We start from the raw sequence: 57,671 nt of genomic DNA, 5'->3' as shown, positions 1-57,671 counted from the left end.
AAGTGGTCGGCACGCGCGGTCAGGTCGATGCGCCCGTCCATCTCGTTTCGACCGAAGCCGATGTCGCGGCGCTCGACATCCCCAACGACGCCGAAATCGCCTACATCACCCAGACGACGCTGAGCGTGGACGACACCAAGAATGTGATCGCCGCGCTGGCCAGGCGCTTCACCAATTTGATCGGCCCAGACGTTTCCGAAATCTGCTATGCGACGCAGAACCGGCAGAGCGCGGTGCGCGATCTGTGCAAGGTCGCCGATTTGCTGCTGGTCGTCGGTTCCGAAAACAGTTCCAATTCCAGCCGCCTGCGCGACCTGGGGCAAGATGAGGGGCTGCCAAGCTATCTCGTCGCCGATGGCAATGCGATCGATCCGGCGTGGTTTGAAGGGGTTGAGCGCGTCGGCCTCACCGCAGGAGCCTCCGCCCCCGATGAGCTGGTCGACAGCGTCATCGCCGCGCTGCGCAAGCTCGGCCCGGTCGAGGTGACGCAGTTGGCAGGCGTCGAGGAATCGCTCGAATTTGGCCTGCCGCGCGAATTGCGTGATTCGCCAATACCTTCCCAAACGCGCGTGATGAGCGCATAGGAACCCCCATGAGCCTTCCTTTTGCACCGCTGGCGCGCATTGGCGCCTACACCCTGAAAAACCACATCAAGGGCGGCAAATATCCGCTCGTGCTGATGCTGGAGCCGCTGCTCCGCTGCAATCTCGCTTGCCCGGGCTGCGGCAAGATCGACTATCCAGATGCGATCCTCAACCAGCGTCTGTCGTTCGAGCAGTGCATGGAGGCGATCGACGAATGCGGCGCGCCCGCCGTCTCGATCGCGGGTGGCGAGCCGTTGCTCCACCGCGACATGCCCAAGATCGTCGAGGGCTATATCGCCAAGAAGAAATTCGTCATCCTGTGCACCAACGCGCTGCTGATGAAGAAGAAGATCGACGATTATAAACCCTCGCCTTACTTCACCTGGTCGATCCATCTCGATGGCGACAAGGGCATGCACGACCATGCGGTCGATCAGGCCGGCACCTATGAAGTCGCGATCGAAGCGATCGAAATGGCCAAGGCCAAGGGTTTCCGTGTCCAGGTCAATTGCACCGTGTTCGACGGTGCCGACCCCACCCGCCTCGCCGGTTTCTTCGACGAAATGCAGAAGCGCGGCGTCGAGATCACCATCTCGCCCGGTTATTCGTACGAGCGCGCCGCCGATCAGGAGCATTTCCTGACGCGCGAGCGCACCAAGAACTTCTTCCGCGACGTGTTCCGCAAGGGCGATGGCGGCAAGGCGTGGACCTTCACCAACTCGCCCTTGTTCCTCGATTTCCTCGCGGGCAACCAGACCTATGAGTGCACGCCGTGGTCGATGCCGCTGCGCACCGTCTTCGGCTGGCAGAAGCCGTGCTATCTGGTCGGGGAAGGCTATGTCGATACCTTTGCCGAGCTGATGGAAGGCACCGACTGGGACCAATATGGTGTCGGCAAATATGAAAAATGCTCGAACTGCATGGTGCATTGCGGCTTCGAGGGCACGGCGGCGAGCGACTCGATCCGCCACCCGCTGAAGATGTTCGCGATCGGCCGCAACGGCGTGCGCACCGAGGGGCCGATGGCCCCCGATATCGACCTGTCCAACGCCCGCAAGGCGACCGACGTCCACTCGCTACATGTCGAGCGCGAACTCGCGAAGATCAAGGCCGCCGACCCCGAGGGCTTCAAGCGCACCCAGCGCGCGGCGTAACGCACTGAACGCCGCGCCGGCGTCGCGGCCGGTGCGGATCAGCGCGGGGAGCTGTGCAGGGTTGCGCGCGAGCGATGCGAGGATCGCGCCGAGCGCGACGCCGCCATCGGGCTTCATGCCGACCAAAGCAGCGGGCGGGAGCGCGTGATCGGCGCTGTCCGAGATCGTGCGCAGAATCGCGAACGGGAGATTGTGGCGCGCGGCGACGCGGGCGGCGATGTGCGATTCCATGTCGACTGCGATTGCGCCGGTGGCGGCATGGAGCGCGGCTTTTTTGGCGACAGAGGCGATGATGCTGCCAGCGCCGACGATGGTGCCAAGGTGAGCATTGGGCAGGCTTTGCACCAACCAATCAGTCAGGACGCTTCCCCGGCGAAGGCCGGGGTCCAGTTTCGCCGGCCCCTGTCGCGAAGCACTGTCCTCACCATCGGCACGTTCCGCGACTGGGCCCCGGCCTTCGCCGGGGAAGGCGTGAGGGTAAAGGGTTCCGACCACGACATCCCCTGCCCGCAAGGCCGGATCGAGCGCGCCCGCGACACCGCAGGACAGGATGAGTAACGCGCCTCCCGCCGCCGCCTCAAGCTCCCGCTCCAGCCGCACGGCATCACCACCGCCCGCCACCACGACAAACCCCGGTCGCGCGATGATCGCCGCCTCGCGCGTCAGCCCGCAGGCGACGAGGATCGTCACATTCCGAACGCCGGACGCGGATCGTTCGAGCGCTTCAGATTGCGATAGCGCGCCACCGCCCAGAGCGGGAAATAGGCCGGATAGCCGTGATAGCGCAGGTAGAAAACGCGCGGAAAACCGCCGCCGGTATATTTCTCCTGCCCCCACAGCCCATCGGCGGCCTGTGTCGCGATCAAATGGCGGATGCCGCGCTCGACCGCGGGATGATCGACCTTGCCCGCCGCCATCAGCGCGAGCAGCGCCCAGCCGGTTTGCGACGCGGTCGAGGGCGCTGGCGTATAGCCCTTGTAATCAAGCGCATAGCTCTCGCAATCCTCACCCCAGCCACCGTCGAGATTCTGGATGTGGATCAGCCAGTCGGCACCCTTGCGCACCATCGGATGCTTCGCATCGAGCCCGGCGGCGTTGAGCGCACACAGCACCGACCAGGTGCCGTAAATGTAATTGACCCCCCAGCGCCCGAACCAGCTGCCATCGGGCATCTGTTCCTTTTCGAGGAAGGCCAAGGCCGCCTTCATCCGGGGCGTGTCGGTCTCACCCAATTGCGCCAGCATCGACACCACGCGCGCGGTGACGTCGCTGGTCGGCGGATCGAGCAATGCGCCATGATCGGCAAAGGGGATGTTGTTGAGATAGTGATAGCTGTTGTCGGCATCGAACGCGCCCCAGCCGCCATCCTTGCTTTGCAGCCCGACGGTCCATTCGACCCCGCGCGCGATCGATTCGTCATAGGCGGCAGGGGCGCGATCCTTGGCGCGGTCCATCGCCATCACCACCACGGCGGTATCGTCGAGATCGGGGTAATGCGCGTTATTATATTGGAAGGCCCAGCCGCCGGGGCGGACATCGGGCTTTTCCTCGGCCCAATCGCCCTTCACATCGAGCACCTGCAGCGGCTTGAGCCACGCCAACCCCGCCGCCGCGCGCGCCTCGGCCTCCTCGCCACCCACTTCCAGCATCGCGTGGGAGGCGAGTGCCGTGTCCCACACTGGCGAGACGCACGGCTGGCAATAGGCCTCGTCGTCCTTGACCACGAGCAGCTTTTCGACCGATTCGCGCGCGATCGCCCGCGCGGGGTGATCCTCCGCATAGCCCAGGCAATCGAACATCATCACGCTGTTGGCCATCGCCGGATAAATCGCGCCCAGCCCGTCCACGCCGTTCAACCGCTCGGTGACGAAGGTGACGCAGGCGTCGATGGCGCGCTGGCGCGTGCCCTTGGGCCAGAGCGGCTCGACACCCTTGAGGACCACGTCGAGGCCGTTGAAGAAGGTCGTCCAGGCTTGCTTGGTCCCCGCCGCCTTGCTGACCAGCTTGGCGCGCTTGGCGGTATAGAGTTCGTCGACCAGCACGCCCGAGGGATTGCGCGCCACCGGCTTCTTCGCCGCCAGCACCAGCAGCGGCACGATCACCGTGCGCGCCCAATAGGACATTTTGGAGAGATGCACCGGGAACCAGCGCGGCAGCAGGATCAGCTCGACCGGCAGTGTCGGCACCACACTCCACGGCCCCGCGCCGAACAGCGCCAGCTGGATGCGGGTGAAGACGTTGGCAGCCGCCGCCCCGCCCGCTTTGTGGATCGCCGTGCGCGCTTGCACCATGTGCGGCGCATCGACCGAATCGCCGATCATCTTGAGCGCGAAATAGGCCTTTACGCTCGCGCTGACATCGAACGCGCCGCCCTGGAACAGGCCCCAGCCGTGATGCGTCGGCGACTGGATGCGGCGCAGATAGACGCCAATCTTGCGCTCGATCTCCGCGTCGCGCGGTTCGCCCAGATAGTGGCGGAGCAGCACATATTCGGCGGGGATGGTGGCGTCGGCTTCAAGCTCGAACACCCAATGCCCATCGGCATTCTGCAACGCGCCCAAGGCTGCGGCAGCCTTGCTCGCCGTAGCGTCGGCTTCTTCCAATAAAATGCTGCGGTCTATCGTATCGATGCTCATGCCCGCGCCTTAGCCGAGCCGGGCACCCCGCGCCAAGCGGGCAGCGGTTTCGCCCGATCGCAGCGCGCCCTCGATGGTCGCGGGCAGCCCCGTCTGCGTCCAGTCACCCGCCAGAAACAGGTTGCGCCAGCGCGTGGCAGCGGGCGGGCGCTTGGCGTCCTGCTCGGGCGTCGCGGCAAAGGTCGCGCGCTTTTCCTTGACGATCTGCCAAGGCGGCAATGTCGCCGGCAGGCCGTGAATCGCGGCGATATCCGCCCAGAAGGTCGCGGCGAGTTCGGCGCGGTCGGTATCGACCAGATGATCGGCGGCGCTGACCGTCACCGAAAGGCGATCGTCAAAGGCGAAGATCCATTCCGCCGTGCCGCCGATCACGCCGATCATCGGCGCGACGCCGGGCGGCGGGGTGAAAGCGAAGTGCGCGTTTACGATCGCGCGGAAATCATCGGGCACGGTGAGGCCGGGCACTAAAGACGCGGCAACCCAGGGCGGCACCGCCAGGACCACCGGTTCGTCCGCGCCAACCGCTTCCTCGCCATCGCCAAAATCGAGCGCGACGACGCGATCCTCGGCGAACCGAAGGGCGCGCAGCCGCCGCCCGAGCGTCAGGGTCGTGCCGTGCTGCTCCAGCCAGGCCACCGCCGGATCGACGAACGCCGCCGCCAGCGTCGGCTCGGCGATGCGCGGGCGCATCGCATGTCCGCCTTTGCCGAGCGTCTCGCGGATCACGGCCGCGGACAGCCGCGCCGATCCGCTCGCGACCGGCGTATTCAGCACGGCGAGCAACACCGGCTCGATCAATTTGTCCCACACCGCGCCGCGCGGCGCGACCCGATCGGCGACCGTCTGTTCCGCCGAGCCGCCGAGCAAACGCGCCAGCCGCAGATAATCGCCCGCGCGCGTGCCCGGCACGCGGCGACCGTCGCGGAAAATCCACCAGGGCAGCGGCCCATCATTGATGCGCACCGCCCAGCGCGCGCCGCTGCTCCGGTCGACGAAGGGGAAATCGGCGTGGAGCGGCCCGCTCAGCCGATCACTCGCGCCGATCGTCGCGAGATAGTCCCCGACTGCGCGATTGCCCGACAGCACCAGATGGTTGCCATTGTCGATCGTCCGCCCGAGCTGCGGATCGTGATAGCTGCGGCAGCGCCCGCCGGCTTGCGCCGCGCCATCGACCAGTTCCGCCTTATGCCCGGAACGCGCGAGATCGACCGCGGCAGCAAGCCCGGCCATGCCGGCCCCGATGATACGGACCCGACCGATAGAAGCCGCGCGCTTCAACGGAACAGGCTGAGCCGCAACACGGTGAACAGCAACGCGGCCTTATTGACCTTGATGCGCGCGCGCGGCGGTGCCCAGCCGACCGCTTCCATCCGCACCAAAATCGGCGCGTACACCGCCGCCATCAGGCGCGGGGCGAGCAAATGCCCGCGTGGTCGCTTTGCCAAAATCGCCTCGGCTGCGCGGAAATGCTCGTGCGCGCGCGCCGCCAGTACACGCGCGGCTGCATCGACGCGCGCATCACCGACGACAGCAAGGGGGGCGCCCAGCGGGATGCCCGCCGCCTGCAACGGCTCCAGCGGCAGATAGACGCGCCCGATCGCGGCATCCTCATCCACGTCGCGCAGGATGTTGGTGAATTGCAATGCCAGCCCCAAATGGTGCGCCAGCGCGATACCGGTCTCCGCCTCCATCCCGAAAATCTTGACCGACAACCGCCCGACTGCCGAGGCAACCCGGTCGCAATACAGGTCCAGCGTGGCCATGCTCGGCCAGCGAATATCCTCGGCGACATCCATCGCCATGCCGTCGATCACCGCGAGAAAATCGGCCTTGTCGAGCGCGAAGCGGCGCACCGCCTCCGCCACCAGCGTCGCTTGCCCCGCATCACCACCGGCATAGAGCGACTCGATATCGGTGCGCCACGTTTCCAGTGCTGCCGCGCGCGCCGGACGATCGCCAATCTCGTCATCGGCAATGTCATCAACCGCGCGGCAAAAGGCGTAAACCGCATACATCACCTCGCGCTGCGCCTTGGGCAGCACGCGCATCCCGGCGTAAAACGAGCTGCGCGAAACTTGCGCCTGCAGATGCGCGGGAGTGGCCTTAGGATTCATGCCCGCCCCTTAACCAGTTGCGTGGCCCCCGCCAACGCTGCAAGCCCAAGCGCCTCGGGCGCGCGGTGGTGGACGCGTTCGGACAGCGGATCGCGGACTTTCAACCGCTGCGTCAGGCTGGCGGCAAGCCGGTGGATGATCGCCACCTCGATTCCCAACCGACGATCGCGAATCGCGCCAGCAAAACCCGCCGACTGCGCCAGCAGCACGCCCGATCGCGCGGCTAGATCGCGGATCACCGCGCGCAATGCCGGGGTGGCCGTGGCCTGCCCCAGATCCTCCACTGTCGCGCCATGCGCCGCCATCACGTCGCCCGGCAGATACACCCGTCCGATCGCGCGGTAATCCTTGCCGCAATCCTGCGTGTGGTTGATGACTTGCAGCGCGGCGCACAACGCATCCGACGCCGCCCACGTTGCGCGATCCTCGCCATGCACATCCAGCACATACCGCCCGACCGGCATCGCCGAATAGCGGCAATAGTCGAGCAAAGCCGCCCAATTGGCGTAGCGATCGATCGTGCAATCGCGCTCGAACGCGACGAGCAGATCGAGCGCGTGCTGCGGGCTCAGCCCATGCGCCTCCATCGTCGCGCGGAGCGCCACCGAAGGCGCATCGCTATCGTCGGTGCCGAGAATCGTCGCGCGCATCGCGGCGAGGAGCGCGAGCTTCTCATCGGCCGAGGCGGCGGCGTTATCGGCCACATCATCGGCGGCGCGCGCGAAATGGTAGAAGGCCATCACTGGCGCGCGATGCTCGGGCTTCAGCAGCACCGAGGCGACGGGGAAATTCTCGTCCTTATGCCCCTTGCCCGAGGCAAGCGCGGTAGCGGTGGTTGCGGTGCTCATGCCGACAGATCCGCCTGGACGCGGCCCTTCCACAGGCCCCCGCGCCCGCGCTTGTGCTGCCACGCCGACAGCACGGTGCAGCCTGCATAAAAGGTTGCGATCAATGGCAAAGCAGGTCCCCAAAGTGGCGAACGACGATAAAATTGCAGCATCGGCTGGAACAGCAAGGCCATGATGGCCCAGGCCGCGAGCGCCGCATAATGCGCCCATCCGCGCGCGAAAAGCGCCAGAATCGGCGGCGCAAGATACGTCAGCGCGAGCCCGAGCGTGGTGCCCGCCAGCAACCAAGGTGAATAGCGGAGCTGGGCATAGGCAGAGCGCGAGATCATCGCCGCGACCGAGGCCCAAGTGTCGTAACGGCGGATGCTGAGCACGCGATCGGTGAGGCCGAGCCACACCGCCCCCTGCCGCTTCATCAGCGCGCCGAACGCGCAATCGTCGATCAAGGCGGATCGCACCGCCACAATCCCGCCTGCCGCCGCCAGCGCGCGGCGCTGCACCAGCATCACCCCGCCCGCAGCGGCACCAAGGCCGCGCCCACGCCGGTTCACCGTGGCGAAGGGATACAGCATCTGGAAAAACCACACGAAAGCCGGGATCAGCGCGCGCTCGGCCAGGCTCTCGCAGCGCAGCCGCGCCATGAGCGAGACCAGCACGCGATCATCATCGACCGCGCGCGCGACCAGGCTGCGCACGCTATCGGGCGCGTGGGCAATGTCGGCATCGGTCAACAACAGATAGTCGGGCGCGTCGCCTGCCGCTGCGACACCCTGCGAGACGGCCCACAACTTGCCGGTCCAGCCGGGCACGAGCGGCGCGCCGGTGACGATCTGCAACCGGTCACCCCCAACCGCGCGGGCGATGTCAGCGGTGCCGTCGCTGCTCGAATCATCGACCAGGATGATGCGGAAGTCGCCGGGATAGTCCTGCGCGGCGAGGCTGGCGATCGACTCGGCGATCACCTCGGCTTCGTCGCGCGCAGGCACGACAGCGACGACCGAGGGCCACCATTCTTCTCCCCTCCCTGGAAGGGAGGGGTTAGGGGTGGGTTGGCCCGTGGAGAGCGCGACGCCTGCCTTAGGCCGACCCACCCCCAACCCCTCCCTTCCAGGGAGGGGAGGAAGAAGGCCATCCCGCTCCCGCGTCAGCCAGAAGCCGTCGCGCCCAAGCGCCAGCACGATCCAGATCAACAGCGACAGCGTGGCAATTCCGAGCGCGATCACGCCAGCATCCCCGCTTGGCGAAACCACGCCACCGCATCCTCCAGCGCCGCACGATAGGGCCGCGCGTGGTAACCGAGTTCGGCCTCCGCCTTCGCACTCGCATAATACATGTCGTGTGCGGCCATGCGCAGCGCATCCAGCGTCAGGAACGGCTCCTTGCCCGTCACCCGCGCGATCTGTTCATTCACCCAGGCCAGCGGGAAAAGCGGCGCTCTCGGGATTTGCACCGTCGGCGCCTTGCGCCCAACGATCGCCGCGACGTCCGCCAGCATTTCGCGCAGCGACACATCCTGCCCGCCCAACACATAACGCTCACCGATCCGCCCGCGCGCCATCGCCGCGATATGGCCCTCGGCTACATCATCGACATGGACGAGGTTGAGCCCGCTCTCGACAAAGGCGGGCATCCGCCCCGCCGCCGCCTCGATGATAATCCGCCCGGTTGGCGTCGGTCGCGCATCGCGCGGGCCGATCGGGGTCGAGGGATTGACGATCACCGCAGGCAACCCCCGCTCGGCCACCATCGCCTCGACCAGCCGTTCCGCCACCACCTTGCTGCGCTTATAGGCGCCGACGGCCTGTTCGGGCGTCGCCGGGCGCGTTTCATCGGACGGTTTGCCGTGGTCGGGGCGCAGCGTCGCCACGCTGCTGGTATAGACGATTCGCTCGACCCCGGCGGCCAGCGCCGCCTCCATCACCGTGCGCGTGCTGGCAAGGTTGTTGCGCACGATCTCCTCGGTGTCGGGGGCCCAGATCCGGTAATCGGCGGCGACATGATAGAGGTGTGCAACACCCGCCATCGCCCGCGCCATCGCGGCGGCATCGCGCGCGTCGCCCTCGACCAGTTCGCCCGGGAAATCGGCCAGATTGGTCCGCGCGCTGCTTGCCCGCGCCAGCCCGCGCACGCGCGCGCCGTCCGCTGCCAGCCGCCGCGCGACGGCCGAGCCGACAAAACCGGATACTCCGGTCACGAATATGATGGGTCGATCGGTCAAGCAGCCTCCAGTGGCGGTGGCTTTAGTGCGATGCGGCGCAAGAGCAAATACCACGGGCCATCGCGCACCAAAGAAGGGACATTACGGGGTCGGCATGACAGCTTTTTCATGTCAATGCGCCTATACCCGCCATCAGAGCGGGGTTAGGGAAGGGCATCGTGAACCACATTTTGCAGACTATCGGTGCGGCGTTGGGCTCGCTGGCGATTGTGCTGGCGATATTTGGAATTGCCTATTCGGTGGCTGCGGCAATTGTGTTCCGGCGCTTTTTCGCCGCGGCGAAACCGGCCCCTGCCCGGACCGAGGCGGTTACCCTGCTCAAGCCGCTTTATGGGGCCGAACCACGCCTCTACGATAATCTCGCGACATTTCTTGCGCAGGATCATGCCGGGCCACTGCAATTGCTGTGCGGCGTACAGCGCGCCGACGATCCGGCAATCGTCGTCGTCGAAGCGTTGCGGGCCGCCTATCCGCACGCCCATATCGATCTGGTCATCGACCCCACGATCCACGGTGCGAGCGGTAAGCTCTCCAACCTTATCAACATGGATCGTGCTGCGCGCCATCCCGTCGTGGTGCTAAGCGACAGCGACATCGCGGTCGCGCCTGACTATGTCGCGCAACTGCTCGCCGCGCTCGACGATCCTGCGGTGGGCGCGGTGACGTGCATCTATTCCGGGCGCGGCGACGCCGGCTTCTGGTCACACATGGTCGCGGCGGGGGTGACCTATCAATTCATGCTGGGGGTCACCTTCGGCGTGTCGAATCGGCTGGCCGCACCATGCATGGGATCGACCATCGCGCTCAGGCGCGAGACGCTAGATCGGATCGGTGGTTTCGAACGCTTCGCCGACGTGCTGGCCGACGATTATGCGATGGGCGAGGCCGTGCGTGCGCTTGGCCTGAGCGTCGCGGTGCCGCCGATTCTGGTGAAACATGCCTGCGACGAAACCAGCCTTGGCCAAGTGTGGCGGCACGAGCTCCGCTGGGGCGCCACCGTGCGCGACGTCGCCTTCTGGTCCTATGTCGGCGTCGTCATTGGCTTGCCCTTTCCCACCGCGCTCTTGGCTGCGCTTTATGCACCACAGTTCGGGCTTTCGCTCGCACTTGCAGCAGTAATTGCGCGGTTGGTGGTTGTGCGAAACGTTGATGCGGCGGTAGGGGGGCGGATCGCACCGCTGTGGATGGCGCTGCTGCACGATGTCCTTGCCTTTGCGATCTATATCGCGAGCTTCTTCGTGCGGTCGGTTGATTGGCGCGGTGCAACACTTAAAATGAAGACGGATGGCCGCATTATCTCGGCCTCCACGGAGCAACGAGCATGATGCGGACCCTTTTCCTCCAGGCACCCTCTTTCGACGGGTATGACGGCGGTGCCGGGGCGCGCTATCAGATGAAGCGCGAGGTCAAATCCTTCTGGTATCCGACGTGGATCGCACAGCCAGCGGCGATGATCGAGGGATCGAAGCTGATCGACGCGCCCGCGCATGACCAGTCGTGGGACGATATCGCGCACGAATTCGACGACCGCGATCTGGTCATTCTCCACACCTCGACGCCGAGCTTCAACCAGGACATCCGCACCGCGCGGCTCATCAAGGAGCGCAACCCGAAGATCATCGTCGCCTTTGTCGGCGCCAAGGTGATGATCGAGGACAAGGCCAGCCTGGAAGCGTGCGAGGCGATCGATCTCGTCTGCCGCGAGGAATATGATTTCACCTGCGTCGAACTGGCCGAAGGCCGCCCCTTTGCCGAAATCGACGGCATCACATGGCGCGCGCCCGACGGGACGATCGTGCGCAACAAGGACCGCGCGCAGATCGAGGACATGGACGTCCTCCCGATGGTCTCGCCCATCTATAAGCGCGATCTCGATACGTCGAAATATTATGGCGGCTATCAGCGCCACCCTTATATCTCGTTCTACACCGGGCGCGGCTGCAAGAGCCGCTGCACCTTCTGCCTGTGGCCGCAAACGATCAGCGGGCATCGCTATCGCCACCGCAGCGTCCCCAAGGTCATTGAGGAAGTGAAATATATCCTCAAGGAAATGCCCGAGGTGAACGAGATCTTCTTCGACGACGATACGCTGGCCGACGCGCATGATTTTGTCGTCGAGCTGTCGGGCGAGCTGCGTAAGCTCGGCTTCGGCACGCCCGGCTTCCGCGTCACCTGGGGCTGCAACGCCAAGGCGAACGTGCCGCAGCCGGTGCTGAAGGCGATGAAGGAAGGCGGGTGCCGCGTGCTGCTGGTCGGCTATGAAAGCGGTAACCAGCAAATTTTGCACAACATCAAGAAGGGGCTGCGCACCGATGTCGCGCGGCAGTTCACCAAGGATGCGCACGCGCTCGGCCTGACCATCCACGGCACCTTCATCCTCGGCCTGCCCGGCGAGACGCTGGAAACGATCGAGGAGACGATCAACTACGCCAAGGAAATCAACCCGCACACCATCCAGGTGTCGCTGGCGGCACCCTATCCCGGCACCTTCCTGTACAAGCAGGCGACCGAGAATGGCTGGTTCGACAGCTCGCACGATCTGCTGACCGATGGCGGCAACCAGATCGCGCAACTCAGCTATCCACATCTGTCCTCGGCGGTGATTTTTGAGAAGGTCGAGGAATTCTACAAGCGCTTCTATTTCCGCCCGTCGAAGATCTGGGAAATCGTCCGCGAGATGCTGACCGACTGGGACATGATGAAGCGCCGCCTGCGCGAAGGCGTCGAGTTCTTCGACTTCCTGCGCCGCCGCAAGGAAGCTGCGTAAGGCCCGGCTATGACCACGCTTGCCGAGATGACCGTCAATGAGCGGATCGCCGCGACCGGTCGCGAAGAAGCCTGGGATGCGGCAGTGCGCGCGGGCGACCGCGACGCGATGATCGCGGTGTTACGCCGCGTCGCCGTCGCCAGCCCAGGCAATGTGGCGGATGCGGTGCTGGCCGACCCCGAATTTTACGGATTCCCCCGGCGGTGAAGACCGCGATCATCACCGCCGATGATTTCGGCGTGTCGATCGAGGTCAATCAGGCAGTTGAGCAGGCGCACCGCGAGGGCGTGCTGACCGTCACCAGCCTGATGGTAACCGGCGACGCCGCTGCGGATGCCGTGGAACGCGCGCGCGCGATGCCGACGCTTGGCGTTGGGCTGCACGTCGCGTTGGCCGAAACGCCACCCGCGCTGCCGCCATCACAAATCCCCGATCTGGTCGACGAGCGCGGGCAGTTCCGCATCGAATCGCTCCCGGTCGCGCTGGCGCTGCTGGCCAGGGCATCGGTGCGCCGCCAGTTGGAAGCCGAAATCGACGCGCAATTCGCGCTGTTCGAGGGCACCGGGTTGCCGCTCGACCATGTCAATTCGCACAAGCACATGCACCTTCACCCGGTGATCGGGGCGACGCTGCTCAAGGTTGGGTTACGCCACGGGATGAAGGCGCTGCGCGCACCGGTCGAGGAGCGCGCCCCCCTCGCCGCGTTCGAGCCGGTCACCGGGCTCGACATTGCCAAGCCGTTCGCGCGGCATATCCAGCGTTCGGCCCGCGCGGCGGGGATGAAGGTGCCCGACCGCACCTTTGGCCTGGCCTGGTCGGGCGCGATGCACGCCGAGCGGCTGCGCGGCATATTGGAAAACCTGCCCGAGGGCGTCAGCGAAATCTATCTGCATCCGGCGACCGGGACCTATCCACTGGCGGCACCAGGCTATCACTACGAAGCCGAACTCGCCGCACTGCTGGATCCGCAGGCGCGCGCGATCGTGGCACGCGACCACATCACACTGGCCCGTTTCGCCGATCTCTGACGGAAACCGGGCCGAGCCGGTCGATCGTCCGTGGCGGCAAGACGGTGTCATCGGCCGAACGATGTTTGGACATTGGCGATCGGACTGGGGCTTGATCGTTTCGTGCGAAGGCGCAAAGGCGCAAGGATGGTCCGAAACACATGAACCGTTCCGCGCAAATTGGCCTGTTGGCGGCGACAATCGTTGGCGTCGTGGTTGCCGCCTTTACCGTCGGCAGCGTCGGGCTGCGGCAAGTGCTCACTGCAATGGCGTCGATCGGCTGGCTTGGCATGGCCAGCCTTACCGCCTGGTCGATCGGCGTGTTGACCCTGCTCGGCTTCGCCTGGGTCTCGGTCGCGCGCGGAGAGGCAACCGAACGCGTGTGGCTGTTCGTATGGGCGCGCACCACGCGCGAGGCGGCGACCGATATCCTGCCCTTCTCGCAACTCGGCGGCCTGGTCGTGGGCGCGCGGACGCTGGCCGCGTTCGGCGTGCCGCAGCCGGTAATCTATGCCTCGATGATCGCCGATTTGACGACCGAGATGGCCGCGCAGTTGATCTTCACGCTGTTCGGGGTGGGCGTGTTGCTGCTGGTGCTGACTCATGCCGCAGTCCAGCAAGGTCTCGTCCCGCTCGCGCTGGGCGGCATGGCGGCGATGATCGCGCTGATGCTGCTGTTCGTGTTCGCGCAACGACCGATGCTGAAGCTCGCCGGATCGCTCGGTGCACACTTGCTACCGGGCTCGGTCGCGGCGATGGCGGCAGTGCGCGAGCAGCTCGACGCGATCTACCGCGAACCGCGCCGCGTCATCGCCGCCTTCCTGTTCAACCTCGCCGCCTGGCTGGCGAGTGCTGTCGGCGCGTGGATCGCCTTATGGTTCATGGGCAGCCAGGTGCCGGTGTGGGCGGTGCTGATGATCGAGGCGCTGATCTTCACGCTGCGCAGCGTCGCCTTCGCCATTCCCGGCGCAATCGGGGTGCAGGAAGCCGCTTATGTGCTGATCGGCCCGCTGGTGGGCCTGCCGCCCGCGACCGCGCTCGCGCTGTCACTGCTCAAGCGCGCGCGCGACATCGTGATCGCCGTGCCCGCGTTGCTGGTGTGGCAAGTCGGAGAATATCGCCGCGTCGTCCGTTGAGCCCCAAGCGGCGTGAATTGCCCGGGCCGCCGCGACGCCAGTGCTGGTTACGACGCTTCCCTGACCGGCGGCAGCGGTTCGGCACGCAGCAGCGCATCGAGTTCGGCCATCGGCACAGTGTCGGCGCTCGCAGCAAGATTCGCCTCGAGCGTGCGATAAGCGGTCAGCACCGCGCGGCCCATTTCGGTGAGGGTAGCCCCACGCGACTGTCCGCCGCCCGCCACCGTTTCGACCAATTTCTCAGTCCAGCAACGGTTCATGCTGTCGACCAGCAGCCACGAACGGCGATAGCTCATCCCCATCGCGCGCCCGCCGCCCGAGATCGATCCTTCCCGGTCGATCGCCTCCAGCAAATCGGCCTTGCCTGGCCCCATTGCCAGCTCATCGCCGCAATAGATCTGTGCCTTGATCTTGAGCTGGCCGATCCGCATCCGCGCCTCCGTTACACGCCAATCCCCTAGCATGGTGGCAATGCCGCGCAAACGTCGCTACGTCGCAGGCATGGCGAAGGTGCACCCGTTCCACTCGATCCACACCCACGGGCTAATCCGCGTCGGGGCGTGTACCCCCTGCGCGACCGTCGGCGACACGCTCGCTAATGCCGAGGCGACGATCGCGCTGGCCAAGGACGGCCACAAACAGGGCGCGGACTTGCTGGTCTTCCCCGAACTCAGCCTCACCTCCTATGCGATCGACGATCTGCATTTGCAGACCGCGCAGCATCACGCGACCGAGGCAGCGCTGGCGGCGGTGGCGGCGGCGACCGCCAAGTTGCGCCCCGTGCTGGTCGTGGGGGCGGCACTGCCGCGCAACGGGCGACTGTACAATTGCGCGGTGGTGATCGCGCGCGGGCGCATTCTGGGCGTGGTGCCCAAGGTGTTCCTGCCCAATTACCGCGAATATTATGAGAAACGCTGGTTCGCGAGCGGTGCCGGGATCACCGCGCCATGCCACATCACGGTCGCGGGGCAGACCGCGCCGTTTGGCACCGATCTGCTGTTCGCGGCGAGCGATCTCGAACATTTCGTGTTCCATGCCGAGATTTGCGAGGATTTCTGGGCCCCCACCCCGCCCTCGACGATGGGCGCGCTGGCGGGCGCGTTGATTTGCTGCAACCTGTCAGCCTCCAACATCGTCGTCGGCAAGGCGCGCGAGCGGGCGTTGCTGTGCGCCGCGCAATCGGCGCGTGCGATCTGCGCCTATGTCTTTTCGGCGGCCGGACCGGGGGAAAGCACCACCGATCTTGCCTGGGACGGTCAGGCGATGGTGCACGAACTGGGCGAACTGCTCGCCGAATCGAGCCGGTTCGCGCGCGCGCCGGGCCTGCTGCTCGCCGATATTGATGCCGAGCGAATCGAGCAGGAACGGATGCGCGTCGGCACCTTCAACGATGCCGCGCGGCTGGCGGACGACCCCGAAAAGCGCTTCCGCCGCGTCAGCTTCGAACACAAACCCGATTTTGGCGATATCGGGCTGCTGCGCGACACGCGCCGCTTCCCGTTCGTGCCCAACACCCCCGAAAAGCTCGACGCCGATTGCTATGAGGCGTTCAACATCCAGGTCGAGGGGCTGCTCAAGCGCTTTCAGACCGCCCGCGCCGAACGCCTCGTCATCGGCGTGTCGGGCGGGCTCGATTCGACGCACGCGCTGATCGTGGCGGCCAAGGCGATGGACCGGCTGGGCCTGCCGCGCGACCATATCCTCGCCTTCACCATGCCGGGTTTTGCCACCAGCGAGCATACCAAGAGCAATGCCTGGGCGCTGATGCGTGCACTCGGCGTCGATGGCGACGAAATCGACATCCGCCCCGCCGCGACCCAGATGCTCGCCGATATGGGCCACCCCTTTGCCGAAGGCGCGCCCGCCTATGACGTGACCTTTGAGAATGTGCAGGCGGGCCTGCGCACCGATTATCTGTTCCGCCTGGCCAATCAGCGCGGCGGGCTGGTGGTCGGCACGGGCGACCTGTCCGAATTGGCGCTCGGATGGTGCACGTACGGCGTCGGCGACCAGATGAGCCACTATGCCGTCAACGCCGGTGTGCCCAAAACGCTGATCCAGTTTCTGATTCGCTGGTGCATCCGCGACCGGCAATATGATGCCGAGACCGACCACATCCTCGAGGCGATTCTCGCGACCGAAATCTCGCCCGAACTGGTGCCGGCGGGGGCCGATGGCGCGATCCAGAGCACCGAAGCGCGAATCGGGCCGTATGCGCTCAACGATTTCTTCCTGCATTATGTCGTGCGCCACGGCATGGCACCGTCGAAGATCGCCTTCCTCGCGCTGCACGCCTGGCGCGATGCGAGCGCGGGCCGCTGGCCGCGCGACGTGCCGCTATCGGCGCGCGTCGCGTATGATTTGCCGACGATTGCGCTCTGGCTGGAAAAGTTTCTGGTGCGCTTCTTCGCAACGAGCCAGTTCAAGCGCTCGGCGATTCCCAATGGGCCGAAGGTGTCGAGCGGCGGTGCACTCAGCCCGCGCGGTGACTGGCGTGCGCCCTCGGACGGCACGGCGCGGGTGTGGCTGGAGGAACTGGCGCGCGGGCTACCGCAGTAGCGCCTCGCTGGCAGCGAGATTTAGGGGGCAGTCCGCCGGTGATCGCGATTGCCCTTTGTAGAGCAACCCACCCCCAACCCCTCCCTTCCAGGGAGGGGAGGAACGTCGACGCCTTCCGCCTCCCCTCCCTGGAAGGGAGGGGTTGGGGGTGGGTCGGCCCGTAATCGGGCGGATCGGTCCGTTGCGCGGCACCCAGCGAAAAACGCGCCGAAAGCGCCTTACTTGCGGCTCTTGCGTGCCGCGTAGCGGGCGTCGCGCGCCGCTTTCTTGTCGATTTCGGCCTGGATCGCGGCCTGTTTGGCCTCTTCGATCGCGCGTTCGGCGGCTTCGGCCTTGGCGATCTTTTCGAGCCGCGCCTGTTCGATCGCGGCCTTCTTCTCTTCGCGCTTCTTGGCTTCCGCAGCTTCTTTCGCCTCGCGCGCGGCGGCGCGGGCAGCAGCGACTGCGGGATCGATCGGCGGCTTGGCCTTCAGCTTCTCAAGCGCGCGTTGCTTCGCGTCGGCCGAAAGGGCTGCGCGATCCTTGAACGAGGGTTCCTTATACGATGCCATGCGGGGCCTTTAGCGGGAGTCTGTCAGGAAAGAAATGACGGGAAGGGCGAGATTTAAAATTTGGAGCTAACACCATAATTTTAATACATTTATTAAATTGGCACCCCTCCAAAGAATGGCTGCCTGTACCACCAAATTTCCACCCGAAACGCATATCAGGCGAATTTGCGGTGGCCCAATCTGTGCCTCCGTCTCACAAAACGTCTCTCGTAAGATTGAGATAAACCCAAGCCCCAGGCCGATAAGCCCAGAGGCCGTAGCCGCATTGAAGCGAACCGGGGTTTGGCGAGAAGGTCTGCGGCGCGCCTGCTATAGCGGATCGCGATGGGATGCAAGCGCTTCAGCGGGGAGAGGAAGCGCTCGCCGAAACCACGCTCGCTATAATGCCGCTCGTTTGGGCGGACCTCCCGGCACCGGTGCCGTCACGCGAGGCGGGGCACCGGTGCTACGCGTCGCGTGCCGACGCCTCAGGCGGCGCGGAGACGCGAATGCTGGAAATACCGTTCGTTGGAATCGACTTCCTCGTATTCCTCGTATTCCTCGTATTCCTCGTCTTCGTAGACTTCGCCGTCGCTGACGCGGAAATGGCGGACCAGTTCGTCGAGCGTTGCCGAATTCGACGTGATTTCCCGGATTGCGGCGGTCGTTTCTTCGGCCATCGCGGCATTTTCCTGCACAGCCGTATCGACATGCTGGATCGTGCCGTTGATTTGCTGAATATCCTTAGCCTGTTTTTGCGCCGACCCCGCAATGTGCTGAACGACATTGTCGATGTTGCCGACCTCTTCGATAATCCGGTGCAGCGCGGCGCCCGTCTTCGAAACGAGTTCGGAGCTGGTGCCAATCTGGCCGGTCGATTCGCCGATCAGCTTGCGCGCCGATTCCGAGGCCTCTGCGGCCCGACCGGCGAGAGCGCGTACTTCCTGGGCGACGATGGCAAAGCCTGCCCCTGCCTGCCCTGCGCGAGCCGCCTCCACCCCGGCGTTGAGCGCCAGCATGTTGGTCTGGAACGCGATCCGGTCGATGGCCGCCACCACTTCCATGATTTGGCGGGCGGAGGTTTCCAGGTCGGCCATCGCGGTGACGGTTTTTTGGACGACTTCGCGTGAATCATCGGCGATCCGGCGGGCAGACCGAACGCTGGTCGCGGCCCGCACCGTACCCTCGGACGATTCGCGCACGTCAGCAGCAAGGCGGGCCATCGCTGCGGCGGTTTCGGTGAGGCCATTGGCCTGCATTTCGGTACGCGACGCCAGACTCTCTGCCGCCATCGAGACCGAGGATGACCCCGAATGAATGCTGTCCGACGAATCGAGGACAACACGCATCAGCCCTTCAAGCGTATCCATTGCGGCGTTGAAATTTACACGAATCTGGTCGCTGGCGCCTTCAAACGGCGTTTCGATCCGATAGGTCAGGTTGCCGATTGCCAAGGCCGACATACCAGCGCCAACCTGATCGACGACAACGGCTTGTTGTTCGGCATGTTTTCGGGTGATTTTGGCCTCAAGCTCGTGGCGTTCGCGCTCGCGCTCTGCGACGCGGTGGCGCATCGTGACGATTTCGCGCATCAACTGCGCGAATTCCCCGTGGCCCGACACGGCTATTTCACTCTCGCGTTCGCTGCTGCCAACGGAACGAACCATCAGGCGCGCCCGGCTGAGCGCGAGCAAGATCGATCGTGACAGCAGGAAAGCGATAACCGCACTGGCAAAAACCGTCGGCGCAAGGGCGAGGATAATCAGGTCGCGCCCTTGCGAGGCGATTTCGGTCAAGTCCAGTTTGCGCTGGAACGCAACCATCGCCATCCCGTCGGCAGCGCTGTCGAGCGCGGTGGTTGCACCTGCGACATCACCAGCGGCAAAGCCATGCGCGGCCTTTTGGGCATTGTCGCGCACGCCTGCATCGGTAACCTTGGGCAGCACGTTCGTCGCGCTGTCGGCGACATTCTTGATGGCCGCCGCATCCGGCGCCGCACCCGGCGAAGCCGCACCTAGCGAATGCGCAGCGAGCTGAGCCGAGCGCAAATCATCGAGCGCAGATGCCTCGGTTTCGTCGAACTGGGAATGAAGCTTGTTGAATTCGGTATATTTATACGCGCCGTAAATGCCCGCCCCCAATGTCAGCGACAGGATTGCGGCGCAGGCGATGCCCAATTGCGCAAGCACCGGTACGCGGTTGACCATCCGGTCGGCGCGCGGTTGCGCCAGCATCCGTTCGATGATCGCCACGCGCCGGAAAATGTGATTGAACATCACCGCGCCGATATGCACCGCGATCAGCGCGATCATGCCATAGGCCAGCCATTTGTGCCACGCTTCCAGCGTGACCCCCTGCTCGTTGGTTGCATGGACCAAAACTGGCAAGTTGATAACATGGAACAGTGTAACGTCGTCGCCGCGTGCCCAGGCGGTAATCATGCCCAACACCGGTTGCGCGGCGAGCGCCAGCATTACCAGGCCATGCACAAGCTGCGAAGCCAGCTTTTGCCAGAAGGGCAACCGGGTGTCTCGAGGGGGGTGGACCGCAACAAATAGGGCGAACCGAAACAGGATCAGCAACAGTACCACGGTGCCGCACTGCCGATGCAGATCGAGCACCGCCTTGCCAAAAGTCAACGATTCCAGATTGTGAAGAACCAGGATCAAAGCAAACTGGCACGCGACCAGAAACGCCAAACTCCAGTGAATGAAGCGGAGAATACCAGGAAAGCGAGGCGTTTCTTGAGGGTCGTTGCCAGTTGCCATGATATATCTTCAGTCTCTCTTACTTGACCGTGACGGTCATTTTCATCTTTGGATGAATGCCGCAGGTCACTTGATACATGCCGGGCTTCAAAAATGGCGCCTTGAAGCTGACACCGGGAGCCTGAAGGCCGCTGTTCAGCGACACGCCATTGCCCGTCACCAGGATGTTGTGCGACGTCGAGTCGTTGTTGTTGAACGAAACGACATCGCCCTTGCTGACCGCCAGCGATGCAGCGCTGAACGTCAGCCCTTTTTGATCGATATTGATCGTTGCCCCGGCCCAGGCGACGCCGGCTGCAAAAACTACGCCACCCAGACCCAGGGCAATTTTGTACTTGGTCATTTTAAAGTTCCTTATCGTGGCAGCACCGGATATTCGACCGGCGCATCCATACTTGTCAGTGTTTTCATGAATGCGACAATATCGGCCTTTTCCTGATCGGTCAGGTGCAAGGGTTTGACCTGATCGGAGAGCGACGGGCGCTGTATGAAACCATGATCGTAGTGATCGACAACAGCCTCCAGCGTCCGGACCGACCCGTCGTGCATATAAGGGGCGCGCTGGACGATGTTGCGCAGAGTTGGTGTTTTGAACGCTCGTTCCAGTTGCACGATGCCGGCGACGATCTTGCCACGCCCCATATCATCGCCCGCAATGCCAATGTCGTGAAAACCGTCATCGGTAAATCGCCAGCCCGAATGGCACGACGCGCAATTTGCCTTGGTGTTGAACAAGACAAAGCCGCGCTTTGCCGAATCCGAAATCGCGTTGGTATTGCCCTTCACCCACTGGTCAAAAGGCGCATCGCTCGACACCACGGTGCGTTCGAAAACCGCGAGCAGCTTGGCCACATTCTCGACGCTCAGCTTTTCACCGGGGAAGACTTTCGTCATGCCATCCCGATATTCCGGGACGGTGTTGATCGTTTCCAGCACCTTTTCGGGTGATCCCGCCATTTCGGCGGCGGCCAGCATCGGCCCCATCGCCTGTTGTTCCAGCGAATCGGCGCGACCATCCCAGAACAGGGGTTCGGCCCAGGCGCTGTTGAGGATCGTCGGGGTATGCCGACCCAGCACATGGCCATGATCGCCGACGCCCTTGGCCAGACCATCCTGCCACGCGAACGAAGGATTGTGACACGATGCGCAGGAAATCGAGCCTGAGCCCGACAGTCGCGGATCGAAGAACAACATCTTGCCGAGCTGCGCCTTGTACGGCGTCGTCGGGTTGTCGGCGGATTCAGGAATGGTGTTGGGGCGCCGATAATCGGCGAGCATCTTGGACAGCGCCAATGGATCGATACTCAGCGCACTCACCGCCGAATCTGGCAGTGTCTGCGCAAGAGCAACGGCACCGCACGCCAGCGCCGCCACGGCAACGCTGCCGCGCACGAATTTGCCGAATGTGGTCCGGCCCATACCCCGTTCTCCGATAATCTACGTCATACCCATTGTAGCTCCGCCCCCAGAGCCACATAGGTTTTGAATAGGAGAAGCATCGTTAAATATGCGTAAATCGGATATATTGACCATTCGGGCTTTGGGCCGGGCCGCGCCCCAACAGCCGCGCGCGATTATCGGTGGGGCGCAGCACGCATTTGCTCCAAGCTTGGCAGCGCAGAGGCGTTGGAGCCACCAGGATCGGGCCGAACCGCAAAGATCCCTATAATTTCAAGGATTTTTTAAACCGATGGACGGTTCGGCCATGTCGCGGACAGGCCCTTGGCGGAGAGGGTGGGATTCGAACCCACGGTGAGCTTGCACCCACGCCGCATTTCGAGTGCGGTACATTCGACCACTCTGCCACCTCTCCGCGAGGTCATAAGATGCCGTTCGATGGAAAATCCAAAAAGCGGCACCGGTCGGTGAGCGGGCGCCTCTAACGCAGTGATCGGGCGGAGGCAAGCGTTTGCGCATGCACAAAAGCACAGCATTTGCTTGTGCCTTGCGGAAGAGCGCCTAAATTGTGCTTATGCCCCGCACCACCAATTCGGCTTTGCCGTTCGACAGCGCCATCACCCTTCCCCCAATCGCGCACGCGCGCTTCGCCATTGGCGACGTCGTGCGCCACCGCATGTTCGATTTTCGTGGCGTCGTGTTCGATATCGATCCGATCTTCGCGAACAGCGACGAATGGTATGACGCGATCCCGGAAAAGCTGCGGCCGCGCAAGGATCAGCCCTTCTATCACCTGCTCGCCGAAAACATGGAGTCGAGCTACGTGGCTTATGTCAGCCAGCAAAATCTGGTGCCCGATGACAGCGACGAGCCGGTCGACCACCCCGCCATTTCGGGGCTGTTCGGGGATTATGAGGACGGCAAATATCCGCTGCGGCGCGAACATCGCCACTGATCGCGGCCACCACGTTTTGACATAGAAAGGGGGCCACGCAGGCCCCCTTTCCGTGTGTTCGAATGGAATGTCCGCTCAGAACTTGAACGAGACCTTCCCGTAATAATAGCCACCGTTAATGCCATATGCGGCGCTCAGCGGTGCATCGATCACGTTGCCGCCGTTGACCAACGTCGTGTTGGTCGTGCCCGGCACCAGCGACACCGTCGGCGGACGCTTGTTGAACACGTTGTTCGCACCCGCGGTCAGCTCGATGCCGGCCACGAGCTTATACGTTGCCTCCAAATCCGCGATGAACGCGGTGGGAACCTTCTGGCGGTAATAGGTGCCGCCATCGGGGCTCGCATAGGTCGATGACTGACCGTAGAGAGTCCCGCGCGCCGTCGCCGAAACCGGACCGATCGTCCACAAGGCGGAGGCGATGGCCTTGAACTTGGGCGAGGCCGTTTCGAGGTTGGCGCGGGCGCTCAGATCAAACAGCGGGATGCCGCCAAGCGATGCCGGGGCCACGCCGAGTTTGGTGATCTTGGTCTCGTTATAATTGCCCGACAGGCTCCAGCTTACCTTGCCCCAGCTTCCGAAATCCGAGGGCACGTTCGCCGTCAGTTCAACCCCGCGCGTGCGCGTGCTCGCCCCGTTGGTGAAGATGTTGATGCCGGTCTGCGTCACCGTCGGATCGAGCACATTGCCGTTGGCGACGATCGCGTCTCTCACAATCGCAAAGTTGGTCGCGCCCCCACTGCCGAAGATCGATCCGGTGCCGAGAATACGGTCGCGAATCTTTACTTGATAGGCATCGAGCGTGACCGTCAGCTTGCCCGTGCGGAACACGCCGCCCGCGCTGAAGTTGGTCGATTTTTCAGGCTTCAAATTCTGGAAGCCGATCAGCTTGGCCGCCGCAGAATTGGCCGGCAACTGCACGAAGGCAGAGGTCGGCGAGACGTTGGTTGCCGAATAATAGGATTCGGCAAGCGTCGGCGCGCGGAAACCGGTCGACACCGTACCGCGCAGGGCAAAAGCGTGCGAGAAATCGTACCGCCCCGTTCCCTTGAAGATCACCTGGCTGCCGAAGTCCGAGTAATGCTCATAGCGCACCGCGCCATCGAGCTTCAGCGCCGCCACCGGAGACGCGGCGACATCCAGATACAGCGATTCGTTCTCGCGGCTATGCGTACCCGCGTCGGACGGACGGAAGCCCGGATAGGACTGCCCACCTTCCTTGTAGATCGACCCCGGATCGCCCGAACCGATCGAATATTTGTTTTTGCGATATTCGCCGCCAAACGCAACGTTCAGCGGGACTGCCATGCCGAGGTCAAATTCGGTCGAGAAATCGGCATTGGCGGTAAATTCGGACGAGGTGAACGATCCGTCGTAGAAATCACGCGGCGTGAAATGCGTGTCGATAAACAGCGAACGGTTTGCCGAATCGAGCGTGTAGATGAGGTTCTTGTCCTTGCCATAGGTGGTGCTGAGGTCGAACTTCACCGCGCCGACCGCGCCCTTCAATCCACCGGTAAAGGCATAGTCGTCTTCCCGAATGCCTTCGCGCGGGTTGAAGCCCAGCGGGAACGGGATCAGTTCGCCCGGTGTGGCCAGGTTGCCCGCCACGCCGAGCACCGGCGAGGCGATCACGCGATCGGGAACGCGCAAATTCTCATAGGCGCTGGCGATACGCTTGCTGAACGAGCCGAAGCTGTATGCGGTAACGTCACCGAAATCATAAGCCGCATTATACTGGACGTTGGTGAGCCACGACTTCGCATCGCCATTGATTCGATTGACGTAGGGGAAACCCGGAATGTTCCGATACAGCGCCTGCTGCGCCGCCGAAAGCGCGGGGCTGGTCGCCGTGGTCAGCAAATTGCCGTTCCGGTCGGTCACACGGCGATCGAGCCCGCCGATTTGCGTAAAATCATGGAAACGGTGGAACAACGTTACGTTGATGAAGCCGTCCTCGCCGATCTTGGTCGCCAAATGGGCCGTCCCGGCATAGGTTTCGCCGCCGACATCATAATTCTGGCCTGCGGTGGCATAGCCCGATCCGCCCTGCGCATCGTCCTTGAGGATGATGTTGATGACGCCCGCAATCGCGTCCGATCCATATTGCGCGGCAGCCCCGTCTTCGAGCACTTCGATCCGCGCGATCGAACTGGGCGAAATCAGGTCGAGATCGGCAGTCGCCGCCCCCTGATATGGTCCGCCAAGCACGGCAAGGTTTGCGGTGCCGTGGCGACGCTTGCCGTTGATGAGCACCAGCGTGTGGTTGGGGCTGAGCCCACGCAAACGTGCCGACAGCGTCAAATTGGCGGTGTCGCCGCCAAAGGCCTGTGCGGTGAAGGACGGCACCAATTGCGTCAGCACCTGATTGAGGTTGGGTTGCCCGACCCGCGACAGTTCATCCGCCCCCAACACCTTGATCGGCGTGGCGCTTTCCGCCGCCGTCGTGCCGGTGCGACGCGTGCCGGTGACGATAATGTCGGATTGTTCGGGCGCGCTTGCGTCGGGCGCGGGATCTGTCGGTGCTGGTGCCGCAATGGTGTTGTCGGTCTTTGCATCCGCAAAAGCAGGCGCTGCGGCCACGCTGCCAACGGCCAGCGCGAAAAGCGAAATCGAATATTTGTACATGGCTGTGAGATCCCCCAAAAAACAGGTGACCTTCAGTCCATCCACTCCCAACGCGTTATTTTTTCTCGAATACACACCTCATTTGCGCCGCCACATGAGTAACGGACACAGCTCCTCCTGCCGCACAGCACGGCATTCGAATAACCCTGCAGATAATTTGACACGACCACATCCATCGAATGCGGCAAGCCACATTCGACATCTACGCATCGGGAATCACCGTGTTGCTTGATACTCGACCACGACATTTTATTGCCGGAATCGAGCCCGCCTCATCTGTTCCGAATCGAATGACGCCATAGACCGTTTCGCAATGCAACATAAAGTTCACGCAAGGCCGCTAGTTCATCCAAAATTAGGACGGTTTCGGACCGACTATTGCGTTTGGGCAACAACTTTCCGATGCCCTCGGCGCGCCTCGGCGGTTGACAGCGCGCCCTGTGTCGCATAGTCGGCGCTTCTTTCCCGCGCTCGGTTCGCCGTGCGTGGGGCACAGGTATTTTTGAAAGTGATGAGGCCCATGTTCGCAATCGTGCGCACGGGCGGCAAACAGTATCGTGTTGCCGCCGGAGACAAGATCGTCGTCGAAAAGCTCGAGGGCGAGGCCGGGGCGTCGATCACGCTCGGCGATATCCTGCTGGCGGGCGAAGGCTCGGAGCTGAAGTCGGTCGAGGGCCTCACGGTCTCGGCAGAGATCATCGCGCAGGCGAAGGCCGACAAGGTCATCGTCTTCAAGAAGCGTCGTCGCCACAACTATCGCCGCAAGAACGGCCATCGTCAGCAGCACACGATTCTGCGCATCACCGCGATCGGTGGCGAAGCCGCAGCACCGGCCGCTCAGGCGTAAGGAGTAATTCGAGATGGCACATAAGAAAGCAGGCGGTTCCTCGCGTAACGGTCGTGATTCGGCCGGTCGTCGCCTTGGCGTGAAGAAGTTCGGTGGCGAAGCCGTCATTCCGGGCAACATTCTCGTGCGTCAGCGCGGCACCAAATTTTACCCGGGCACCAATGTCGGCATCGGCAAGGATCACACCTTGTTCGCGCTGACTGAAGGCCGCGTGACCTTCCATCAAGGCAAGCTCGGTCGCAAATTCTGCTCGGTAGAAATGCCGGCGATTGCCGCTGAATAACATCGGGTGACCATCCGGGTTGCCCACCAGGGCGATCCGGGTAGTTTCAGACTACCGAATAAGGGAGACGGGTCGCCCCGGTCTCCCTTTTTTTCATGCTCCCTCCCCACCCATTGTCGCTTGGCCGTCACGAGAGACGGGCATGTGACGGCGACGAGGAGAGTATAAATGTTCGCTCGTACCCCAAGATTGACGCTGCGGCCGGGTTGGCCGGAAGATGCCCCTGCGCTGGCGGCGGCGATGGGTCATGAATGCGTGGTCACCAAGCTGTCGCGCGCGCCCTGGCCGTATGGCGAGCACGATGCGCGGGACTTTCTGACGTGTTCGCGCCCTGCGACCGACGTTTTCATGCTCATCACCAGCCTGGAAAGCGGCACGCCGCGAATCATCGGCGGAATCGGCGTGCATCCCGAAGGCGATCGCTATGAACTCGGCTATTGGCTCACCCCCGATGCATGGGGCCGTGGCTATGCCACCGAAGCCGGGCGACAGATGGTGCAAATCGCGCGTTATGCTCTGGGTCTGAAGCGCCTTAGCGCGGGGCATTTCGTCGACAACCCGGCCTCTGGTCGCGTGCTGGCGAAGCTCGGTTTCTCACCCACCGGGCGAATCGAACACCAGCATTGCCGCGCGCGTGGCCACGATGTGCCGTGCGTGAAGCTCGAACTCGATCTGGACGTCGCCCACGCCATCCCGCTCGCGGCCTGACGGTCGCGCGCGGCGGCGCTCAATATTCCGGAACGAAGCCGCCAAAGTCCGAGAATTTGGTGATGTTGGGTTCAAACTTCAGCGTCACCTTTCCGGTCGAACCGTGGCGTTGCTTGGCGACGATCAGCTCGGCCAGACCATCGACGCGCGACAGCCGCTCGGACCATTTGGCGTGCTTGTCCTGCACGTCCGCCGGGCTGCCTGCGGTCGGGATCTCGGGCTGGGTCATGTTGAGGTAATAATCCTCGCGATAGACGAACATCACCATGTCGGCGTCCTGCTCGATCGAGCCCGATTCGCGCAGGTCCGACAGCATTGGCCGTTTGTCCTCGCGCTGCTCGACCGCGCGGCTGAGCTGCGACAGCGCCATCACCGGCACGTTCAAGTCCTTGGCGATATTCTTCAGACCGCGGCTGATCTCGGAAATTTCCTGCACGCGCCCGTCGCCCGAACTCTTGGCGGTGCCCGACAACAACTGCAAGTAATCGACCACAATGAAGCCAAGCTGGTTATTGAGTTTGCGCTGCAACCGCCGCGCGCGTGTGTGCAGCGCGCCGATCGAAAGCCCGGCGCTATCATCGATGAACAAGGGCAGCGTCTCCAGGCTCGCCGCCGCCGCCGCCAGCTTGTGAAACTCCTCGCGCTTGATCTTGCCCGAGCGCAGCACTTCCGAATTGATGCCCGATTGCTCGGCCAGAATACGCCCGGCAAGCTGATCGGCCGACATTTCCAAGCTGAAGAACGCAACCTTGGCCCCCAGCGAGCGCTCGGGATCGATCCCGTCGGCCATGTCGCGCATCCAGCGTTGCGCGGCGTTATACGCGATGTTGGTGGCAAGCGAGGTCTTGCCCATGCCCGGACGCCCGGCGAGGATCATCAAGTCGGAGCGGTGCATACCGCCAATCTTGGCGTTCAGGCTTTCAAGGCCCGTGGTGATGCCCGAAATATGCCCGCCCGAATTGAGCGCAACCTCGGCCATTTTGATCGTGATGGTCGACGCCTGGACGAAGGTTTTGATCTGGGTATCGCTGCCACCATCGGCGGCGACCTTGTAGAGTTCTTCCTCGGCCGCTTCGATCTGCGCGCGCGGGTTGACCTCTTCCGACGTATCCATCGCGCGCTCGACCAGCCCACGCCCGACCGTTACCAGTGTACGCAGCATCGCAAGGTCATAGATTTGCTTGGCAAACTCACGCGCGCCGAGCAGCCCCGCCCCCGAGCCAGTCAATTGCGCAAGATACCCCGGACCGCCCAATTCGCGCATCCCGGCATCCTGTTCGAACATCGGGCGCAGCGTGACCGGGCTCGCCAGCATGTCGTTGCTGCGCAGCGTGCGAATCGCGGCGAAGATGCGCCCGTGCAGCGGCTCGTAGAAATGTTCGGGCTGGAGCCGGTCGATCAGATCGTCCGCCAGGCGGTTGTCGATCATCATCGCGCCGAGCATCGCCGCCTCGGCCTCGACATTTTGCGGCAGCGTTACGGTTTCGGGTTCGGTCGGAGGTGCGAATGCGGTGGCCATGCCCCCTTGTCCCACCCCAGCCGCCGCCACTCAAGGGGCGCGCGCGATTAAAGCCGGGGATAACCGTGTCAGCGCGCGCCCGTCGCCATGCGGCGCAGCACGGCCAAAGTATCCTCCAACGTTTCCTGCGGCGACGGTGGGGCAGCAGGGGTGCGCTGGCCGACCACGCGCTCCAGCCGGTCGAGCAGGGCATGGATCGTCTCGGACGGATCACCGCGCGGCGGCGCGACCGGCGGTGCCGGTGCGTCCGCCACCGGCTCGGCGGTTGATCGCACCATTGGGGTCAACGGGAAGGTTTCGAAGCGCTCGCCGGGATCGAAAGTCTGCGGGCGTTCGGCGGGAAGGATGACAACGGGCTCCGCCCGCGCCGGGGTCGGCGACCAATTGAGCGGCGTCTCGGGCACCGCTGCGCGATCATAAGCGGCGAGCGGTTGATCGAGATCGATTGGGAGCGGTCGTTCGACCGGCGGCTCCACTACCGTCGGCGCCGTGACATGAACGGGCCGCGCACGCACATCGAGAAACGGCGTGCCGAGATCGGTATTGGCAAAGAGCGGGCGGCGGGCCGGTGCATCGGGATGGGCATCCGCGCGACGCAACACCGGCGCGTGGCTCCGGTCCCCACGCGAGCGCTGGACCACCATCGTCCGCGCGCCGAACGCCAGGAACAGCGCGAACCAGGCGATCATGCCGACGCCCCCGCCACACAGCAGCACCAGCACCAATCGCGCGGTAAGCCCAAGTGGCGGCTCGGCAGCGGACAGGACCGCGGCGATCCCGCTATCGACCACCATCGATTCGAGCAGGTCGGTCGGCACCACCGCGAACATCGCGGCGGTCAGCACGCCGATGATGCCAGCCACCACCGGCGCCACCGGGAGAATCAGAGATTGGGAACGGGAGAACACGGCCATGACGGGAACGATGCCACGCCACCGGTAAGTTTCTGGTAAACAGGAGCATAACGCGCGACATTCACCGCCCAGTTGCGCTCCGCCTCGACAAAGGCGCGACCGCGCGCGCGCCGCCCTTCCCAGCCATCACGATCCGCCAGCAAGGCAGCCAGCGCGCGCGCCATCGCCACCGGGTCGTCGGGTGGAAACAGCGTGCCGGTATCATTGTGGCGAATCAGCTCGCGATGCCCGCCCACGTCCGATGCGGCAACCAACCGACGCTGCGCCATCGCCTCCAGCGGCTTTAACGGCGTGACGAGATCGGTCAGCCGCATTCGCTTGCGCGGATAGGCCAGCACGTCGATCAGGCTGTAATAGCGATCGACCTCGGTATGCGGCACCCGACCGATAAAGTGGATATGCGCCGCCACCGGCGACGCCGCAGCCTGGGCGCGCAAGGGCTCCTCCATCGGCCCGCCGCCGACCAGCACCAGATGCGCCTTGGGCCGCGCCGTGACCAGCGTCGGCATCGCCGCGATCAAATCATCAAGGCCTTCATAATCGTAAAAGCTGCCGATGAAACCGACTACCTCCGCATCCTGCAACCCCAGCGATCCGGCCAGCACCCGATCATAGGCCAATGGTTCGCCAAACACCGCCATATCGACACCGTTGGGCGACACCAGCAGCTTGGCCGGATCGATGCTGCGTTGCACGAGATCGCGGCGCAACCCATCGCAAATCACCGCCACCGCATCGGCGCGCCGCACTGCCCAGGTTTCGAGCGCACGCGTCGCGCGGTAGCGCAGCGATCCTTCGCGCCCCGTGCCGTTGCCAACGGCGGCATCCTCCCAAAAAGCGCGAATCTCATACACCAGCGGCAGCTTGCGGCGGCGCGCCACCCGCAATGCCGCGACCGCGTCCAGCACGGGCGAATGCGCGTGCAGAATGTCGGGCTGAAACTCCGCGACCACCTCATCGATGCGGCGGGCAAAGGCGCGGATCTCGCGCAATTCGCCAAAGGGGCTCATCATTTCTGGAACGGGCGGGGTGCGGAAGAAATCGATGCCATCGACCGTTTCCGCCGCCGCGTCGCGCGCGCCGTTGCGCGGGCCGGTGATGGCGGCAACCTGCCAGCCGTGCCGCATCTGGCTCTTCAGGATTGCCCGCGTGCGGAAGGTATAGCCGCTTTGCAGTGGCAAGCCGTGGTCCAGGATGTGGAGGATGCGCATAAGCGCGCCATAACGCAGCACTGCTTAACGGAGCCTCAACCCGCACGCCCTACACCGCTCCCGTGGAAAGTCAGGCCGCCTCATGATCGACAATTTCGCGCTCGCGATCAGCCACGGCCTGATCGCGCTGGCGGTGTGGCGATTGCTGCGCCGACCCGATCTTGACCGCGAAGACGTGCCCCCGCCGCCAAGGAAAGGCCGCCCGCGTGCGTGACCTGTTCTTCGTCGCCTTCCTCGGCGCCTTCTTCGCGGCGGGCTTTCGCCGTCCGTTCCTGTTCGTGCTGGCCTATGTCTATATCGACATCGTCAGCCCGCAGCGGCTGACCTATTATCTGCTCAACGCCATTCCGATCTCGCTGATCGCGGTGGTGCTCTCGGTCGGCGGCTGGGCGCTGGCCGATGACAAATCGGGCACGCGCATCGCGCCGCGCCAGGTGTTGATCGTGCTGCTGCTGGCCTATTGCTATGCCACCACGATCAATGCCGATTTTCCGGTGGAGGCGCTCGATAAATGGGGATGGGTATGGAAAGCGCTCGCCTTCGCCGCCTTCCTGCCCTTCACGCTGCGCACCAAGCTGCGGATCGAGGCGCTGCTGCTGGTGATGGTGGCGTCGGCGTCGTCGATCATCATCGTCGGCGGGGCCAAGACCATCGCCAGCGGCGGGGGTGGTTACGGCACGCTCAACCTGATGGTCTCCAACAATTCAGGGCTGTATGAGGGTTCGACCATCTCGACCGTCGCGGTCGCGATCATCCCGCTGATCCTGTGGTTCACGCGCCACGGCACAATCTTCCCGCCCGATTGGAAGGTGAAGGGCTTCTGCTATGCGCTGGTCTTCTCGTGCCTGCTGATCCCGGTCGGCACCTCGACGCGGACCGGGCTGCTGTGCATTGGCCTGGTCGCCCTGCTGATGCTGCGCGATACCAAACGCAAGCTCCTCTATCTCGGGTTGCTCGGCGCGGCGGGCGTGCTGGCCGTGCCGCTTTTGCCGACATCTTTCCTTGAGCGGATGGGCACGATCAAAACCTACAAAGGCGATGAATCCGCCTCAACCCGGCTCGCCGTGTGGGGCTGGACGTGGGAATATGCCAAGGAGCATCCGCTCGGCGGCGGCTTCGAAATGTATCGCCAGAACAAGATCCGCTACGATACCGAAAAGGTCGAGGGCGATGTCGGCAACTCCACCGTCGACCGCAAGTTGACCGTCGACCAGGCGCGCGCTTTCCACAGCGCCTATTTCGAAATGCTGGGCGAACAGGGCTTTCCGGGGCTCGCGATCTGGATCCTCATCAATCTCACCGGCATCATCCGCATGGAGGTGTTGCGGCATCGCTACCGCAAGGATACCGAACAAGCGTGGGTGACCCCGCTCGCCAGCGCGCTGCAATCGGCACATATCGTCTATCTGCTGGGTGCGGCGTTCATTGCGATCGCGTTCCAGCCGTTCGTCTATATGCTGATCGGCGCGCAAATCGGGCTCGACACCTATCTCGCGCGCAAGCGCCGCGCGACGGTATGGCGGCCGATCCGCACGCCCCGACCCGAGGCGGTCGCGGCATGAGCATACGGCATGAACTGCGCGCGCTAACGGGCGCGCGCGGCATCGCGGCGTGGCTGGTGGTGCTCTACCACATCCGCCTGTCGGTGGCGGGGCTGCCGCAGGGCGTGGTGGCGGTGCTCGCCAAGGGGTATCTCGCGGTCGATTTCTTCTTCCTGCTCTCGGGCTTCGTCATCTGGCTGAGCTGGGGTGAGCGCTTGCGGCGCGGCGGGATCGGCGCGGTGCCGGGGTTTCTGTGGCGGCGGCTCGCGCGAATCTGGCCGTTGCATTTGGTGATGCTCGGGTGCGCGACTGCACTAGCGCTGCTGATGCTGGCGCTCGGCAAGCATGATGCGGTGCATCAGCCCTTTGCCGATTTGCCACTGCACATCCTGCTGCTGCAAAATTGGGGCTTTACCGATCATCTGGCGTGGAACGACCCGAGCTGGTCGATCAGCACCGAATGGGCGGCGTATTTGCTGTTTCCGCTGCTGGCGTTCAGCCTCGACTGGCGGCGCGTGCCGAGTTGGGCGGTGCTTGCCACGATCGCGGCGCTGCTGGTGCTGCTGCACGCGACGATGGCGGGCGCGCCGACGCTCGGCACCGACATCTGGACCTTCGGCTTGCGCCGCTGCCTGATCGAATTCGCCACGGGCTCTGCGATCTGCGCGCTGTGGGTGCGGTGGCGCGACACCCCCGCCCTGCCCGCCCTGGTGGCGACGCTGCTCGGTGTCGCCGGTATCGCCACGGCATTGTCGGGTGCCCCTGAAACGCTGACCATATCCGGCGCGTTCGCCGCGTTCCTGCTCGCGCTGGCGCTGACCGCAGACCGGCGCGGCAACCCGCTGGAAACCCCGGCGCTGCACTATCTGGGGGAGATCAGCTACGCGACCTATCTCGGTCACTTCCTGCTGTTCACGCTGTTCAAGCTGGCTTTCGTCGATGATGCGCACGCCATTCCGCCGGTGCTGATCGCGCTTTATCTGGCGCTGGTGCTGGGCAGTTCGGTGGCGCTCCACCATCTGGTGGAGCGCCCCGCGCAAGACTGGATGAACCGCCTCCCCGCCCGCTGGCAGCGGGCGCGCACACGCGTTCAGGCCTCTTCCAGTCCTTCCTGAGGCGCGCCGTGTTTGCGGCATTACGGCCAAACATACTGGCGGGATCTTCCGCTGGACATTCGCGTTGTCCCGCCCATGAACGCGCGCCATTTCTTTCACGCACCCAACGCGGCTTGATCGCCCTGCCCGAAAGCGCCACGCAATTGGCGACCGCCCACGCCGCCTGAAGGTTCGAATGACCACCAACACCACCACCGCCATTCTGCCGCCCATTCGTGTGGGCGAGCTCGACGATCAAGCCCGCGGCTTCATCGGCATCCTCTACCACTGGGGCCACACCCACTGGCTGCAGATCCTGATCGTGCTGGCGGTGGCGAGCGTAATCGTGATGGCGCTGCATTTCGTCCGGCGGCTTGCGCGGGCATATTGCAGGCGCAAGACCGGTCCGCGCGGCTGGTTCGGGGTCGCCGCGCGCGCGACCTTGCAGACCGGCAATGTCTTCATGGTCATCGCCGCCGCCAAAATCGTCACCGCCGATACCTTCGCCGGAACGCCGCGCGAGGTGCTTTCGCTCATCAACGTGCTGTGGGTCATCGTGGCGGTGTTCCAGGCGGCAATCTGGGCGCGCGAAATCATCCTCGGTACGATCGAACACCGCACTGGCGGCGATAGTTACGCGGGCGAGGCAATCGGCAGCGCGATGAACATCATCCGCCTGCTCGTCAGCTTCGCGGTGTTCGCGATCGCGGCAATCGTCGTGCTCGACAATCTCGGCGTCAACGTCACTGGCCTGATCGCAGGGCTTGGCGTCGGCGGCATCGCGATCGGTCTGGCGGCACAAGGCATCTTCGCCGATCTGTTCGCGGCGCTCGCGATCCTGCTCGACCGCCCGTTCCGGCGCGGCGACGCGATCAGCTATGACAAATCGGCGGGCACGGTCGAGGCGATCGGCCTGAAATCGACGCGCATCCGCGGCGTCACCGGCGAGGAGCGCATCGTCGCCAACAAGCAATTGCTCGAAAAGGAAATCATCAACAACACCCAGCGCGAATATCGCCGCGTGGTGTTCACGCTCGGGCTGGTGCAATGGACCCCGGTCGAGACGATGGAGGCGCTGCCTTCGATAATCAAGGATGTGGTCGAGGCGGGCGGCATGAAATTCGTGCGCGCCGGTTTCGTCACCTTCGGCGCGCAAAGCTATGATTTCGACGTCGAGTTCGATTCCCCCACCGCCGCCTTCCAGGAGTTTTACGACGCGCGCCACGCGGTTGGCCTCGCGATCATCCGTTGCCTGAACGACGCGGGCATCCAGCTTGCCTACCCGACCCAGACCAGCTTTACCGCCGCGCCCGACGGGCGGATGGTGCTGCCGTATCCAACGGACGATGCAGTACCGGCCCCGGCCAAGTCGGCCCCAAAGGGCACCAACGGTCGCACGGGCACCGGTGCCGCGCCAAGCGATTCCGCCGTCGATGGCGACGTCGGCACCGGCTGAACCGCTATAGCGAGCCCTCGTCGCCCTCCAGCGTATCGCGCTTGCGCCCGAAGATCTTCCCGAAGAAGCGTGAAATCGCCGCGCCCGCCACCGCAAGCCCGCCCAGGATCACCTTCCAGAAGCCGAACACGATCGCCAGCAGCCCCAGCTTCTTGGCCACCACCACGCCCGCGCCCGCCGCGACCAGCCCGGCCAGGCCATATTCGGCGGTCTTATCGACCGCCTTGTCATAATCGGCATAGGTCGCCCCGGGCGTAAACGCCGCCGCCTTGCCGAAATCGGTCGCCGCCGCGCGCACATCGGGCAAATGCTTCATGTCGGACAGCATGTTGAGGCTGAGCACGCCCTTCCGCCCGAGCAAGCGCACATCGTAATTCAGCGCATCGACCGGTGAATCCGAAAATTTGATGTCGCGCGCCCAGATCAGCGAATGCGCCGCCGGATCGTAAGACGGCTGCTGCGCCCAACCGACCAGGTGGATCGTCGGATAGCCGCCCTTCTGCCGCTCGGCATTGGCATCGGCTTCGCCCGCGCGAATGCTCTCGACGACCTTGTCATAATCCTCGGTCTTGGCGTCCTTGTCGGGAACATAGCCCGTGTCCTCATAGGTGACGATCGCACCCCAGACATTGTCGTAGATCGTGCGGCCCTTTTCGAACACGATGCCCAGCACCCCGTCGCCCGAGGAGGGCGGGTTGCCCCACACCTTGGTCAGGATCGTCTTGGCCTCGTCGGCGGGCACGAAATAATAGCGCTCGCCCAGATGCAGCACGGCGTGCGCGGCGGGAATGGCAACATCGCCGCTCTGCTTGTGCAGCCCCTTTTCGAAAGCGATCGCCTCGGGCGACAATTTCTGCGGCGCGCTGTCCTTCTGCGCGCCCGCTGCGGTGGCCAGCGTCAGTCCCAGGCCGAGCGCACACGCGCTGGCCACAGCCTTGAATGTCATCTGCTACCCCCCGGTCGGCGCGAGAATCACGCCGACCGAACAGGCCCCTAAATCCCGCCCTCGTCAAGGCCCGGCAGCGGGGCTTCCCGGCCATCTTCGGAGCAAGAGAGCAGGCCGACGAGCGCTCCTCCTCCCCTCCCTGGAAGGGAGGGGCTGGGGGTGGGTCGGCCCGCACGTCGAGCGCAGCCTCGGCCATCGGCCCACCCACCCCTCAATCCCCTCCCTTCCAGGGAGGGGAGGTGACAGCAGTCTCCGCGCCCCCGTTAAATGCCGCCCTCGTCAAGGCTCAGCAGCGTCGCATTGCCGCCCGCGCTGGTCGTGTCGACCGACACCGCGCGCTCGACCACGAAGCGGTGGAGATAATTGGGTCCGCCTGCCTTGGGGCCAGTGCCCGACAGCCCCTCACCGCCGAAGGGCTGCGACCCGACCACGGCACCGATCATCGAGCGGTTGACGTAGAGATTGCCGACTTGCGACAACGCCTCGGTCTCCTCGGCGGCGCGGGCGATACGGCTGTGCAGCCCCATCGTCAGGCCATAGCCCTTGGCATTGACCGCGCGGATCGTCTCGGCAAGCTTGCCCGACGGCCAGGTGACGACATGCAGGATCGGGCCAAACCACTCGGCGTTAAGGTCCTCGATCCGCGACAGCCGGATCAGCGTCGGCGGCACGAACAGCCCCTCGGCGGGGGCGTCCAGCGTCTTCAGCACATTCGCGCCCGCGCGATACGCCATGAGTTTGTCATAGGCGGCCTGGTCGATCACCGGGCCGACATCGGTCGCCGGATCGCCCGGATCACCCAGCCGCAGCGTGTCCATCGCGCCTTTCAGCATGGTGATCGTCGTCTCGGCGATTTCCTCCTGCAGCAGCAGCAGCCTGAGCGCCGAGCAACGCTGCCCGGCCGAGCGGAAGGCCGAGGTGACAACGTCCGCCACAACCTGTTCAGGCAGTGCGGTCGAATCGACGATCATCGCGTTGATCCCGCCCGTCTCGGCGATCAGCGGGACGATCGGGCGCGTGTCATCCTCCAGCAGCGAGCGGGCGATTTTCCGCGCGGTGGCGGTGGAGCCGGTAAAGGCGACCCCGGCGATACGCGGATCAGCGGTGAGGGCGGCACCGACCTCCGGCCCACCCGGCAGCAGGATCAGCGCGTCCTTCGGCACCCCCGCTTCGTGCGCCAGCTCGACCGCACGCGCGGCGATGCGCGGCGTCTGCGGCGCGGGCTTGGCGACGACAGTATTGCCCGTCACCAGCGCGGCAACGGTCTGGCCGAGGAAGATCGCCAGCGGGAAGTTCCACGGCGCGATCGTTGCCCACACCCCGCGCCCGGCATAGCGCAGCACATTGCGCTCGCCGGTTGGCCCGGGCAGCTCGACCGGCTGCAACCCATCGCGCGCGGCTCGCGCATAATACCGGCAGAAATCGACCGCTTCGCGCACCTCGCCCAGTGCGTCGGGAATGGTCTTGAAGGCTTCCTGGACGCAGATCGCCATCAGCTCGTCGCGGTGGATTTCGAGCAGGTCGGCGAGGCGATCGAGGCACGCGGCGCGCTCGGCGACCGGGGTGGCGGACCAGGCGGGGAAGGCGGCCATTGCTCTGCCAATCGCTTCTTCTGTTCCCCGGCGAAGGCCGGGGTCCAGGGTTACGGAAGACACCGCTTGAGACCCTGGGCTCCGGCCTTCGCCGGAGAACGAGACAGACTTTACCGTCTCGCGCAAAACCGCCCGATCCGCGAGGTCCAGCCCAGCCGAATTCCGCCGCCCCGCGCCGAACAGGTCGACCGGCAAAGGAATGCTCGGGTGCCGCGCGCCACCGACCGCCGCAATCTTCGCCACCGGATCGGCCAAAATCTCCGCCTCGGTCAGCCGCTCGTCGGCAAGTTGATGCACGAACGACGAATTCGCGCCATTCTCCAGCAAACGCCGCACCAGATAGGCCAGCAGGTCGCGATGCCCGCCGACCGGCGCATAAACGCGGCAGTGATAGCCCTGCTCACGCACCAGCCGTTCGTACAGCCCGTCGCCCATGCCGTGCAACCGCTGGAACTCAAAGTCGCGGGCATTGCCGGCCCATTCCATGATCGTCGCCACCGTCAGCGCATTGTGGCTGGCAAAGGCGGGGCGGATGTTGAGCGCGTCGAGCATGTCGCGCGCCACCGCCAGATAGGACACGTCGGTCGCCGCCTTGCGCGTGAACAGCGGATAGTCGCTCAGCCCCTCAACTTGCGCGCGCTTGATCTCGCTATCCCAATACGCGCCCTTCACCAGCCGCACGTTCATGATGCGGTCGAGCGCGCCCGCCCACGCCACCACCGGTCGCGCGCGCTTGCCGTAAGCCTGCACCGCCATGCCGAAACCGTCCCAGCCCTTCAGGCTCGGCAGCGCGGCGACCGTGCCGATGATGTCGAGGCTCATTTCGAGCCGCTCGCTCTCCTCGGCGTCGACCGTCAGCGCGATCCCCTTGTCCGCCGCCTGCACGGCCAGCGCCTCGAGCATTTCGGTGAGCGCGGGCACGCACTCATCCCAGCGCGCGACTTCATAGCGCGGGTGCAGCGCCGACAGTTTGACCGAGACCGAATGCCCCGCCGCTGGGTCCCGCCCGACCGCATCCACCGCATCGGTATAGGCACGGAAATAGCGCTGCGCATCGTCATGCGTCCGCGCCGCCTCGCCCAGCATGTCGAAGCTGGCGGTAAAGCCCTTATGCTCGGGCTTCTTCATCCGCTTCATCGCTTCGTCGATGGTGCGGCCCATCACGAAAATCTCACCCATCATCCGCATCGCAGCACCCACCGCCTGGCGCACGAACGGCTCGCCCGCGCGCGCGATCAGGCGACGCAGCGCACTTTGCGCCTGCCCCTCCCCCACCAGCGCGCGGCCAACGACCAGCCCCCAGGTCGCCGAATTGACCAGCATCGAGTTGGATTTGCCGGTGTGCGCGCGCCAGTCGGCATCACCCAGCTTGTCGGCGATCAACAGATCGGCCGTCTCGGGATCGGGCACGCGCAGAAACGCCTCGGCCAGCGACAGCAGCGCCACGCCCTCCGACGAATTGAGCCGATATTCCTGCAGGAACTGGTTGACCCAACCTTTGCCTTGCGCCGCGCGCAGGTCCGCGAGCAGCCCCAAAGCATGGCCCATCACCCGTTCGCGCGACTCGGGGGTGAGCGCGGCACGGTCGAGAAGCGACTTTAGAACATCGGGTTCGCTCGCGCGGTGCAGCGCACTCATGGATTTACGGGCGGCGGACGCTACGTCAAAGGTCATATTCCGGTTTCCGGTCGGTGTGAGGCTTGCGCGCGGGCACGGCGGATGCCATTTGCTTTGTCGCGCCTATGCGACGAAATCAGCTTCAGGGGAATGCCGTGACGACCGTTACAGTCCAGGAAATGGCAGGCCGGATCGGCACCGAACAGGTGTCCGACTGGGTCGAGGTCAGCCAGGAAATGATCGACAAGTTCGCCGATGCGACTGGCGACCACCAGTTCATCCACGTCAACCCGGCAATGGCGGCGATGACGCCGTTCGGCGGCACCATCGCGCACGGCTTCCTCACGCTGTCGCTGATGCCGCTGCTGTCGTCCAAGATCATCGACGGCGTGCAGATTGAAGGCGTCAAGATGGGCGTCAATTACGGGGGCAACAAGGTCCGCTTCCTGCAGCCCGTCCGCTCGGGCAAGCGCGTGCGCGGTCGGTTCAAGCTCTTGAGCTTCGACGAAAAGCGCCCCGGCCAGTGGCAGCAGACCAATGAATTCACGGTCGAGATCGAAGGCGAGGACAAGCCCGCGATGATCGCCGAATGGATCAGCCAGATTTTCGTGTGATGTAACCCATTTTCCCCTCCCGCCTGCGGGAGGGGTTAGGGGAGGGCAATTCCGACGCTCTCCCCACGCCCTCCCCCAGCCCCTCCCGCAAGCGGGAGGGGAGCAAGAAGGAAGAAACCCCATGCGTTCCGCCGTCATCGTTTCCACCGCCCGCACCCCGATTGGCCGCGCTTACCGCGGCGCCTTCAACAACACCCCCGCCCCGACGCTCGCAGCGCATTCGATCCGCGCTGCCGTGGAGCGCGCCGGCATCGAAGGCGGCCAGGTCGACGACCTCGTCTTCGGCGCAGCACTCCAGCAGGGCCATCAGGGCGGCAACATCGCGCGCAACGCGTTGCTGCGCGCAGGCCTCCCGGTCAGCGTCCCCGGCATGTCGGTCGATCGCCAGTGCGCCAGCGGCCTGATGGCGATCGCCACCGCCGCCAAGCAGATCATCACCGACAATATGGACATCACCATCGGCGGCGGCGTGGAGAGCATCAGCCTCGTCCAGACCCCGCAAATGCGCGTCGCCGCCGACCCTGAGCTGATCGCGATGCACAAGGATGTCTATATGACGATGCTCGGCACCGCCGAGACCGTCGCCAAGCGTTACACTATCAGCCGCGACCTCTGCGACGAATATGCGCTCCAGTCGCAGCAGCGCACCGCCGCCGCGCAGGCCGCCGGTTATTTCGACGCCGAAATCATCCCCGTCACCGCCAACATGGCCATCACCAACAAGGAGACCAAGGAGGTCACCTATAAGGAGGTGACGCTGACCAAGGACGAAGGCAACCGCCCCGAAACCACGCTTGAAGGCCTGAAGGCACTGCAGCCGGTGATGGGCCCGGGCATGAACGTGACGGCGGGCAACGCCTCGCAGCTTTCGGATGGCTCCTCGGCGGCGGTGCTCATGGAGGAAAAACTCGCCGAAAAGCGCGGGCTGCAACCGCTTGGCCGCTATGTCGGCATGGCAGTGGCGGGCACCGAGCCCGACGAAATGGGCATCGGCCCGGTCTTCGCCATCCCCAAGCTGCTCGGACGCTTCAACCTGAAGATGGACGATATCGGCCTGTGGGAGCTGAACGAAGCGTTTGCGGTGCAAGTGCTGTATTGCCGCGACAAGCTCGGCATCCCCAACGACCTGCTCAACGTCAACGGCGGCGCGATCTCGATCGGCCACCCTTATGGCATGACCGGCGCGCGCGGCACCGGCCACGCGCTGATCGAAGGCAAGCGCCGTGGCGCGAAATACGTCGTGGTGACGATGTGCATCGGCGGCGGCCAGGGGGCGGCTGGGTTGTTCGAGGTGCTGTGATTGCTTAGCGCTTCGGCGGGGTTGGGAGAGGCGGCGTCGGGCAACCGGCGCCGCTTTTTTGCGGGGCGGGGCGGGATGCGCCGCATTTCGATCATCGAATGCCGAGCGACCAACATACAAAACTGGATATTTGTTACTCTGCCTCGTCGTCGGGTTTAAAAGGGTCGATCTGTGGGCTAACTGGAATCATGCCGCTCGGTCGAAATGTCAGCCCCGGATGGGCACCGGCTAACAACACACCGTGCTCAAGCACATATCCGACCGGAATCTTGGGATTGTTGATGTCCTTGCCTCCATCTGCATGCCATTTGGCTTCTTGCTTCGCAAACCAAGGCTCAAGCTGCCACGGCTTCATCAAGTGGACGCAGACCAGTTCAATGCCGCGATACATAGCAAAGACCCAATCTACCTGCCGATATTTTGCAAGGATGACGGGGTTGAGGTGATGGTGCGTCGAAAAGGTCTTGGTCAGATCGAGGTTCACCGACTTTAGCTCATACTCCAGACCAAGCTCATCAACGGCGTCATTGCCCTCCCGGCCCGGCAGCACTGTCAGCCCTAAAGTAAGAATGACCTGCAACAGCTTGCCGCCATTGTCCTGGAATATGTCGTTGATACCGTGCTGGTTAGCCAGCGCCTGATATTCGCGGATCGCGGGCATCAGCCTGTCCATGCGAGCCTTATCAGGATGCGCCTTCATTCTGCTTGCCCTGTCAGCAAGCACGACGGCGGCACTGCAAGAGCGGCGGCCAGCTTCCCGATGTTGTCCAGTGATATGTTGCGCTCGCCGCGTTCAACGGCACCGACGAACGTGCGGTGCAAGGTCGCTTTATCTGCCAAGGCCTCTTGGCTTAGGCCTTGCTCCTTCCGCAACCTCCGTAAATTATCAGCAAGGGTAGCGCGGAGGTGCGAATCATCAGTTTCCATGCTTGTGATGGACAGGGAATGATGCAATTACGTCTACAGCATATACGTAGCATATTAAAGGATCGCCTGTGTCACCATCTCTCGCATATCGGACTGTTCACGGCGAAGCATGGTGTGGTGATTCACTCGATTTGCTTGCGAGACTAGACGACAACAGCGTCAATCTGGTGATGACCAGCCCGCCCTTTGCCCTGCTCAGGAAGAAGGAATACGGGAACGAGGATCAGCACGACTACATCGACTGGCTGGCGCAGTTCGCGGCTCTGGTGCATCGCAAGCTAACGGCTGATGGCAGTTTCGTTCTGGACCTTGGCGGGGCCTATCAGAAGGGGACACCTACGCGCAGCCTCTACAATTTCCGCATCCCAATCCGCTTCTGCGACGATTTAGGCTTCTTCCTAGCCGAAGACTTCTACTGGTATAATCCGGCGAAGCTGCCCAGCCCGATCGAATGGGTGAACAAGCGCAAAATCAGGGTCAAGGATGCTGTGAACACCGTCTGGTGGTTCAGCAAGACAGAGTGGCCCAAGGCTGACGTTACCAAGGTGCTGGCTCCCTACAGCGACCGCATGAAAAAACTGCTCGCGGACCCCGACGCCTTCTACAAAGCGAAGGACCGCCCCAGCGGCCACGACATTGGCATGGGTTTCGGAAAGGACAATGGCGGTGCTATCCCATCAAACCTCTTGCAGATACCGAACACCGACAGCAACGGCGGATACCTTCGCGGTTGCAAGACCGTTGGTGGCAAGGGACATCCGGCGCGTTTTCCGCCAAAGCTGCCTGAATTTTTCATCAAGATGCTGACTGAACCGGGTGACCTAGTCGTCGACATTTTTGCTGGTTCAAACACAGCGGGCCAAGTGGCTGAATCGCTTGGTCGCCGCTGGCAAGCGTTTGAACTGAGCCGCGACTATCTTGCCGCTTCCGCATTTCGGTTTCTCGATCCCGGCGCTGGCGACGATGAGCTACGCTCTATCCATGCCGCCATTGCAAACGGCGAAACGCTGGATCTGCGTGGTCAGTTTGGGTTATTAGCAACCGCCGCTGAGTAGAACATTCGCCCGACGCCACATTTGCAGCGCGCCTGGCGGATCTTACCGCCCCCTCACCCGTGCGCCTTCATCCACTCCTCAACAACCGGGGCCACCTTCGTCCGCCATTTCGAGCCGTTGAAGATGCCGTAATGCCCGGCGCCCTCGGCCATGTAATAGCGCTTCTTGTCCTCGGGGAGGCTGGTCGAGATGGTCAGCGCGGCCTTGGTCTGGCCCAACCCTGAAATATCGTCGCGCTCGCCCTCGATCGCCAGAATCGCGATGTCGGTGATCGCGGCGGGGTCGACCACGCGGCCGCGGTGCATCATCGTGCCCTTGGGCAGCGAATGGTCCTGGAACACCACGTCGATCGTCTGCAGGTAGAATTCGGCGGTCATGTCGCAAACCGAGCGATATTCCTCGTAGAAATCCTTGGTCGCCTCGGCTTCCAGATCCTCGCCCTGCACCAGATGTTTGAACATCTCGTAATGCGACATCAGATGGTTGCCGAGGTTCATCGACATGAAACCCGCCAGTTGCAGGAAGCCGGGATAGACGCGCCGCCCCGCACCGGGGAAGTTGCCGGGGATCGTCGCGATCACATTCTGGCTGAACCAGCTATGCGGCCGCTCGGTCGCCAGCGTGTTGACCGCGGTCGGCGCTTCGCGCGTGTCCACCGGTCCACCCATCATCGTCAGCGTCTTGGGGCGGGCCGGGTTGTTGTCCGCGCTCATCACGCAGGCGGCGGCGTAGCACGGCACCGATGGCTGGCACACCGCGAGCATATGCGTGCCGCCCTGCCCCGCATTGGTGCCGATTGTTTCCAGAAATTCGATCAGATAATCGACATAATCGTCGAGATCGAACTTGCCCTCGGACAGCGGCACGAGCTTCGCGTCGCGCCAATCGGTGATATACACGTCCGCCACCGGCAGCATCCGCTCGACCGTGCCGCGCAACAGGGTTGCGTAATGGCCCGACATCGGCGCGACGATCAACAGCTTGGGGCCGCCCTCCACGCCCTTGCGCTTGAAGTGCAGCAATTGCCCAAAGGCTTTGCGCAGCACGATCTCTTCGTTGATCTCGACCGTCTTCCCGTCGATCGTGGTGAAATCGAGGCCAAAGGCGGGCTTGCCGCGCGGCGCGGCGGCGTGCGCGAACACCTCCAGCGCGGAGCTGAGAATCTGCCCCCCGCCAAAATAGGAGAAGGGGTTCGCCGGATTGCTGAGCATCCCGGCGCTGAGGTCAGCCATCGCGCTGGCCCCGGCCAACAGCGATTTCTGCATTTCATAAGCGTTGTACAACATACCGGACCTTCTAGCAGGCAAATCTCATCATAGCATCAAACTTATGCCGCGATGCCGCAATCGGCAATCCATACGTTCCATCGGGCGTTTCGGAGGCGGTCAGTATCCACGTTGAGGGCGGGCGCGGTCCCTGCTAGGCGCTTGGCGCATGGCAGACCCCCAAACCGCTTCCCCCAGCGAACCCGCGCAACGCAAGCTCAGCAGCCTGGCGATGGTGTGGCGCTATGCCCGCCATTATCCGGCGCAATTGGCGATCGCGCTTGGTGCGTTGCTCGTCACCTCGGCCACGACGATCTATATTCCGTGGACCTTCAAATCAGTCATCGATCGCGGCTTTTCGCATGGCAGCGACATGGCGCATGTCGACCGCACTTTCTATCTGCTGTTCGCGGTGGTGCTGGTGCTGGGGATCGCCACTGCGATTCGCTTCTATTTCGTATCGTGGCTGGGCGAACGCACCGTCGCCGACGTGCGCATCGCGGTGCAGAACAATCTGCTCAACCTGACGCCGCGCTGGTTCGAGGAGAATCGCCCGTCCGAAATCGCCTCGCGCCTCACCGCCGATACCGGCCAGATCGAAATGGCGGTCGGCACCACCGTGTCGGTCGCGCTGCGCAATGTCATCACCGGCATTGGCGGGGTCGTCTCGCTGTTCGTGCTGGCGCCGAAGCTCGCCGGCATGATCCTGATCGGCATTCCGCTGACGCTGGTGCCGATCATCCTGCTCGGTCGTCGCCTGCGCACGCATTCGCGCACCAGCCAGGACCGCATCGCCGATATCGGCGCGATGGCGGTCGAGGTGTTCTCGGCAATGAAGATCGTGCAGGCGTTCGGGCAGGAACGGCGCGAGGCGGCGCGCTTCGCCGATGCCGTGACGCGCAGCTTCACCGCCGCCAAACGCCGCATCTTCCTGCGCGCGCTGCTCACCGCCTTGTTCATCACGCTGATCTTCGGCGCGATCACGCTGTTGTTGTGGAGCACCGTCGCCGATGTCGCGGCGGGGCGGCTGTCGGCGGGGTCGCTCACCGCATTTCTGGCGACATCGGTGCTGGTCAGCGGTGCGTTCGGGTCGCTGAGTGAAGTCTATGGCGATTTGCTGCGCGCGTCGGGCGCAGCCGAACGGTTGGCCGAATTGCTCGGTGAAAAGCCCGAAATCGCCGCCCCTGCCAAGCCAATCACGCTGCCGCAGCCGCCGCGCGGGACGATCGAATTCGACCATGTCGAGTTCCGCTACCCCACCCGGCCCGATGTGGCCGCGCTGCACGATTTCTCGCTGTCGGTCGCGCCGGGCGAGACGGTGGCGATCGTCGGCCCCTCAGGCGCGGGCAAGACCACGCTGTTCCAGTTGATCCAGCGTTTTTATGACCCCGCGACGGGCGCAGTGAAGATCGACGGCGTCGACTTGCGCACCGCCGACCCCGCCGAAGTGCGCGCACGCATCGCGATGGTGCCGCAGGAAACGGTAATCTTCGGGGCCTCGGCGCGCGACAATTTGCGCTATGGCCGCTGGGACGCGCATGACGACGAATTGTGGGCCGCTGCCGAGGCCGCCAATGCCGCCGAATTCCTGCGAAAATTGCCCGAAGGGCTCGACACCTTCCTCGGTGAAAGCGGCGCGCGCCTGTCAGGCGGGCAACGCCAGCGCGTCGCGATTGCGCGCGCGCTGCTGCGCAACGCCCCGGTCCTGTTGCTCGACGAAGCCACCAGCGCACTCGACGCCGAGAGCGAACGCCTGGTCCAGCAAGCGCTCGAACGGCTGATGGCGGAGCGCACCACGCTCGTCATCGCGCACCGCCTCGCCACTGTACGCGCGGCGGAACGCATCGTCGTGATGAGCGACGGGCGCATCGTCGAACAGGGCTCGCACGGCACGCTGGTCGAACAAAACGGCCTCTACGCCCGCCTCGCCAGCCTGCAATTCAGCGAAGCGGCATAACCTCCCGCGAAGCGGCCCAACTCCGTAAGCGGAATGCACTGCCCCCACCCCACACGCGTCCTTCTCCGCGTCTCCGCGCCTCCGCGTGAACCACCCTTCTCTTGTTCGCGCGGAGCCGCGGAGCCGCGGAGAGAAGACAAGAAGCCCCCTTCCGCTTGCGGGAGGGGCTGGGGGAGGGCATGATCCAGCCAAACCGCACGGCGCGATCGGCCCCTGCCCGACCACGTCCGCCAAGCGGGAAGGGAGAGACATGCGCGATTTCGACATCATCGTTTTCGGGGCCACCGGCTTTACTGGCCGTCTGGTCGCCGAATATCTCGTTCAAAGCGGTGCACCGCGCTGGGCGATGGCCGGGCGCTCCGCCGCCAAGCTGGCCGAAGTGCGCGATCTGATCGGCGCGCCCGCCGACACGGCGCTGCTCACCGCCGATTCCGAAAACCCTGCCAGCCTGCGCGCCTTGTGCGAACGCACCAAGGTGATGCTCACCACGGTCGGCCCGTATCAGCTTTATGGCAGCGATCTCGTCGCCGCCTGTGCCGAAACCGGCACCGCCTATGTCGATCTGTGCGGCGAACCCGCCTGGATGCGCCACATGATCGACGCGCACCACGCCACCGCGCAACGCAGCGGCGCGCGCATCGTCTTTTCCTGCGGGTTCGATTCGATCCCGTTCGACCTCGGCGTGCTGACGCTGCAGGAGGCCGCCCGCGCCAAATTCGGCGCGCCCGTGCCACGCGTGAAGGGCCGTGTGCGGAAAATGCAGGGCGGCTTTTCGGGTGGCACCGCCGCCAGCCTGAAGGCAACGCTCGCCGCCGCCGCCAAGACCCCCTCGATCCTCGGCCTGCTCACCAACCCGTTCGCGCTCACGCCGGGCTTTACCGGTCCGCATCAGCCGACCGGCCTGATCCCCGAATATGACCGCACGATCGAGGCATGGGTCGCGCCCTTCATCATGGCGCCGATCAACACCAAGAACGTCCACCGCACCAACTTCCTGCTGGGCGAACGCTTCGGCGCCGACTTCGTCTATGACGAGATGATGGTCGCGCCCGGCCTTGGCGAGATGGGCAAGGCCGCCGCCGAAGCGATCGCGCGGATCAACCCGCTTGCGAGTGACAAGGGCCCCAAGCCCGGCGAAGGCCCGTCCAAGGAAGAGCGCGACGCCGGTTTCTACGACCTGCTGTTCCTCGGCGAGGGCACGAACGGCGAACGCATCGATTGCGTCGTCACCGGCGACAAGGACCCGGGCTATGGCTCGACCAGCAAGATGATCGCCGAAACCGCGCGCTGCCTGGTCGAGGATGTGGCGGGAGACGGCGGCATCTGGACGCCCGGCGCGCTGATGGGGAAGGCGTTGGCGGAGCGGCTACAGGCGAAAGCGGGGCTGACCTTCCGCTGCGGGTGATGGCGACGGTAAGATTTGGGGCGGGAACACTCATATTCTCTCCTTTTCCACGCGCGCGCCGAAAAGGATTCAACATGACGTCCTCGATCGAATTTGAGCCGCTGGTAGAGTTCCCGGAGGATCCGTTCGACGCCGCACGGATATACCTTTCCGTGATGGCCTATCCGGAACTAGGCGCGGGCCAGCCGGGCGGACTGGGAGTTCCGTTTATCGCGGCCCTGTGGCAGTATGCTGTTTGGGATATCCGCAAAGCACGCGGGCTTGCCGCGTTACGCGAAAAATTCCGAGATCAAACGTTCGAAAGTCCGCGCAAGCGTGATTTTGAAGGCGCGCTCAATCGCGGTATTGCGCGACTTGAACGACGCTCGGCGGCTTACACAATCATCGGCAACCAATTGGTCAACGGGATGCTGAACGGTATTCTCCGCGCCCAGGAGTTGGTTCGCGACGGCCGCGACATCGAGGCGTTCGTGCGCCCACTCGGTGACGACAGACCCAACCCGATCCGAAGTCAAATCATCGCCGACGAGACCCCATCCCCGCGGAAAATCGTACAGCGCGACCTGCCTGCCTGGTCGAAAAGGCTTGGCCTAAACACCACTGGGGCTTCAGCCGACCCATCGCGCAAGGCAAAAGACTTAATCCGACGCGGCTTCATCGAATCACGGCCTGTCCTGCACCTCGCACACGGTCTCAACATGATCCTCGCTGACGATCAGGACAAGTTGCACGGCTGGGGCGAACAGCACTGGTTACTCATCCTGCTATGGAATTGTGACGCTTGGGTCTGGAAAGCTCTCGACCTAGCGATTGCTTGGCGTGAGGTGAGCCGCTTCTCGGACTACGGCCTCCCCTCGACGGAGCAAATGATCGAGCTAGTGAAACCAAAAAAGTGCGGGATAATGCACCCTGCCGAAGATGCGAGTTCTATTTCATAAGCCTCCTTAGAAAGGAGGACACAATGACGATATCGGAAGTTACCTCGCTTCTCGGCGCACTAGCCACAGTCCTAACTGCCCTCGCCGGCGTAATCGCTGCTTGGCGAAACGACCGGCGCTAATAGCCTAGTCCGCTATACCGAACCAAAGTGCGTAAAAATGGTCTGTAGGAGGCAAGCGAAGACCCGAAATCCATGCCAACCCTGTCTTACAAAGCCCGCTCAGCGATACCGCCACCGCTCTTAAAGCCCGCCGCGTCCTCCCCGCGCAAGCCCACAGAAACTCCAAAAACCCTCAACACCCTACCGCTTCTTCCCCTGATGCCGGATGTTCGCCGGCCGCCCGCGCCGCTTGATCACACGCGCTGGCCCCTTGCCGCGTGTTTCGCGCTCTGCGCCGCCAACCGGCCCCTCGACCATCTCGAAGCGCAAAGCGCCCGACACCGGGTTGGCCTCGGCCAATCGCAGCGGCAGCTTCTGGCCGCTGGCGAAGACCGTGCCGCTATGTTCGCCGACCAGCGTGCGGCTGGCCTCGTCGAAGCGGAAATACTCGCCGCCCAAACTGGCGCCCAGATCGCGCACCGGCATCAACCCGTCGCCGCCAATCCCCTCGACCGTCGCGAAGAAGCCGAAATTGGTCACCCCAGTGATGCGCGTCTCCAGCACTTCGCCGACCTTTTCGCTTAAGAACGCCGCGACATAGCGGTCGATCGTGTCCCGCTCGGCCTCCATCGCGCGGCGTTCGAGCATCGAGATGCTCTCGCCGATCCGCTCCATCGTCGCGGCTTCGCCTTCGGTCAGCCCACCGGGGCCGAGATCATAAGCGGCGACCAGCGAACGATGCGCGATCAGATCGGCATAGCGCCGGATCGGCGAGGTGAAGTGGCCATAACTGCCCAGCGCCAGCCCGAAATGCCCCATATTGGCAGGCGCATAATAAGCCTGGGTCTGCGTGCGCAGCACTTGCTCCATGATCTGCGGGCGCGCGTCGCTGTCGATCACTTTGTCGAGGATCTGGTTGAAGGTCTTGGGCCGCACCACCTGGCCGAGCGCGAACTCGATGCCATAGGTCTTGAGATAGTCCTTCAGCGCGACCAGTTTCTCGCGGCTCGGCTGTTCGTGGACGCGGTACATGACCGGCGCCTTCTTCGCCTCCAGCGCCTTGGCCGCGGCGACATTGGCGGCGATCATATAATCCTCGATCAACTTATGCGCATCGAGCCGCTCGCGCGGCGCAACCGACAGGATGCGGCCCTTCTCGTCGAGCACGACGCGGCGTTCGGGCAGATCGAGATCGAGCGGCGCGCGCGCCGCGCGGGCCTTGGACAGCGCCTTCCAGCAGCCCCACAGCGGGAGGAGGGCTTGCAGCAGATCTCCCCTCCCGCCTGCGGGAGGGGTTGGGGGAGGGGAAAGTCCAGCATCGGCGGTGGGTGAAGCTGAGCCCTCCCCCAGCCCCTCCCGCGAGCGCGAGGGGAGCATTGCCGCATCCACCATCGCCTGCGCATCCTCATAAGCGAGGTTCGCCGCGATCCGCACCACCGCGCGGGTGAAGCGCCACGATTTCAACGCGCCGCCTTTGCTCACCTGCAAATGGCAGACAAGCGCCGCGCGATCGACGCCCTCCTTCAGCGAGCACATCTCCGCCGACAGGCTTTCGGGCAGCATCGGCACCACGCGGTCGGGGAAATAGACGCTGTTGCCGCGCCGCCGCGCCTCGCGGTCGAGGCTCGATCCCGGGCGGACGTAGAAGGACACATCGGCAATCGCGACGATCGCCTTCCACCCGCCGTCATTGGCCGGGTCATCATCGGGCGCGGCCCACACCGCATCGTCATGGTCGCGCGCATCGGCCGGATCGATCGCGATGATCGGCAGGTGGCGGAGGTCTTCTCTCGATCCTCCCCGGAACGGGGAGGGGGGCGTCAACGAGCGCTCCGCTTGCGGCACGCCCCCTCCACCCTTCGCTATAGGCTCAGGGTCCCCCTCCCCGTGCCGGGGAGGATTGATGGGGCCTAGCGGCTGCGCCGCCACGCGTACCGCCTCGTCCAGCGTTTCCGCCGAGAACACGTCGGGAATGCCGAGCTTGTGGATCGCGATCAACGAGAAGCTGCGCGGCGCGAACGGGTCGCCCAGTACTTGCGTCACGCGCACGGTGATGCGCGGCGGGCGCCCGGCTTTTTCAGCCAGCACCAGATCGCCAACCTGCGCGTCACCCGCATCGGACACCTGGAATTCGCGGCGTTCCTTCTTCTCCACGCCCTGCAGCCACAAGGTGGAACCCTCCTGCCGCAGCACGCCGAGCACCAGTTCCTCGCCCTTGGGCAGCGTCTTCATCGGGTGCGCGATCCAGCCCTTGCCCGCTTCCTCGGTGCGCGCGAGGATGCGGTCGCCTACGCCCAGTGCGCCCTGCTTGCGCTCGCGCACGCGCACGCGCAGCTTGGGCGCGGGCGTCTCCGCTTCCCAGCGTTCGGGCACGGCCCAGGCGGTGCCGCTATCGTCGACATCGGCGATGCGCAGCACGGTCACCTTGGGCAGCCCGCCAAGCTTGTGGAAGGCGCGGCCGGGGGCACTGTCGATCAACCCCTCATCGGCCATGTCCTTCAACAGCGCCTTCAGCAGGATTTTGTCCTGCGCGGTCAGCCCGAAGGCGCGCGCGATCTCGCGCTTGCCCGCCGGGGTTGGCGAGGCCGAGATGAAATTAAGGATCTGCTCGCGGGTCGGCAGGCCGGGCGTGCGCTTTATCGGTTTGGGCATCGCTCAAGCGATACGCCACCCGCGCCCAAACGGCAAAGGGCCCGCCACCCCGGAGGATGACGGACCCTTGCCCCCCCGACCGCTGTCGTTCAGAACTTGCCGCGAAGCGTCACGCCATAGGTGCGTGGCTCGGCAAGGAACGCCGAAATCGTCTGGTTTGCGGTGCCGCCAAACGCCTGAACGTTGGCAACGCTGCCCGATCCCTGGAACGGCGTGTTGAACGCGACTTGCTCATATTGCGTGTTGGTCAGGTTCTGCGCCCACACCTCGATCGCCCACTGCTCCTTGGGCCCGCGAATGCCGACACGGGCGTTGACGGTGGTGAAGGCATCCTGCTTCTTTTCAGGGAACAAGTCGGAGCCCGTGTTATAATCGCTGGTGGTGCGCTGATCGACATAGATCAGGCCCGACAGGCCCGAATTGCCCAAGCGCGGCGTCCAGGCGATGCTGCTCGTCACGACATTGCGTGGTGCGTTGGACAGCGCTTGCCCCGGCAGCAGGAACAATGCCGGATCGAGCGCGGCGCCGGTGTTGCGGCCAACCAGATTGTTGCGGAACTTCGTGTCGGCCAGCGTATAGCCGGCGGTGAAGGCGACATTGCGCGTCGGATAGACCGCGGCCTCAACCTCGACACCGCGCGCCCGTACCCCGGATTGCACATTACCCGGCGCGCACACCCCCGTCGATCCGGACGCATCGCGATCCGCGCCTGCCAGATCGGTCGAGCAGGAGTCGATATTCTGCACCAGGAACACCGAGCCGTTGAAGGTGTTGAGCTGGAAGTCCTTGAAATCCTGCTGGAACGCCGCGACGTTCAGGTTGAAGCGGTGGCTGGTATATTTGACGCCGACTTCATAGGCGTTGACCTTCTCGGCATCGAACTGGAGGTTCGCGGTGCTGAAGCCCGCCCCACGCCCGCCGAACTGGCGCGGGTCGGTCGGCGAGAAGATCGGCTGGCCCAGGGCCGAACGATCGAGGTTGAAGCCACCCGCCTTATACCCGCGCGAATAGCTGGCATAGGTCAGCACGCCCGTGGTCGGCTTCCACGACAGCACGGCCGTTCCGGTGAACTCGCCTTCCTTGCGCTTGTCGCTGAGCTTCAGCGTATTCAGCGCCGAGCTGGAATTGCCCTGACAGGTCAGGTTGACGACGCCCGCAGCAAGCGCTTGCAGCGAGGCCGGCAAAGGCGTCGCACCCCCGGTCAGATACGGCGCGAAAAAGGCCTGCTGCGTCGGGCAGGCGGTGTTGGTGTTGTTGAAATCCGCCCGGAACGTCTTTTCTTCATGCGTGTACCGCAGGCCCAACGTCAGATCGAGCGTCGGGGTGATATGCACGATATTGTGCGTGAAAAAGGCGAAGTTGCGGCTGCGCTGATAGTAATTGGCGTTGTTGTCACCGACACTGTTGACCGTGCTCAACCGGTTGAGCCCTGCGATGAAAATCGGCGCGGCCCCTCCGAACGCCCCGTTCAACGTCGCAATGCCTGCCGGGCTGAGACAGCCAGCCGCAGCGGGATTACGAAGCGCAGCAGCGGAATTGATCGTCGCGACCAACCGGCACGCCGCGAACGCGCCATATTGCGCACCGAATTTGAGATTGTCGCGAACCGTCAGGTCTTCATTGGAAAAATACCCGCCGACAAGCCAGTCGAGCCGGTCCTTGAACAACGATCCCTGCAGGCGAAGCTCTTGCGAAAACGTCTTGAACTGACGGAACGCATTGCCGTCTGCCGCGCGATACAACAAATCGACATTGCTGTAATCGACGTCGCCTGGGCCCTCCGCTTTATATTCGCGATAGGCGGTGATCGAGGTCAACGCGACATCGCCGATCTTCCAGTTGATTTCGCCCGAAATACCGCCGTCGGTCGTTTTTCCGCGGAAGCTGCGCCCCGGCGTATCGGAGGTAAGGCGATTATACGGCGTCGCGTTGGCGGGATAGACGCCGCCCGGGAACACGCCGCCAAGGCTGGTCAGCACATCGGTGATGCGATTGGTGCGCGAGGCATAATCATGCTCGGGATTGGTCCCGGCGGCGCCCGGCGTCGGATCAAAGGTTTCGGCGGTCGAAACATAGACAGCCGCGCAACACGATTCGACGCGGTGGGTGTAATCCCCGATCAGGCGCACCGACAGGTCGGCAGTGGGTTGATACAGCAACTGCCCGCGCACGAAATAGCGATCGCGATTGTTGAGGCGTTCGCCGGTCACCGCGTCGTTGTAAAAGCCGTCACGCCGTGAATAGACGCCATCGAGGCGCGCCGCAATCGTCTCGGTAATCGGGCCGGTAATGCTGCCCGAAGCGCGGAACGCGTTGTAATTGCCATAGGTCAGCTCGCCATTGGCCCCGAAGGTGAAGCTCGGCTGCTTGGTGATGATGTTGAGCAAACCGGCGCTGGCATTGCGCCCGAACAGCGTCCCCTGTGGGCCGCGCAGCACTTCGATCCGGTCGATTTCGCCCAAATCGTTGAGGCCGGCCCCGGTGCGGCTGCGATAAACGCCGTCGATGAAGGTCGCGACCGAGCTTTCCAGACCGGGATTGTCCCCCACTGTGCCGATGCCGCGAATGCGCGCCGAACCGTTCGCTTCCGATCCGGTCGACGACACCAACAAGGACGGCGCGAGCTGGTTGAGCTGCCGGATGTCGTTCGCGCCCGAATTGGCAAGTGAAGCCGACGACACCGCGGAAACCGCCAAGGGCACGTCCGAAAGCAGCGAATTACGGCGCGTCGCCGTCACGATGATGTCACGGGTGGGTTCTTCCGCAGCGTCGGCCGCCGCCGGAGCCTGCACGGCTTCCGGCGACGACGACGGCACCCCGGTTGCCGGCGCGGTCTGCGCCGATGCTGGCATGGCAATCCCAAGCGCAAGCGCGGACATGGCACATGCAGACAACAAGGCGTTCGTCATATCACTCTCCCCGAAGGGCCGGAACGCTAATCGGCTCCGTACCCTGTCATCGAATTTAGTCGGGAACGGAGCCGCGTCAAGCATGGAAACGTTGTAAATGGCCGCCCCGGTATAGGAGTTTTACGGAGTTGCGACAAAAATGACACGACCGAAACGGCCAGAACGGACCTTCGAAACGCGCCCGGTCGGGATACGATAACGAAGACACTCCCATGCAGGTCAGTATCCGTTCAACCGCGCGAAGCGTTCCCGGTGGAAAGCGGCATTGCCCCACATCGTCTCCAAAATACGTGCCCGTTTGATGTAGAAGCCCGCATCATGCTCATCGGTCATGCCGATGCCGCCATGCAGTTGGATCATCTCGCGGCTGACAAGGTGGAGCGTGTCGCCGGCAATCGCCTTGGCAAGGCTGACCGCCTGGTCGACATCCGATCGCCCGGCGTCGATCGCCTCAAGCGCGCCTTCAACCGCCGAGCGCATCAGCTCAAGCTCGGTGAACATCTTGGCCATACGATGCTGCAGCGCCTGGAAGGTCGAGAGCATTTGCCCGAATTGCACACGCGTCTTCAAATAATCGTTGGTGGTGTTGAAGGCTTGCTCCGCCATGCCCAGCATTTCCGCGCATACCGCCGCCGTCGCGCGATCGATCACATGCGCGGTGAGCGCGGTATCGCCGAGCCGTTCCGCCGGGGCATCCACAAAGGTGACCTGCGCATGGCTGCGCGAATCGGTCATGTGGCGTGGGGAGCGCGTTAGCCCGGCATCGCCGGCAACCAGATACAAACCGTCCTCTGCGGCGACGACAAACACGCCCGCGCTATCGCCTTCGGCGACGAACGCTTTGGTCCCGCTCAGCCTTCCGTTCACGACCCTGGTCGCGATTCTGGCCGGATCATGCACCGGCCCCTCGTCCACCGCGAGCGTGGCGACCACTGCACCGCTGGCGATGCGCGGCAACCACTCGGCCTTCACCGCATCCGAGCCACCAAGGACGATCGCGCTCGCCGCCGCCGAGGTCGCTGCGAGCGGCGATGCCGCCAGATTGCGCCCGAGCTGCTCGAGCACGAGCCCAAGTGAAAGATAGCCAAAAGCGGTGCCACCAAACGCCTCGGGAATGACAATGCCCGCCACCCCCATTTCGGACAGCGCTTGCCACGCCGCCGGATCATAGCCCTCAACCGGCGCCGCGGCGCGCATTTTGCGAAAGGCGGTGACGGGCGATTCCTTGTCGGACCACTCGCGCACCATGTCGCGCAGCATCGTCTGTTCTTCGTTGAGTACGGCCATGTCGCAATCCCCGCCCTGTTTTTGTGGGAAAGTTGTGTGGGAAACGGGGGAGAATGGCTTCTGCCATCCTTCACCCCGCCCCTCTCCGGCCCGCCGCAGTTGCGGCAGCCTATCTGAAATTACTGGTGATCGAGCATCCCGAGGATGCGCTTCGAAATCACGTTGTTCTGGATCTCGGTCGAGCCGCCATAGATCGACACTGCTTTGCCCCACAGCCAGGTGCGCGTCTGGGTCAGTTCCTCTTCGCTGAACCCCTCGCCTTCCCAGCCGAGCCCGGCCATGCCCATGATCTCGATCGACAGTTCGGCGCGTTCCTGCGTGATGCGCGCGCCGACATTCTTCATGATCGAGGTCGCCGCCGACGGCCCCTGGTTCGACTTGGCTTCCAGCGCGGCACGGCGCAGCGTCAGCGCAAAGGCGCGGCTGTCCATTTCATGCCGCACGATGCGCATCCGCAAATCGCTGTCGGGCACGCGGCCCTGCTCGTCCGCACCGCGATATTCCTTGGCGAGCGCGCCCATCGCCTTGCCCGCGAACAACCGCGAAGCCCCGCCGCCGCCCGACAGGCTGTTGCGCTCATGCTGGAGCAGGCGCGTGCCGATTTCCCAGCCCTGCCCCTCGCGCCCGACCAGATTTTCCTTGGGCACCTTCACATTGGTGAAGAAGGTTTCGCAAAACGGCGATTGGCCCGAAATCATGCGGATCGGCCTCACCTCAACGCCGGGCGAAGTCATGTCGAGCAGCAGGAAGCTGATGCCGCCGTGCTTTTGCGATTTGTCGGTGCGCACCAGCGCGAAGCACTTGTCGGCCCACTGCCCGCCCGACGTCCAGGTCTTCTGCCCGTTGACGATATAATGGTCGCCCGCATCCTCGGCGAAGGTCTGCACATTGGCGAGGTCCGACCCGGCATTAGGCTCGGAATAGCCCTGGCACCAGCGCACATCGCCCTTGGCGATCGCAGGGATATGTTCGTGCTTCTGCGCCTCACTGCCATATTCGAGCAAGGTCGGGCCGAACATCATCACGCCCATGCCGCCAATCGGGTTCCACGCGCCAATTCGCGCCATCTCTTCCTGCAGGATGCGAATCTCGGCCTTGTCGAGCCCGCCGCCGCCATAGGCCGCCGGCCAGCCGGGAACGCCCCAGCCCTTTTCCCCCATCGCGGTTTTCCACGCGATTTCGTCGGCGGACAGTTCCGTTGGCCCCTCCAGCGCGGACAAGGCATTGTCCTTGCCCTTGAGCGCGGGCGGAAAATTAGCCGCCAGCCACGCACGCGCCTCCGCCCGAAACCCCTCTGAAGTGGTCGCTGGAGCGTCGAGTTCGGGCGCAGTAGCCATAAAACCTATCCTTGATGGACGAATCTGAAGATTGGGTATGGGCGTGCGATGCCACAGTTCCCGGTGCAAGAAAAGCCTGATTGCGTGCCCGTCGTCGGCGCGCCCGGCGATGCGCTTGTGGACTAACCGGCCCACTCCCATCTCCCGCGCATCGACCCAATAGGAGCATTGCCCATGATCGACCTGCATTACTGGCCCACCCCGAACGGCCACAAAATCACGCTGTTCCTGGAAGAAGCCGGGGTCGAGTATCGCATCGTGCCGGTCAACATCGGCACTGGCGAACAATTCCAGCCCGATTTCCTGAAAATCGCGCCCAACAATCGGATGCCCGCGATCGTCGATCACGATCCCGTCGATGGCGGCGAACCGATCGCGATTTTCGAATCCGGCGCGATTCTGCTGTACCTTGCCGACAAATATGGCGCCTTCATCGGCACCGATCTGCGCAGCCGGACCGAGACGATCCAATGGCTGATGTGGCAGATGGGCGGCCTTGGCCCGATGCTCGGGCAGAACCACCATTTCAGCGGCTATGCGCCCGAGAAAATTCCTTATGCAATCAACCGTTATGTCAATGAAACCAATCGTTTATACGGCGTGCTCGATCGCCGCCTCGCCGACCGCGACTTCCTGACCGATGCCTATTCGATCGCCGATATGGCGTGCTATCCGTGGATCGTCCTCTATGAGCGCCAAGGCCAGAATCTCGACGATTTCCCCAACGTAAAGCGTTGGTTCGAGGCCATCGCCGCCCGCCCGGCGACCATCACTGCCTATGCCAAGGGTGCCGCCGTCAGCGAGAATAAGCTGATGACCGAAGAGGCGAAGAAAATCCTGTTCGGGCAAACCGCGAAGGTGCTGGGATAGTTGATCCTCCCCGTTCCGGGGAGG

At 63.9% G+C, this 57,671-nt stretch carries 48 protein-coding genes and 1 tRNA gene (1 of these 49 running past the window's edge); 23 read left to right on the top strand and 26 right to left on the bottom strand.

Annotated elements, in window-relative coordinates; genetic code table 11:
* Positions 1–584, top strand: partial view of a 4-hydroxy-3-methylbut-2-enyl diphosphate reductase gene (gene ispH / locus WC704_RS09330; protein WP_372889646.1) — the 3' portion only. 376 nt of this gene lie to the left of the window's left edge; only the last 584 of its 960 coding nucleotides appear in the window; its start codon lies off the left edge, out of view; its stop codon occupies positions 582–584.
* Between the two features lie 8 nt (positions 585–592).
* Positions 593–1,738, top strand: coding sequence for an adenosyl-hopene transferase HpnH (gene hpnH, locus WC704_RS09325; RefSeq protein ID WP_372889645.1), 1,146 nt, complete (start codon positions 593–595; stop codon positions 1,736–1,738).
* On the opposite strand, the gene WC704_RS09320 is transcribed toward hpnH, so the two are convergent.
* Genes WC704_RS09320 through hpnA form a run of 7 tightly spaced genes read right to left on the bottom strand, consistent with a single transcriptional unit; the run spans position 1,661 to position 9,554 of the window.
* Entirely contained in the window at positions 1,661–2,428 is a 768-nt protein-coding gene (locus WC704_RS09320; protein WP_372889644.1) for a phosphorylase, read from the bottom strand. The genes hpnH and WC704_RS09320 overlap by 78 nt on opposite strands.
* The gene (shc, locus tag WC704_RS09315; RefSeq protein ID WP_372889643.1) at positions 2,425–4,374 is read right to left on the bottom strand and encodes a squalene--hopene cyclase; all 1,950 of its coding nucleotides are present in this window, start codon (positions 4,372–4,374) and stop codon (positions 2,425–2,427) included. Before shc ends, WC704_RS09320 begins: the two co-directional genes overlap by 4 nt.
* 9 nt (positions 4,375–4,383) lie before the next feature.
* A complete protein-coding gene (gene hpnE / locus WC704_RS09310) occupies positions 4,384–5,604 on the bottom strand; it encodes a hydroxysqualene dehydroxylase HpnE (protein WP_372889642.1) in 1,221 nt (406 codons plus the stop codon).
* A 44-nt stretch (positions 5,605–5,648) separates the two neighbouring features.
* Complete coding sequence (gene hpnD, locus WC704_RS09305; RefSeq protein WP_372889641.1) at positions 5,649–6,488, bottom strand: presqualene diphosphate synthase HpnD; 840 nt, start codon at positions 6,486–6,488, stop codon at positions 5,649–5,651.
* Positions 6,485–7,336 (bottom strand): squalene synthase HpnC, encoded by an 852-nt coding sequence (gene hpnC, locus WC704_RS09300; RefSeq protein ID WP_372889640.1) that lies wholly within the window; start codon positions 7,334–7,336, stop codon positions 6,485–6,487. The genes hpnD and hpnC overlap by 4 nt, the downstream gene beginning before the upstream one ends.
* Positions 7,333–8,559 carry a glycosyltransferase gene (locus WC704_RS09295; protein WP_372889881.1) on the bottom strand — a complete coding sequence of 409 codons (1,227 nt, stop codon included), beginning with the start codon at positions 8,557–8,559 and terminating at the stop codon, positions 7,333–7,335. Before WC704_RS09295 ends, hpnC begins: the two co-directional genes overlap by 4 nt.
* Entirely contained in the window at positions 8,556–9,554 is a 999-nt protein-coding gene (hpnA, locus tag WC704_RS09290; RefSeq protein WP_372889639.1) for a hopanoid-associated sugar epimerase, read from the bottom strand. Before hpnA ends, WC704_RS09295 begins: the two co-directional genes overlap by 4 nt.
* 158 nt (positions 9,555–9,712) lie before the next feature.
* Between hpnA and hpnI the strand changes: the two genes are divergently transcribed.
* From hpnI to WC704_RS09265, 5 genes are all read left to right on the top strand, one after another.
* Positions 9,713–10,879, top strand: a complete 1,167-nt coding sequence (hpnI, locus tag WC704_RS09285; protein WP_372889638.1) for a bacteriohopanetetrol glucosamine biosynthesis glycosyltransferase HpnI — start codon at positions 9,713–9,715, stop codon at positions 10,877–10,879.
* On the top strand, positions 10,876–12,321 hold the full coding sequence (hpnJ, locus tag WC704_RS09280) for a hopanoid biosynthesis associated radical SAM protein HpnJ (protein WP_372889637.1): 1,446 nt from the start codon (positions 10,876–10,878) through the stop codon (positions 12,319–12,321). The genes hpnI and hpnJ overlap by 4 nt, the downstream gene beginning before the upstream one ends.
* A 9-nt stretch (positions 12,322–12,330) precedes the next feature.
* Complete coding sequence (locus WC704_RS09275) at positions 12,331–12,528, top strand: hypothetical protein (protein ID WP_010407788.1); 198 nt, start codon at positions 12,331–12,333, stop codon at positions 12,526–12,528.
* Complete coding sequence (gene hpnK / locus WC704_RS09270; RefSeq protein ID WP_372889636.1) at positions 12,525–13,349, top strand: hopanoid biosynthesis-associated protein HpnK; 825 nt, start codon at positions 12,525–12,527, stop codon at positions 13,347–13,349. The genes WC704_RS09275 and hpnK overlap by 4 nt, the downstream gene beginning before the upstream one ends.
* A gap of 140 nt (positions 13,350–13,489) precedes the next feature.
* Complete coding sequence (locus WC704_RS09265) at positions 13,490–14,464, top strand: lysylphosphatidylglycerol synthase domain-containing protein (RefSeq protein WP_372889635.1); 975 nt, start codon at positions 13,490–13,492, stop codon at positions 14,462–14,464.
* A 47-nt stretch (positions 14,465–14,511) separates the two neighbouring features.
* Here the strand turns inward: WC704_RS09265 and WC704_RS09260 are convergent, their stop codons facing one another.
* Positions 14,512–14,895, bottom strand: a complete 384-nt coding sequence (locus WC704_RS09260) for a winged helix-turn-helix domain-containing protein (RefSeq protein WP_372889634.1) — start codon at positions 14,893–14,895, stop codon at positions 14,512–14,514.
* A gap of 70 nt (positions 14,896–14,965) precedes the next feature.
* On the opposite strand from WC704_RS09260, the gene WC704_RS09255 reads away from it, so the two are divergent.
* Entirely contained in the window at positions 14,966–17,023 is a 2,058-nt protein-coding gene (locus WC704_RS09255; RefSeq protein ID WP_372889880.1) for an NAD(+) synthase, read from the top strand.
* Between the two features lie 218 nt (positions 17,024–17,241).
* Here WC704_RS09255 and WC704_RS09250 read toward each other — a convergent pair whose 3' ends face one another.
* The 5 genes from WC704_RS09250 to WC704_RS09230 all read right to left on the bottom strand — a co-directional run bounded on the left by WC704_RS09250 (position 17,242) and on the right by WC704_RS09230 (position 22,134).
* Entirely contained in the window at positions 17,242–17,574 is a 333-nt protein-coding gene (locus WC704_RS09250) for a DUF6481 family protein (RefSeq protein WP_209610057.1), read from the bottom strand.
* Positions 17,575–18,041: 467 nt separating this feature from the next.
* Positions 18,042–20,321, bottom strand: coding sequence for a methyl-accepting chemotaxis protein (locus WC704_RS09245; protein ID WP_372889633.1), 2,280 nt, complete (start codon positions 20,319–20,321; stop codon positions 18,042–18,044).
* A gap of 19 nt (positions 20,322–20,340) precedes the next feature.
* Positions 20,341–20,664: a plastocyanin/azurin family copper-binding protein gene (locus tag WC704_RS09240; RefSeq protein ID WP_372889632.1), complete on the bottom strand. Its 324-nt coding sequence runs from the start codon at positions 20,662–20,664 to the stop codon at positions 20,341–20,343.
* 11 nt (positions 20,665–20,675) lie between these two features.
* On the bottom strand, positions 20,676–21,740 hold the full coding sequence (locus tag WC704_RS09235) for a cytochrome-c peroxidase (protein WP_372889631.1): 1,065 nt from the start codon (positions 21,738–21,740) through the stop codon (positions 20,676–20,678).
* A gap of 304 nt (positions 21,741–22,044) precedes the next feature.
* A tRNA-Ser gene (locus WC704_RS09230) sits at positions 22,045–22,134 on the bottom strand.
* Positions 22,135–22,293: 159 nt separating this feature from the next.
* Between WC704_RS09230 and hspQ the strand changes: the two genes are divergently transcribed.
* Positions 22,294–22,674 carry a heat shock protein HspQ gene (gene hspQ / locus WC704_RS09225; protein WP_372889630.1) on the top strand — a complete coding sequence of 127 codons (381 nt, stop codon included), beginning with the start codon at positions 22,294–22,296 and terminating at the stop codon, positions 22,672–22,674.
* A 75-nt stretch (positions 22,675–22,749) separates the two neighbouring features.
* Here the strand turns inward: hspQ and WC704_RS09220 are convergent, their stop codons facing one another.
* Entirely contained in the window at positions 22,750–25,302 is a 2,553-nt protein-coding gene (locus WC704_RS09220; RefSeq protein ID WP_372889629.1) for a TonB-dependent receptor plug domain-containing protein, read from the bottom strand.
* 520 nt (positions 25,303–25,822) lie between these two features.
* On the opposite strand from WC704_RS09220, the gene rplU reads away from it, so the two are divergent.
* The 3 genes from rplU (at position 25,823) to WC704_RS09205 (ending at position 27,140) form a co-directional block, all read left to right on the top strand.
* A complete protein-coding gene (gene rplU / locus WC704_RS09215) occupies positions 25,823–26,149 on the top strand; it encodes a 50S ribosomal protein L21 (protein WP_372889628.1) in 327 nt (108 codons plus the stop codon).
* A gap of 13 nt (positions 26,150–26,162) precedes the next feature.
* Complete coding sequence (gene rpmA, locus WC704_RS09210) at positions 26,163–26,432, top strand: 50S ribosomal protein L27 (protein WP_372889627.1); 270 nt, start codon at positions 26,163–26,165, stop codon at positions 26,430–26,432.
* A gap of 168 nt (positions 26,433–26,600) precedes the next feature.
* Complete coding sequence (locus WC704_RS09205; RefSeq protein WP_372889626.1) at positions 26,601–27,140, top strand: GNAT family N-acetyltransferase; 540 nt, start codon at positions 26,601–26,603, stop codon at positions 27,138–27,140.
* Positions 27,141–27,159: 19 nt separating this feature from the next.
* Here the strand turns inward: WC704_RS09205 and WC704_RS09200 are convergent, their stop codons facing one another.
* From WC704_RS09200 to WC704_RS09190, 3 genes are all read right to left on the bottom strand, one after another.
* On the bottom strand, positions 27,160–28,659 hold the full coding sequence (locus WC704_RS09200; protein WP_372889625.1) for a replicative DNA helicase: 1,500 nt from the start codon (positions 28,657–28,659) through the stop codon (positions 27,160–27,162).
* Positions 28,660–28,727: 68 nt separating this feature from the next.
* The gene (locus WC704_RS09195; RefSeq protein ID WP_372889624.1) at positions 28,728–29,522 is read right to left on the bottom strand and encodes a hypothetical protein; all 795 of its coding nucleotides are present in this window, start codon (positions 29,520–29,522) and stop codon (positions 28,728–28,730) included.
* A 20-nt stretch (positions 29,523–29,542) separates the two neighbouring features.
* On the bottom strand, positions 29,543–30,784 hold the full coding sequence (locus WC704_RS09190) for a TIGR04063 family PEP-CTERM/XrtA system glycosyltransferase (protein WP_372889623.1): 1,242 nt from the start codon (positions 30,782–30,784) through the stop codon (positions 29,543–29,545).
* Between the two features lie 82 nt (positions 30,785–30,866).
* On the opposite strand from WC704_RS09190, the gene WC704_RS09185 reads away from it, so the two are divergent.
* The 4 genes from WC704_RS09185 (at position 30,867) to WC704_RS09170 (ending at position 34,875) form a co-directional block, all read left to right on the top strand.
* On the top strand, positions 30,867–30,998 hold the full coding sequence (locus WC704_RS09185; RefSeq protein ID WP_372889622.1) for a hypothetical protein: 132 nt from the start codon (positions 30,867–30,869) through the stop codon (positions 30,996–30,998).
* A complete protein-coding gene (locus WC704_RS09180) occupies positions 30,991–32,346 on the top strand; it encodes a putative O-glycosylation ligase, exosortase A system-associated (RefSeq protein ID WP_372889621.1) in 1,356 nt (451 codons plus the stop codon). Before WC704_RS09185 ends, WC704_RS09180 begins: the two co-directional genes overlap by 8 nt.
* Positions 32,343–33,440, top strand: a complete 1,098-nt coding sequence (locus WC704_RS09175) for an acyltransferase family protein (RefSeq protein ID WP_372889620.1) — start codon at positions 32,343–32,345, stop codon at positions 33,438–33,440. The genes WC704_RS09180 and WC704_RS09175 overlap by 4 nt, the downstream gene beginning before the upstream one ends.
* A 175-nt stretch (positions 33,441–33,615) precedes the next feature.
* On the top strand, positions 33,616–34,875 hold the full coding sequence (locus WC704_RS09170) for a mechanosensitive ion channel family protein (RefSeq protein ID WP_372889619.1): 1,260 nt from the start codon (positions 33,616–33,618) through the stop codon (positions 34,873–34,875).
* A gap of 4 nt (positions 34,876–34,879) precedes the next feature.
* Here WC704_RS09170 and WC704_RS09165 read toward each other — a convergent pair whose 3' ends face one another.
* Together WC704_RS09165 and putA are read right to left on the bottom strand one after the other, a co-directional pair.
* Positions 34,880–35,821, bottom strand: coding sequence for a DUF2167 domain-containing protein (locus WC704_RS09165; RefSeq protein WP_372889618.1), 942 nt, complete (start codon positions 35,819–35,821; stop codon positions 34,880–34,882).
* A 263-nt stretch (positions 35,822–36,084) separates the two neighbouring features.
* Positions 36,085–39,087: a bifunctional proline dehydrogenase/L-glutamate gamma-semialdehyde dehydrogenase PutA gene (gene putA / locus WC704_RS09160; RefSeq protein ID WP_372889617.1), complete on the bottom strand. Its 3,003-nt coding sequence runs from the start codon at positions 39,085–39,087 to the stop codon at positions 36,085–36,087.
* Positions 39,088–39,209: 122 nt separating this feature from the next.
* Here putA and WC704_RS09155 point away from each other — a divergent pair, with 122 nt between their 5' ends.
* Complete coding sequence (locus tag WC704_RS09155) at positions 39,210–39,644, top strand: MaoC family dehydratase (RefSeq protein WP_372889879.1); 435 nt, start codon at positions 39,210–39,212, stop codon at positions 39,642–39,644.
* A 121-nt stretch (positions 39,645–39,765) separates the two neighbouring features.
* Positions 39,766–40,944 (top strand): acetyl-CoA C-acyltransferase, encoded by a 1,179-nt coding sequence (locus tag WC704_RS09150; RefSeq protein WP_372889616.1) that lies wholly within the window; start codon positions 39,766–39,768, stop codon positions 40,942–40,944.
* 133 nt (positions 40,945–41,077) lie between these two features.
* Here WC704_RS09150 and WC704_RS09145 read toward each other — a convergent pair whose 3' ends face one another.
* Positions 41,078–41,644, bottom strand: a complete 567-nt coding sequence (locus WC704_RS09145; protein WP_372889615.1) for a hypothetical protein — start codon at positions 41,642–41,644, stop codon at positions 41,078–41,080.
* Entirely contained in the window at positions 41,641–41,871 is a 231-nt protein-coding gene (locus WC704_RS09140) for a helix-turn-helix domain-containing protein (RefSeq protein WP_372889878.1), read from the bottom strand. The genes WC704_RS09145 and WC704_RS09140 overlap by 4 nt, the downstream gene beginning before the upstream one ends.
* Positions 41,872–41,939: 68 nt before the next feature.
* Between WC704_RS09140 and WC704_RS09135 the strand changes: the two genes are divergently transcribed.
* Positions 41,940–42,926, top strand: a complete 987-nt coding sequence (locus WC704_RS09135) for a site-specific DNA-methyltransferase (RefSeq protein ID WP_372889614.1) — start codon at positions 41,940–41,942, stop codon at positions 42,924–42,926.
* Positions 42,927–42,979: 53 nt separating this feature from the next.
* On the opposite strand, the gene WC704_RS09130 is transcribed toward WC704_RS09135, so the two are convergent.
* Positions 42,980–44,212, bottom strand: a complete 1,233-nt coding sequence (locus WC704_RS09130; protein WP_372889613.1) for a polyhydroxyalkanoate depolymerase — start codon at positions 44,210–44,212, stop codon at positions 42,980–42,982.
* Positions 44,213–44,360: 148 nt separating this feature from the next.
* On the opposite strand from WC704_RS09130, the gene WC704_RS09125 reads away from it, so the two are divergent.
* The 3 genes from WC704_RS09125 (at position 44,361) to WC704_RS09115 (ending at position 48,491) form a co-directional block, all read left to right on the top strand.
* Complete coding sequence (locus WC704_RS09125) at positions 44,361–46,148, top strand: ABC transporter transmembrane domain-containing protein (RefSeq protein ID WP_372889612.1); 1,788 nt, start codon at positions 44,361–44,363, stop codon at positions 46,146–46,148.
* A gap of 250 nt (positions 46,149–46,398) precedes the next feature.
* Positions 46,399–47,553, top strand: a complete 1,155-nt coding sequence (locus WC704_RS09120; protein WP_372889611.1) for a trans-acting enoyl reductase family protein — start codon at positions 46,399–46,401, stop codon at positions 47,551–47,553.
* 74 nt (positions 47,554–47,627) lie between these two features.
* Positions 47,628–48,491, top strand: a complete 864-nt coding sequence (locus WC704_RS09115) for a hypothetical protein (RefSeq protein ID WP_372889610.1) — start codon at positions 47,628–47,630, stop codon at positions 48,489–48,491.
* A gap of 302 nt (positions 48,492–48,793) precedes the next feature.
* Here the strand turns inward: WC704_RS09115 and WC704_RS09110 are convergent, their stop codons facing one another.
* The 4 genes from WC704_RS09110 to WC704_RS09095 form a co-directional block, all read right to left on the bottom strand.
* Positions 48,794–51,244, bottom strand: coding sequence for a ribonuclease R family protein (locus WC704_RS09110; protein ID WP_372889609.1), 2,451 nt, complete (start codon positions 51,242–51,244; stop codon positions 48,794–48,796).
* 89 nt (positions 51,245–51,333) lie between these two features.
* The gene (locus WC704_RS09105) at positions 51,334–54,153 is read right to left on the bottom strand and encodes a TonB-dependent receptor (RefSeq protein ID WP_372889608.1); all 2,820 of its coding nucleotides are present in this window, start codon (positions 54,151–54,153) and stop codon (positions 51,334–51,336) included.
* 219 nt (positions 54,154–54,372) lie between these two features.
* The gene (locus WC704_RS09100) at positions 54,373–55,440 is read right to left on the bottom strand and encodes an acyl-CoA dehydrogenase family protein (protein ID WP_372889607.1); all 1,068 of its coding nucleotides are present in this window, start codon (positions 55,438–55,440) and stop codon (positions 54,373–54,375) included.
* A gap of 119 nt (positions 55,441–55,559) precedes the next feature.
* Positions 55,560–56,777, bottom strand: a complete 1,218-nt coding sequence (locus WC704_RS09095) for an acyl-CoA dehydrogenase family protein (RefSeq protein WP_372889606.1) — start codon at positions 56,775–56,777, stop codon at positions 55,560–55,562.
* Positions 56,778–56,951: 174 nt separating this feature from the next.
* On the opposite strand from WC704_RS09095, the gene WC704_RS09090 reads away from it, so the two are divergent.
* Positions 56,952–57,647, top strand: coding sequence for a glutathione binding-like protein (locus WC704_RS09090; protein ID WP_372889605.1), 696 nt, complete (start codon positions 56,952–56,954; stop codon positions 57,645–57,647).
* The last annotated feature ends 24 nt before the right edge of the window (positions 57,648–57,671 follow it).

The sequence above is a fragment of the Sphingomonas sp. genome (genome assembly GCF_041661885.1).
In the GTDB taxonomy this organism is placed as follows: domain Bacteria; phylum Pseudomonadota; class Alphaproteobacteria; order Sphingomonadales; family Sphingomonadaceae; genus Sphingomonas.
This window is presented reverse-complemented; position numbering and strand designations above follow the sequence as displayed.

Coding starts and splice junctions, on each gene's coding strand:
- WC704_RS09115 (WP_372889610.1), top strand. CDS start 47,628: ATGACGTCCTCGATCGAATTTGAGCCGCTGGTAGAGTTCCCGGAGGAT.
- hspQ (WP_372889630.1), top strand. CDS start 22,294: ATGCCCCGCACCACCAATTCGGCTTTGCCGTTCGACAGCGCCATCACC.
- putA (WP_372889617.1), bottom strand. CDS start 39,087: ATGACCTTTGACGTAGCGTCCGCCGCCCGTAAATCCATGAGTGCGCTG.
- hpnE (WP_372889642.1), bottom strand. CDS start 5,604: ATGGCCGGGCTTGCTGCCGCGGTCGATCTCGCGCGTTCCGGGCATAAG.
- WC704_RS09095 (WP_372889606.1), bottom strand. CDS start 56,777: ATGGCTACTGCGCCCGAACTCGACGCTCCAGCGACCACTTCAGAGGGG.
- hpnJ (WP_372889637.1), top strand. CDS start 10,876: ATGATGCGGACCCTTTTCCTCCAGGCACCCTCTTTCGACGGGTATGAC.
- WC704_RS09170 (WP_372889619.1), top strand. CDS start 33,616: ATGACCACCAACACCACCACCGCCATTCTGCCGCCCATTCGTGTGGGC.
- WC704_RS09275 (WP_010407788.1), top strand. CDS start 12,331: ATGACCACGCTTGCCGAGATGACCGTCAATGAGCGGATCGCCGCGACC.
- WC704_RS09130 (WP_372889613.1), bottom strand. CDS start 44,212: ATGTTGTACAACGCTTATGAAATGCAGAAATCGCTGTTGGCCGGGGCC.
- WC704_RS09260 (WP_372889634.1), bottom strand. CDS start 14,895: ATGCGGATCGGCCAGCTCAAGATCAAGGCACAGATCTATTGCGGCGAT.
- hpnH (WP_372889645.1), top strand. CDS start 593: ATGAGCCTTCCTTTTGCACCGCTGGCGCGCATTGGCGCCTACACCCTG.
- WC704_RS09240 (WP_372889632.1), bottom strand. CDS start 20,664: ATGACCAAGTACAAAATTGCCCTGGGTCTGGGTGGCGTAGTTTTTGCA.
- WC704_RS09205 (WP_372889626.1), top strand. CDS start 26,601: ATGTTCGCTCGTACCCCAAGATTGACGCTGCGGCCGGGTTGGCCGGAA.
- WC704_RS09140 (WP_372889878.1), bottom strand. CDS start 41,871: ATGGAAACTGATGATTCGCACCTCCGCGCTACCCTTGCTGATAATTTA.
- rpmA (WP_372889627.1), top strand. CDS start 26,163: ATGGCACATAAGAAAGCAGGCGGTTCCTCGCGTAACGGTCGTGATTCG.
- rplU (WP_372889628.1), top strand. CDS start 25,823: ATGTTCGCAATCGTGCGCACGGGCGGCAAACAGTATCGTGTTGCCGCC.
- shc (WP_372889643.1), bottom strand. CDS start 4,374: ATGAGCATCGATACGATAGACCGCAGCATTTTATTGGAAGAAGCCGAC.
- WC704_RS09120 (WP_372889611.1), top strand. CDS start 46,399: ATGCGCGATTTCGACATCATCGTTTTCGGGGCCACCGGCTTTACTGGC.
- WC704_RS09220 (WP_372889629.1), bottom strand. CDS start 25,302: ATGTACAAATATTCGATTTCGCTTTTCGCGCTGGCCGTTGGCAGCGTG.
- WC704_RS09250 (WP_209610057.1), bottom strand. CDS start 17,574: ATGGCATCGTATAAGGAACCCTCGTTCAAGGATCGCGCAGCCCTTTCG.
- WC704_RS09235 (WP_372889631.1), bottom strand. CDS start 21,740: ATGGGCCGGACCACATTCGGCAAATTCGTGCGCGGCAGCGTTGCCGTG.
- WC704_RS09090 (WP_372889605.1), top strand. CDS start 56,952: ATGATCGACCTGCATTACTGGCCCACCCCGAACGGCCACAAAATCACG.
- WC704_RS09175 (WP_372889620.1), top strand. CDS start 32,343: ATGAGCATACGGCATGAACTGCGCGCGCTAACGGGCGCGCGCGGCATC.
- WC704_RS09155 (WP_372889879.1), top strand. CDS start 39,210: ATGGCAGGCCGGATCGGCACCGAACAGGTGTCCGACTGGGTCGAGGTC.
- WC704_RS09110 (WP_372889609.1), bottom strand. CDS start 51,244: ATGCCCAAACCGATAAAGCGCACGCCCGGCCTGCCGACCCGCGAGCAG.
- WC704_RS09255 (WP_372889880.1), top strand. CDS start 14,966: ATGGCGAAGGTGCACCCGTTCCACTCGATCCACACCCACGGGCTAATC.
- WC704_RS09125 (WP_372889612.1), top strand. CDS start 44,361: ATGGCAGACCCCCAAACCGCTTCCCCCAGCGAACCCGCGCAACGCAAG.
- WC704_RS09245 (WP_372889633.1), bottom strand. CDS start 20,321: ATGGCAACTGGCAACGACCCTCAAGAAACGCCTCGCTTTCCTGGTATT.
- WC704_RS09190 (WP_372889623.1), bottom strand. CDS start 30,784: ATGCGCATCCTCCACATCCTGGACCACGGCTTGCCACTGCAAAGCGGC.
- WC704_RS09165 (WP_372889618.1), bottom strand. CDS start 35,821: ATGACATTCAAGGCTGTGGCCAGCGCGTGTGCGCTCGGCCTGGGACTG.
- hpnD (WP_372889641.1), bottom strand. CDS start 6,488: ATGAATCCTAAGGCCACTCCCGCGCATCTGCAGGCGCAAGTTTCGCGC.
- WC704_RS09100 (WP_372889607.1), bottom strand. CDS start 55,440: ATGGCCGTACTCAACGAAGAACAGACGATGCTGCGCGACATGGTGCGC.
- WC704_RS09265 (WP_372889635.1), top strand. CDS start 13,490: ATGAACCGTTCCGCGCAAATTGGCCTGTTGGCGGCGACAATCGTTGGC.
- WC704_RS09185 (WP_372889622.1), top strand. CDS start 30,867: ATGATCGACAATTTCGCGCTCGCGATCAGCCACGGCCTGATCGCGCTG.
- WC704_RS09105 (WP_372889608.1), bottom strand. CDS start 54,153: ATGACGAACGCCTTGTTGTCTGCATGTGCCATGTCCGCGCTTGCGCTT.
- WC704_RS09200 (WP_372889625.1), bottom strand. CDS start 28,659: ATGGCCACCGCATTCGCACCTCCGACCGAACCCGAAACCGTAACGCTG.
- WC704_RS09150 (WP_372889616.1), top strand. CDS start 39,766: ATGCGTTCCGCCGTCATCGTTTCCACCGCCCGCACCCCGATTGGCCGC.
- hpnC (WP_372889640.1), bottom strand. CDS start 7,336: ATGAGCACCGCAACCACCGCTACCGCGCTTGCCTCGGGCAAGGGGCAT.
- WC704_RS09145 (WP_372889615.1), bottom strand. CDS start 41,644: ATGAAGGCGCATCCTGATAAGGCTCGCATGGACAGGCTGATGCCCGCG.